The organism is Gordonia caeni (assembly GCF_039537105.1).
Taxonomy (GTDB): domain Bacteria; phylum Actinomycetota; class Actinomycetes; order Mycobacteriales; family Mycobacteriaceae; genus Gordonia; species Gordonia caeni.
Genome location: NZ_BAAAZW010000004.1, coordinates 55,530 through 111,715 on the forward strand (window position 1 = coordinate 55,530; position 56,186 = coordinate 111,715).

Sequence of the window (56,186 nt, forward strand, 5' to 3'; positions counted from 1 at the left end):
CGCCAGCGAATGCGGCAGCTCGTCGCGCACCCCCTCCAGGGCGGCCTCGCGGATGAACTCGGCCATCAGGACCTGCTCGGGCTCGTCGGTCAGCTCGCCGTCCGGGTAGAACGCCGGTCCGGGCTCGCTCAGCGAGACCAGCAGGTCGGTGAGCACGTCCAGTTGCTCACCGGACTTGGCCGACACCGGGATCACGTCGGCCTCGGGGCCCAGCAGCCCGGACAGCTTGATCAGCTGTTCGGCCACCTTCTCCGGTCCGGCCTTGTCGAGCTTGGTGACGATGCCGATCACCTTGGTGCGCTTGGCGAGCGGCTTGATCTGCTCGATGATCCATTTGTCGCCGGGGCCGATCGGTTCGTCGGCGGGGATGCACAGGCAGATGATGTCGACCTCGGAGAGGGTGTCGAGCACCAGATCGTTGAGTCGCTTGCCGAGCAGCGTCCGCGGCCGATGCAGGCCGGGGGTGTCCACCAGCACCAACTGTGCGTGCGGCAGGTTCACGATGCCGCGGATGGCGTGGCGGGTGGTCTGCGGCCGGTTGGAGGTGATGGCGACCTTGTCCCCCACCAGCGCGTTGGTGAGCGTCGACTTGCCGGTGTTCGGCCGCCCCACAAAACAGATGAATCCAGAACGGAACTCGGTCTCGGTCACTGCTGGTCTCCTTCTGAGGCGCCGGCGTCCGCGGCGGCGGGCCGCGGCGGCTCGTCCCGGACGACGCTGTCCGCCGATCGGTGAGTCTTCGTGTCGGCGCCGGACCCGATGCTCTCACGTCTGCCGGTGCGCTCCCGGGACGCCTTGTCCCGCTTGTTCTTCCGGTCCGCCCGTGCCTCGTCCCCGGCCGGCGTCTGACGTTCCACCAGGACGGTGGTGATGCGCTGGCGTCCGACCCTGTTGGGGCCGCCCTCGGCGGTCAGCAGCAGGCCCGCGGTCTTCACCCGCGAGCCGGGCAGCGGTACGCGGCCGAGCTTCCAGGCCATCAGGCCGCCGACGGTCTCCACGTCGTCGTCGCCGAGTTCCATCCCGTACAGCTCGCCCAGGTCTTCGGCGGGCAGCCGGGAGGAGACGCGGTAGACGCCGGCGGCGACCTCCTCGACCGGCGGGACCTCGTCGGTGTCGTACTCGTCGGCGATCTCCCCGACGATCTCCTCCAGGACGTCCTCGATGGTCACCAGGCCGGCGATGCCCCCGTACTCGTCCACCAGCAGCGCCATGTGGTTGTGGTGGGTCTGCATCTCCTCCAGCAGATCGTCGAGCCGCTTGGAGTCGGGCACGAACCACGGCTCCCGCATCACGTCGGCGACGCTGAGACCGGTCTGCAGGGTCCCGTGCGGCAGCATGCGCTCGACGATGTCTTTCAGGTAGACCAGCCCCAGCATGTCGTCGGGGTTCTCGCCGATCACCGGGATGCGCGAGTGACCCGAACGCACCGCCAGACTGAGCGCCTGGGTGGCCGACTTGTCCGCCTCGATCCAGACGATCTCCGGCCGCGGCACCATCACCTCTCGGGCGTTGGTCTCGTCGAGTTCGAACACCGACTGGATCATGCGTCGCTCGTCGTCGTCCACCACGCCCTGGACCTGTGCCAGGTCCACCACCTCACGCACCTCCACCTCGGTCGCGAACGGGCCGTTGCGGAATCCGCCGCCGGGGGTCAGCGCGTTACCGAGCAGGATCAGCACGCGCGTCACCGGGCGCAGCAGCACCCCGATACCGGTCAGGAACGGGCCGGCGACCAGCGCGATCGAATAGGCGTACTGCCGGCCGACGGTGCGCGGTCCCACGCCCACCGCGACGAACGAGACCACCATCATGGCCAGGACGGCCACCACGATCCCCCAGGTGAGGCCGAGGCCGTCGACCGCCACGATGGCCACGAGGACCGTCGACGCGGTCTCGAAACCGATGCGCAGCAGCACCGAGAGAGCGATGTAGGTGGGCCGCTGCGCAGCGATCTCGGCCAGGCGTTTCGCACCGGGCCGCTCGTCTTTGACCATGTCGTCGATGCGGGCCACCGACACCGTCGCCAGGGCCGAGTCGATCGCGGTCAGCAGCCCGGCGAGGACGGTGAACGAGGCGGCGACGCCCAGAAAGACGATGTCGCGCACCATCGGTCAGTGCCCGGGCGTCCCGGGGTCGGCCCCGGGCGCTCCGTCGAAGCCGATGTCGCGCAGCAGGCGGGCGTCCTTCTCCGCCTGACGCTGCGCCCGCACGCGGTCGTCCCGCGCGTCGTACCAATCGCTGAGGATCGCGTTCTGCAGGCCGAACATCTCTTTCTCCTCGGCCGGCTCGGCGTGATCGAAGCCCAGCAGATGCAGCACCCCGTGCACGGTGAGCACCGCGAGCTCGTGCTCGAAGCTGTGCCGCTGCTTCTTGGCCTGATCGGCGGCGAACTCCGGGCACAGCACGATGTCGCCGAGCATGGCCGGTCCCGGCGCGTCGGCATCGGGGCGGCCACCGGGGGTGAGCTCGTCCATCGGGAAGCTCATCACATCGGTGGGGCCGGGCAGATCCATCCACTGCACGTGAAGACCCGCCATGGTGTCCAGGTCGACCAGCTGGATGGACAGCTCGGCGGCCGGGTGCACGTCCATCGCGCCCAGCGCGAACCGCGCGACCTCGATGATCTGATCCTCCGGGGCGTCGACGCCGGACTCGTTGAACAGCTCGATACTCATCGGCGACGGCCCGCCTGCGCGCCGTGGGCGCGGCGCTGCGCGCGGTTGCCGGCGAGTCCGTCGTTCTCCTCGGCGCGGCCGTAGGCGTCGACGATGTCGGCGACCAGCCGATGCCGGACCACGTCCGCACTGGTCAGCTCCGCGAAGTGGATGTCGTCGATGCCCTCGAGGATGGACGTCGCGATGCGCAGACCGCTGCGCGCCCCGCCCGGCAGGTCCACCTGGGTGATGTCACCGGTGACCACCATCTTGGCGCCGAATCCCAGCCGGGTGAGGAACATCTTCATCTGCTCACCGGTGGTGTTCTGGGCCTCGTCGAGGATGATGAAGGCGTCGTTGAGGGTGCGGCCGCGCATGTAGGCCAGCGGCGCCACCTCGATCACCCCGGCCTCCATCAGCTTCGGGATGGCCTCGGGGTCCATCATGTCGTGCAGCGCGTCGTACAGCGGACGCAGATACGGGTCGATCTTCTCGCTCAGCGACCCCGGCAGGAAGCCCAGCCGCTCCCCCGCCTCGACGGCCGGCCGCGTCAGGATGATGCGGCTGACCTCTTTGCGCTGCAGTGCCTGCACGGCCTTGGCCATCGCGAGATAGGTCTTACCCGTACCGGCCGGACCGAGCCCGAAGACGATGGTGTTCGCGTCGATCGCGTCCACGTACCGCTTCTGGTTCAGCGTCTTGGGCCGGATGGCCTTGCCCCGCCGCGCGATGATGTCCAGGCTGAGCACCTGCGCCGGCGAATCGGTGGTCGAGGTGTCGGACAGGATGGTCATCGCCTCGCGGACCAGGTCCGGCGTCAGCGGGGTGCCGCTGCGGACCAGCACCACCAGTTCGGCGATCACCCGCTCGGAGGCCGCGACGTCGGCGGACGGACCGGTCAGCGAGATCCGGTTGCCCCGGACGTGGACGTCGGCCGGCAGTTGCGATTCCAGGGTGCGCAGATTGACGTCGTTGGCCCCCAGCAACCCGACCACCAGCTCGTGTGGGATCTCCATGCTCGAGGTCGCCACGCGGGGTGTGTGGTTGTCGTCGGTCACTAAGCTGTTCACTCCTGAAATCGCCGGTCGATTGGGCTAAGTCTATCCCGTGCCGGCGCCGGTGCGCTTCTCGGTTTCCGCACCCTCTGGCACGCCCGCCGAGGGCCTGCGGAAGATCCGGCTGCTGACCTGTCCGGTGGCCACGGGACGCCCCTGCGCATCGTGGACGTGCACGTTCGTCACCGTCGCCGACCGGGTGCGGTGCACCACGGTGGCCGTCGCGGTGAGCTCCGACCCGGCCGGCGCCAGGTAGGTGACTGTCAGGTGCGACGTCGCCCCGCCGGTGGCGCCGTCGCCGGGGGCCAGACCGGACGCCGAGGCCATGGCGCCCGCCGTGTCGATCAGCGTGGCGATCACCCCGCCGTGGATCACTCCGGGCGTGGTGGTGACGCCGTCGGAGTACGGCAGCCGGGCGACGATGCGGTCGGCCTGCGCGGCCTCGACCGAGATGCCGAGGCCGCGGGCGACCGGAGAGGCCAGCAGGATGTCGTCGATCCAGTGGGAGGCGAGTGAATGCATGAGAACTCCTGGTGGGTCCGGTGCCGCCGGCCGGTCCGGCGGCACGGTAGACCCAGCGTCACCGCATCGGGCGCCTCCCGTCGATGACCTCGGAGGTCATGTCACCGCCGCGCGGCGGCCTGCGCGCCGGCCGCGATCGCACCGCGGGTAGCCTCGTCGGCCGGATAGAAGGCCTCCAGCCGCAGCTCGTCGATCGTGACGTCGGCAGCCGATTCCACCGCGGTCGAGATGCTGAAGAAGCGCAGCACGCCGGCGGCGGTCTCCAGTTCCAGCGGGACCACCACGTCGGCCCGCGCGGCGCGGCCCGCGTCCTCGCCGGGGAGGGCGGCGGCCCGGTCGGCGAGCTGGTGCAGACGCCGGTCGCCGGTGCGCGCCGCCCGGCTGCGCACCTGTGCGAGCAGATGCGCCCGCCATTGGCCCAGATTGGCGATCCGGGGGGCGAGGCCCTCCGGGTGCAGGGTCAGCAGGACCGCGTTCACCGGCGGCTCCAGCAGCTCCGCTGCGCACCCGGCAAGCAGGACGTCGGTGGCCGCGTTGCGGTCCACCACGTTCCACCAGCGATCCAGCAGCAGGGCCGGGAACGGCAGGTGCGCGTCGAGGATGGTCTGCAGTGCTCCGCTGACGGCGAGCAGTTCGGGCGCGTCCAGGCTGCGTTCGGGGTAGGCCGGTGCCAGCCCGGCGGCGAGCAGCAACTCGTTGCGCTCACGCAGCGGGATCTCCAGCTCGGCCGCGAGGCGCTCGATCATCGCCCGCGTCGGGCGGGACCGCCCGGTCTCCACATAGCTCAGGTGCCTGGTGGACACCCCGGTGCGTGCGGACAGGTCCAGCTGACTCAACTGCCGGCGACGCCGCCACGATCGCAGGAGATCACCGACACCGGCCCCGGACGCTTCTGCCATTCACCGAGCCTACGAAAGCCGTCGCCGTCTCGACAGCACCCGCGCCCGGCCGCGGGTCACAGACCGAGCAACCGCAGCGTCTGCCGGTGGGCCGGGCTGCGCGGATCGACGAAGGCGGCGTGATCGCCCGGCACCTCGGTCAGGGTCACCGCCTGGCCGCGCTCACGCATCACCTCGGCGTAGTGCCGGCTCAGCGCCGGCGGAACGGCCTGGTCGTCGAGGGTGTGCACGATCGCGACCGTCGCGTCGGTCACCGGTGCCTGGGCGGGCGAGGCCTCCCGGTAGCGGTCGGGCGCCACCGCGTACGGCACGCCCATCAGGCCGGCGACGGACTCCTTGTCGCGCACCTCGGGGACCGTCAAGTCGAGCACTGCGGACTGCGGCACCACTGTGGTGATCCGGTGATCTGTCGTCCGGGCTCCCAGCCGGGCGACCGCCCAGGTCGCGAGCTGACCGCCTGCCGAATGCCCGACGACGGCCACGTCGTGGCGGTGCACGGCGACGCCGGCCGCGGCCAGCTCCGCGGCCACCGGGCCGTCGAGGGCGCGCAGGGCGGCCAGCGCGTCGCGGCCGGTCTGCGGCCAGCCGCCGCCTTCCTCGCGGCGCCGGTATTCGACGTTCCAGACCGCCGCGCCCCGCACGGCCAGGTCGCGGGCGACGGCGGTGTTGATGGTGAGCGCGAACTCGGTCGACCACGACCCGCCGTGCACCAGCACCACCAGCGGCACCGGGCCGGATCCGACGGCCCCGGGGAGGTACAGGTGACCGAACTGCGACGGCTGTTGTCCGTAGGCCACTCTGCGGCGCGTGACGGTCCGGGCGCCGGGTGCAGCGGTCATCGGGCCCACCGGTCGGTCACCGCACCGAGGGCGCCGAGAGCGACCGCGCCGGCGGCCGCGGTGCGCAGCACTTCCGGCCCCAGCAGGACGGTGCGCGCGCCGAGGGCGGTCAGGTCGGCGATCTCCTGTTCGGTGAGGCCGCCTTCCGGGCCGATCACCAGCACCACTTCGGCGGCGCCGGAGAAGTCGACGGCACGGAACGGGGTGGCGCCGTCCTCGTGCAGGATCGCGACCACACCCGAGTCGGCGTGCACCCGGGCGCACAGGTCACGGACGTCGATCGTCGTGGACAGGTCGGTGACCTCGGGGATCCAGGCGCGCCGCGACTGCTTGGCCGCGGTGGCCGCGGCGGTCCGCCACTTGTCGACGCCCTTGGCCGCTTTGGCCCCCGACCAGCGCGCGATGCTGCGCGCGGCCTGCCACGGCACGATCACGTCCACCCCGGCCTCGGTCATCAGGTCGACGGCCAGTTCGGCGCGTTCGGCTTTGGGCAGCGCCTGCACGATGGTGACCAGCGGCTTGGGCTGCGCGACGAACTCGACGCGGCCGGCCCGGACGGTTAGCCGGTCCTTGCCGGACGTGTGCGTCACCGTGCCCTCGGCGCGGGTGCCGCGGCCGTCGCCCAGGATCACTTCTTCACCGGCTTTCAGCCGGGTGACGGTGACCGCGTGGCGGCCTTCCGGGCCGGTCACCAGCGCGCTCTCGCCGGCGCGCGGGACCTCGTCGACCCAGAAGACCGGCGGCGTCATCGGCCCGCGAAGGCGTTGCGGAGACGCGAGAACAGACCGTCCTTGGACGAGCCCTTCGAGGAGGCGGTGACCAGTTCGACGTCGTCGTCGGTGCTCTCGCGCAGGCGATGCAGCAGGTCGTTCTGGGTGTCGTCGATCTTGGTCGGCACCACCACTTCGAGGTGTGCATGCAGGTGCCCGCGCAGTCCGGTGTTCAGGTGCGGGAGGCCCTGCCCCTTGACCGTTACGACGGTGCCCGGCTGAGTGCCCGGCTCGATGCCGATCCGTGCGGTGCCGCCCAGAACGGTGTCGATGTCGAGTTCGGTGCCGAGGGCGGCGTCGACCATCGGTACCCGCAGGGTGCAGTGCAGGTCGTCCTTGTCACGGACGAAGACCTCGTCGGGCTTCTCGCTGATCTCGACGTAGAGGTCGCCGGCGGGGCCGCCGCCGGGGCCCACCTCGCCCTGACCGGCCAGGCGCACGCGCATGCCCTGCTCCACGCCGGCCGGGATCTTCACGGTCAGGGTGCGGCGTGAGCGCACGCGGCCGTCGCCGCCGCATTTGACGCACGGGTCCGGGATCACTTCACCGGCGCCGTGGCATTCGGGGCACTCGCGGACCGACATCACCTGGCCGAGGAACGACCGCTGCACGGTCTGGATCTCACCCTGCCCCCGGCAGGTGCCGCAGGTGACCGGACGCGAATTGTCGCGGGTTCCGGCGCCCTCGCAGACATCGCAGAGGACGGCGGTGTCGACGGTGATCTCCCGCTCGGCACCCTCGGCGATCTCGTCCAGGTCCAGGGTCAGGCCGACCAGCGCCGGTTCGCCCGGCCGCACGCGTCCGCGGGGACCGCGGCCCCCGCCGAAGCCTCCTCCGCCACCGCCGAAGAAGGTGTTGAAGATGTCGCCCAGACCACCGAAGTCGCCGCCGAATCCACCGCCCATGCCACCGGGGCCGGCCAGCGGGTCGCCGCCGGCATCGACGATCCGGCGCTTGTCCGGGTCGGCCAGCACTTCGTAGGCCGTGGTGACCTCTTTGAACCGTTCCTCTTCACTCGGGTTCACATCGGGGTGCAACTCACGCGCGAGCCGCCGGTAGGCCCGCTTGAGGTCCTGGTCGGAAGCATCCCGGGAGACCCCCAGGATGCCGTAGTAATCACGAGCCACGGAAAGAACGTCCTTTGCTACTTCGACTATCGGTCGGCGAGCACTTCGCCGACATATCGCGCCACCGCGGCGACCGAGGCCATGGTGCCCGGGTAATCCATCCGGGTCGGCCCGACCACGCCCACGCCGCCGAAAACGGTGCCCGAAGCACCGTACCCGGTCGACACCACCGAGGTGCCCCGCAGGTTCTCCACCAGCGTCTCCTCGCCGATCTGCACGGTGACGCTCTGGTTGTCGCGGGTGTGCGCCAGCAGTCGCAGAATCACGACTTGTTCTTCCAACGCCTCGAGCACCGTGTCCATTCCGCCGCCCATCGGAGCGAAGTCACCGGCGCTGCGGGCCAGGTTCGACGTCCCGCCGAGCACCAGCCGGTCCTCGGGCCGCTCCACCAGGGTCTCGATCAGCACCGTCGCGATCTCCAGGATGGGCCGCTGCAGGTCGGGCGGGGAACTGTCGGTGAGATCGGACACGGCCGCCGAGGCCTCCTCCAGCGCCTTACCGTCGAGCGCGCTGCCGAACAGGGTCCGGACCTGGGCCAGGTCGTCGTCGCCGAGCGGGTCGCGCAGCGCCACCATGCGCTGCTCCACGCGCCCGGTGTCGGTGATGACCACCAGCAGCAGCCGCTGCGGGCTCAGCGCCACCACCTCCAGATGCCGTACGCGGGCGGTCGAGAGCACCGGATACTGGATCACCGCGACCTGCTGGGTCAGCTCGGCGAGCAGTTTGACGCTGCGGCGTAGGACGTCGTCGAGGTCGACGGCGTGGTCCAGAAAGCTCAGAATGGCCCGGCGCTCGGCCTGCGACAGCGGCTTGACCTCGTGGATGCGGTCGACGAACAGGCGGTAGCCCTTATCGGTCGGCACCCGCCCCGAGCTGGTGTGCGGCTGCGTGATGAGCCCCTCGGCTTCGAGGACGGCCATGTCGTTGCGCACGGTCGCGCTGGAGACACCGAGGTGGTGGCGGCTCACCAGCGCCTTGGAGGCGATCGGTTCCTGGGTCGCGACGAAGTCGGTCACGATCGCGCGCAGAATCTCGAATCGGCGATCGTCTGTGCTCGACACTTCGGCACCTCCCTCAGGCGTTGTGCATACAGTGGATCAGGACCATCGTGATGGTTCACCCGTAATCCTAGTGAATCGACAGTGAGACCGAGCACGATGATCTTCAAGGGCGTCCAGGAAGGCAGGCCGTACCCCGACCTGAACCTGTCGCCGCGCGAGTGGGCGCAGATCCCCCCGCGCCAGTTCCGCCTCGATGAGCTGATCACCGTCACCACCGTCCTGGCACTGGACAAACTCCTGTCGGAGGACTCCACCTTCTACGGCGACCTGTTCGCGCACGTGGTGCAGTACCGCGGGGAGCTGTACCTGGAAGACGGCCTGCACCGGGCGGTCCGCTCGGCGTTGCGGAACCGCACCATCGTCCATGCGCGCCTGCTCGACCTGGACGATCCCACCGCCCATCCCGGCGCCCCGGCGGCCGCGGAGAGCACCGACCGGCTTCCACCGGTCCCGTCGCGCCCGGTGAATCCCCGGCGCACCGGCCGTCCGGCCCGCGGCGCCCATCGGGCCGGCGACTGACGCGTCCCTCGCAATCTCTTTTGGCTCTTTGACCGACCTCTGGGGTCGCTGCAAGCGCCAAGAATCCTCGACCGTCGCCCTCAGTCGACGAGGACGTCGCGGATGACGCCGTCGGCCAGCAAGCGGCCCCGGTCGGTGAGCACGTAGGCACCGTCGCTGCGCGTCAACAGCCCGTCGGCACAGGCGCGGTCGGCCCGCACCCGCTCGTCATCGGACAACTCTTCGATCCCGAGTCCGGACCGCATCCGCAATCGCAGCATCACCGATTCGGTGTGCCGGTCCTCGTCGGTCAGCACCTCGAAGCCGCCGACCGGGAGGGCTCCGGAGTCGAGCGAGGCCCCGTAGGTGGCCGGGTGCTTCTGGTTCCACCACCGCAGGCCCGCCACGTGCGAATGGGCGCCGGGACCGATCCCCCACCAGTCGTCGCTGCGCCAGTAGGCCTCGTTGTGTCGGCACACCGAGGCGGGCGACGGAAGCGGCGAGAGGTCTTGTGCCGCAGCCCAATTCGACACCTCGTACCAAGTCATTCCGGCCCCGGACAAACGCTCGTCGATGCGCTCGTACCGGGCGGCGAGGATGTCGTCGTCGGGCATCGGGACTTCGCCGCGACGCACCTTCCGGGCGAATGCGGTGCCGTCCTCGACGATCAGGGCATACGCCGAGACGTGGTCGACGGGGACCGACAGCACCGCATCGAGGGAGGCGTCCAGGTCGGCATCGGTCTCTCCGGGGGTCCCGTAGATCAGATCCAGGTTGACGTGCTCGAAACCGGCCTCGGCCGCCTCCCGCGCGGCGGCGAGCGCGCGACCAGGCGTGTGCCGCCGGTCCAGGACCGCCAGCACGTGCGGCGCGGCGGACTGCATGCCGAGCGAGATCCGCGTGTATCCGGCCGCACGGAGCCCGGCGAAGAACTCCGGCGAGGTGGACTCCGGGTTGGATTCGGTGGTGACCTCGGCCCCCGGCGCCAGGGCGAACGACGACCGGACGGCGCCGAGCAGGTCGGCCAGGCCGTCGGCCCCCAGCAGCGACGGGGTGCCGCCCCCGACGAAGATCGTCTCCACCGGACGCTCCGGCGACAGCATCGCCGCGGCCCGGTCCAGTTCCCGCCGGACGGCGTCGGCCCAGGCCGCCGGTGACGTCGACGTTCCCAGCTCACCCGCGGTATAGGTGTTGAAGTCGCAGTATCCGCATCGGGTGGCGCAGAACGGCACGTGCAGATAGAGCCCGAGAGGGCGGGCCGGATCGACGTCGCGCAGCCGCGCCGTCGCCTCGGCCGGCAGCGGGGTCGAAGGCGCACGCAAGCTCATCCGTCCATGATGACCCACCGGCACCCGAGGTAGTTAAAATCACACTGCAGATAAATGCATGCAGGTTAGACGTACGGCCGACGGCATGGCACCATGGTCAGCGTGACTACTACGGGCGTCCGCCTCATCGAACGGCGGCACATCGACCTCATGCGCTGTGACAGCGCATCGTGTCTGCCCTAGCCGAGTCCGGCCTCGACCAGTCCAGCCCTTTCCGATTTCCCGCGCCGTGCGCAGCGCCGCGCCGGTGATCGATCCCGGACGCCGACTCGCTTTTTCACCTTCTCTGGCCAGCCCCCGTGACGTATCGCCGTGCAGGCGATACGCGAGGAGATCCGAATGACTCTCACCAGCCCCGACAAGGTCGACGACGCGGCACCGACCCCGCCGCGCAAGCGCGCCCGGCCGTCCAAGCGCCGGGCCGAAGGCCAGTGGGCCCTCGGCTTCCGCGAGCCGCTGAACCCGAATGAGCAGTCCAAGAAGGACGACAACCCGCTCAACGTCCGGCGGCGCATCCTCGACATCTACTCGCACGTCGGCTTCGACGGCATCGACAAGGCCGACCTGCGCGGCCGCTTCCGCTGGATGGGTCTGTACACCCAGCGCGCCGAAGGCTACGACGGCACGCACACCCACGACGACAACATCGACTACCTCGAGGCCCCGTACTTCATGATGCGGGTCCGCACCGACGGCGGGCACCTCGACGTGCCGCAGCTGCGGGCCCTCGCCGGGATCTCGCGCGACTTCGCGCGGGGCACCGCCGACGTCTCCGACCGCCAGAACATCCAGTACCACTGGATCGAGATCGAGAACGTCCCGGAGATCTGGCGCCGGCTGGACGAGGTCGGGCTGGACACCACCGAGGCCTGCGGCGACTGCCCGCGCGGCATGCTGGGCTCCCCTCTCGCCGGGCTCTCGGTGGACGAGGTGATCGACGGCACTCCCGCGATCGAAGAGATCAAGCGCCGCTACATCGGCGACCCGCGCTTCTCCAACCTGCCCCGCAAGTTCAAGACCGCCATCTCGGGCCAGCAGGACGTGGTCCACGAGATCAACGACGTCTCCTTCGTCGGCGTGGAGCACCCCGAACACGGCCCCGGTTTCGACCTCTGGGTCGGCGGCGGTCTGTCGACCAACCCGATGCTGGCGCAGCGCCTGGGCGCGTGGGTGCCCCTCGACGAGGTTCCCGACGTCTGGGAAGGCGTCATCTCCATCTTCCGCGACTACGGCTACCGCCGTCTGCGCTCGAAAGCGCGGCTGAAGTTCCTGCTCAAGGACTGGGGCCCGGAGAAGTTCCGGCAGGTGCTCGAGGACGAGTACCTCGAGCGCAAGCTGATCGACGGCCCGGCACCGGTCCAGCCCACCCAGCCCATCGATCACGTCGGCATCACCGAGCAGACCAACGGCCTGTTCGCCGTGGGCTTCTCGGCCGTGTCGGGCCGGCTCTCGGACAAGAGCCTGTTCGCCGTCGCCGACGCCGTGGAACGCTCGGGGGCCGACTCGATCCGGCTCACCCCGTACCAGAAGCTCGTCGTGGTGAACGTGCCCGAGGACAAGATCGCCGGCCTCGAAGCCGATCTGGAGGCCGTCGGCCTGACCGCGCGGCCCTCGCGCTGGCGCCGCAACCTGATCGCCTGCACCGGTCTGGAGTTCTGCAAGCTCAGCTTCACCGAGACGCGCAGCCGCTCGCAGCAGTTGGTGCCGGAGATGGAGCAGCGGCTGGCCGAGCTGAACGATCAGCTCGACGTGCCGATCACCATCAACTTCAACGGCTGCCCCAACTCCTGCGCCCGCGTGCAGGTGGCCGACATCGGCCTCAAGGGCCAGTTGATCGCCGACGAAGACGGCAATTCCGTCGAAGGCTTCCAGGTGCATCTCGGCGGTTCGCTGGGCTTCGACACCGCATTCGGCCGCAAGCTCCGTCAGCACAAGATCTACGCCGACGAGGCCACCGAGTACATCGAGCGCCTGGTCCGCAACTTCATCGCGGGCCGCCAGGACGGTGAGCGCTTCGCCCAGTGGGTCGTCCGCGCCGACGACGCGGAACTGCAGTGAGAGGTGAGTGACATGACGACCACCCTGGAGACCGCGCACCTGCGCGAGATCGCCGAGGACGGAGCCCGGCAGCTGGGCCCCGACGCCTCCGCCGAACAGCTGCTGCAGTGGACCGCCGACGTCTTCGGCACCGACTTCGTGATCGCCGCCAACATGCAGGATGCCGTCCTGCTCGACGTGGCCAGCAAGGCCATCGATCGGTCCACGGTGCAGAACGAGAAGCTGAAGGTCTTGTTCCTGGACACCGGCTACCACTTCGTCGAGACGCTCGGCACGCGCGACGCCGTGGTCGACATCTACGACCTCGACCTGATCAACGTGGAGCCGGAACAGACGGTGGCCGAACAGGATTCACTGCTGGGCAAGAACCTCTTCGCCTCCGATCCCGCCGAGTGCTGCCGCCTGCGCAAGGTGGTGCCACTGAAGGCCTCGTTGGCGCCGTTCCGCGCCTGGGTGACCGGCATCCGTCGCGTCGAGGCGCCCACCCGCGCGAATGCTCCGCTCATCTCCTTCGACGAGGGATTCGGTCTGGTGAAGATCAATCCTCTCGCCGCCTGGAGCGATGAGCGGTTCCAGGACTACATCGACACCCACGGTGTCCTGGTCAATCCGCTGGTCGACGACGGCTACCCGTCGATCGGCTGCGAACCCTGCACCGCCAAACCAGTTCCCGGACAAGATCCGCGCAGCGGCCGTTGGGCCGGCAGCGCCAAGACAGAATGCGGGTTGCACGCCTCATGAGCATCACTTCCGACACCCAGACCTTCTCCAGCGCTCCGGCGTTCGATGCCGCCGTGCGACCGGCCGGCGACGCCGACGGTTTCACCACCCTGGACGCTCTCGAGTCCGAGGCGATTCACATCTTCCGCGAGGTGGCCGGCGAGTTCGAGCGTCCGGTGATCCTGTTCTCCGGCGGCAAGGACTCCACCCTGCTGCTGCACCTGGCGCTCAAGGCCTTCTGGCCGGCGCCGCTGCCCTTCTCGCTGCTGCACGTGGACACCGGCCACAATCTGCCGGAGATCATCGAGTTCCGCGACGAGATCGTCGAGCGTCACAACCTGCGGCTGCACGTGGCCAAGGTGGAGGACTACCTCGAGGACGGCCGGCTCTCCGAGCGCCCCGACGGCATCCGCAATCCCCTGCAGACCATTCCGCTGCTCGACGGCATCGCCGAGAACCGCTTCGACGCGGTCTTCGGCGGCGCCCGCCGCGACGAGGAGCGGGCCCGCGCCAAGGAGCGGATCTTCTCCCTGCGCAACGCCTTCGGCCAGTGGGATCCCAAGCGTCAGCGCCCGGAACTGTGGAATCTGTACAACGGCAAGCACGCGCCGGGCGAGCACGTCCGCGTCTTCCCGCTCAGCAACTGGACCGAGTTGGACGTGTGGCGCTACATCGCCCGCGAGCAGGTGCTGCTGGCGCCGCTGTACTACGCGCACCAGCGCGAGGTGTACCAGCGCGACGGCATGTGGATGACCTCCGGTCCGTGGGGCGGTCCGCGCGAGAACGAGACCGTCGAGACCCGGACGGTCCGCTACCGCACCGTCGGCGACGGCTCCACCACCGGCGCCGTCCTGTCCGAGGCCGTCGACAACGAAATGGTGCTGGCCGAGGTGGCCGCCTCCCGGCTGACCGAGCGCGGCGCCACCCGCGGCGACGACCGCGTCTCCGAGGCCGCCATGGAAGACCGCAAGCGCGAAGGATATTTCTGATGAGCACCCCCACTGCCGACTCCGCGGCGCACGCCCCGACCCACCGGTTCGGCGCCGATCTGCTGCGTATCGCGACCGCGGGCAGCGTCGACGACGGCAAGTCGACCCTGGTCGGCCGCCTGCTATACGACACCAAGTCGGTGCTGGCCGACCAGATCGACGCGGTGACCAAGGCTTCGGTGGACCGCGGCATGGACACCCCGGATCTGTCGCTGCTGGTCGACGGACTGCGCGCCGAGCGCGAGCAGGGCATCACCATCGACGTCGCCTACCGCTACTTCGCGACCCCGGAGCGGTCGTTTGTGCTGGCCGACACCCCGGGCCACGTGCAGTACACCCGCAACACCGTCTCCGGTGCCTCCACGGCCCAGCTGGTGATCCTGCTGGTCGACGCCCGCAACGGTGTCGTCGCGCAGACCCGCCGGCACGCCGCGGTCATGGCACTGCTGGGCGTGCCGCGTCTGGTGCTGGCCGTGAACAAGATCGACCTGGTCGACGACGCCGAATCGGTGTTCAAGCAGGTCTCGGCCGAGTTCGGCGAGATCACCCGCTCGCTCGGCTACTCCGACGACCAAGTGCTCGAGATCCCGGTCTCGGCGCTGCGCGGCGACAACATCGCCCGCCGCTCGGAGGACACCCCGTACTACGACGGCCCCACGCTGATCGAGCACCTGGAGACCGTGCCGAACCAGCCCGACCGCCGCCCGGTGGGCCTGCGCTTCCCGGTGCAGTACGTGATCCGGCCGCGCACCCCCGACTACCCCGACTACCGCGGCTACGCCGGTCAGGTGGCTGCCGGCTCGGTGTCGGTCGGCGACGAGATCGTCGTCCTGCCGTCCGGGCAGCGCACGCGCATCGCCAAGATCGACACCCCCGACGGCGAACTGCCGACCGCCCACGCCGGCCGCAGCGTGACCCTGCTGCTGGCCGACGACGTCGACGTCTCGCGCGGTGATCTGATCGCGGCGACCGCCGATTCCCCCGAGCCGTCGCAGCAGTTCACCGCGACCGTCTGCTGGCTCGGCGACAAGCCGCTGCGGCCGGGTGCCCGACTGCTGCTGAAGCACGGCACCAAGACCACCCCGGTCATCATCGGCGACCTGCAGACCCTGTTCGACGAACAGGATCTGGCGCTGATCGACGCCCCGGAGACGGTGGAGCTCAACCAGATCGGGCGGATCTCGCTGACCACGGCCGAGCCGGTCGCCGCCGACGACTACCAGGTGAACCGGGAGACCGGCAGCTTCCTGCTGATCGATCCGGCGGGCGGCAACACCCTCGGCGCCGGCCTGATCGGCGATGCGCTCGAGAACCTCGACCTGTCGTCGGTCGCACTGGTGTGAGCCGGTCGCCCGCCATGGTCCCGAGGCCTGCCACTGCTCGGCCGGTGCTGCTCCTCGCGGCGCACGGCAGCCGGGACGTGCGCTTCTCGGCCACCGCCCGCCGGGTCGCCGCCGTCACCGCGCAGTCGCTGCCCGGCGTTCGCGTGGAGCTGGCCTATCTCGACCTGAACGAGCCGCTGCTGGAGGATTCGCTGGCGCAACTGCGCGGCGAGGTGGTCGTGGTGCCATTGCTGTTCGGCGACGGCTTCCACAGCAAGATCGATCTGCCGGCCATCCTGGCGCGCGCGCACCGGCGCAATCGCGCGCTGCGCGCCGTCGCAGCCCCGGTCATCGGGCGGCACTCCCCCGTCCCGGCGCTGGTCGACCGGCTCACCGAGGCCGGGATGCGTCCCGGCGACGGCGTGCTGATGTACGCGGTCGGCTCCTCCGATGCGGGCTCGGATGCGTCGATCCGCGCTCGGGGCCGCGAGCTGTCGAGTGTGCTCGGCGTCCCCGTGGAAACGGTCTTCGCGACCCGTCTGGGGCATGACGGCGCGGCCGTCGCCGACGCGGTCTCCCGGCTCCGCCGGCAGGGCGCCTCGCGGATCGCCGCCTCACCGCTGTTCCTGTCCGCCGGGTTGCTCACCGAACGGGTGGAACGCCGGCTCGATCAGATCGCCCCGGGTTCCCTCGTGGCCGGGCCCGTCGCCGACCACCCGGCGGTCATCGGGGCCGTCGTGCGTCTGTACCTTTCGGCCGCACCCGCCGGTCTGCCGCACCCGGCCGTCGCTCCCGCCTGAGTCGGGAAGCGCCTCACACCAGATCCGGACGGGGTCTCGGGTCGATCTCCGGATCGTCCGGCATCGGGTGATCCGGTGGCGGCACCGGTGTCGGGGGGCGGGGGTTTCGGCGGCGCGGGGGTGGGCCGCTCCGGCGGCGCCATCGGCTCCGGACCGGGTCGGGTCGACGTGTCGAACATCTGACTCTCCTCACTCGACGTCGCAGGCTGCACCGGCGCCATACCGGGCACACGTGCGTCGTCGTCTCCGGGTACCCGGATCCGCCGTCGATGAACCTCCCGCACGGTGTTTGATTCGACGGCCGCGCGGGTAGTCGTGAGGCGGAGAGGCACACGGCCTTTCACGAGAAGACGGCCGGGCCCACGCGGTTCGGCTGCACATGCACGAGGAGGACGACGATGTCGCTGACCCAGGACACTCCCGATCCGATCGACTTCACCGTGCCCGGTGTCGCCAGCCGCGATGCGACCGCGGTGATCACCGTGCTTCAGGACCGGCTCAACGCCCTCAACGATCTCGCGCTCACGCTCAAACACGTCCACTGGAACGTGGTGGGCCCCCAGTTCATCGCGGTGCACACGATGATCGATCCTCAGGTCGAGGCGGTTCGCGGCATGGCCGATGAGACCGCGGAGCGGATCGCCGCTCTCGGCGGCATTCCCCTCGGCACTCCGGGAGCGATCGTCGGCCAACGGACCTGGGACGACTACGACCTGAACCGGGCGGACGCGATCGCTCACCTGGGCGCACTCGACGTGGTCTTCGCCGGCATCCTGGACAGCTACCGGCGTGCCGTGACGAGCACCGGCGACCTCGACCCCGTCACCGAGGACATGCTGATCGGCCATACGCGTTCCCTCGAGCAGTTCCACTGGTTCGTCCGGGCGCATCTGGAGACGCCGGGCGGTCGACTGCGGACGAGTGGGGCGTACACCGAGTACGAGGGGGCCCGCCATGCCCAGGGATGACCACGCCGCCGTCTTCGGGCGGGTCGCCTTCCTGGTGGCCCCGGAGGGCGCCGAGGAGTCCGAATTGGTCCAGCCGTGGCGAGCGGTGGTCGAAGCCGGCGCCACACCGACTCTGGTCTCCACTGCTCCCGGCCGGGTACAGGCCTTTCGTCACCTCGACCGGGCCGGCTCGTTCCCCGTGGATGCCGTCGTCGACCACCTCGACGCCTCGGATTTCGACGCGCTCGTCCTCCCGGGCGGCGTGGCCAATCCCGACCATCTGCGCACCCAACCGGCCGCTGTGGCCTTCGCCGGCTCGTTCTTCGATCGAGGCCTCCCGGTGGCGGTGATCTGTCACGCCCCGTGGACGCTCATCGACGCCAACGCCGTGCGCGGACGCACCCTCACGTCGTATCCGAGCCTGCGCACCGACCTGGTGAACGCCGGCGCGCAGTGGGTGGACGAGAAGGTGGTGGTGTGCACGAGCGGCCCGAACACTTTGATCTCGAGCCGCCGCCCCGATGACCTCCCGGACTTCTGCGCGGCCCTGATCGATGCCCTCCAGCACACGGTTGCCGCACCGTCCTGACCGGACACGCGACAGACCCAGCAGTCGGCCGCAGTCCCAGCGCTCGCGAGGGCTGGGTCTGCGGCCGGGCGCTGGGTGTGCGTCGCCAGCGAGGCGGCTCAGCCCTGGATGCGGGTGCGGGTGTCGCCCCAGGCCTCGTCGCGCAGCTCGTTCTTGCGGATCTTGCCGGTGGAGGTCTTGGGGAGTTCGGCGACGAATTCCACCTCGCGCGGCGCCTTGTACGAGGCGATCTTGCTCTTCACGTGCGCGATCACATCCGCTTCGGTGGCGCTCTGACCGTCGGCCAGCACCGCGTAGGCCTTGGGCCGCTCGCCCCACTTGTCGTCGGGCACGCCGATCACGGCGACGTCGATCACCGCCGGGTGACTGACGACGGCCTGCTCCACCTCGATCGTGGAGATGTTCTCGCCGCCGGAGATCACGACGTCCTTGGCGCGGTCGAGCAGTTGGACGTAGCCGTCGGGGTGCATCACCCCGAGGTCCCCCGAATGGAACCACCCGCCCGCGAAGGCCTCAGCGGTGCGGTCGGGGTCGTCGAGGTAGCCCTTCATCACCACGTTGCCGCGCATCACGATCTCGCCCATCTCGACGCCGTCGGCGGCGACGTCGACCAGCTCGTCCCCGTCGCCGTCGGTCCGGACCACGCGCAGACGATCAGCGGTCAGCATGCCGACGCCCTGGCGCGCCATGCGCACCGACAGCTCCTCGCCCGACAGCTCCGACCAGCTCGGGTCGGGCTCGCACACGGCGTACGGACCGTAGGTCTCGGTGAGCCCGTAGACGTGGATGATGTCGATCCCCAGGTGGCGGATCGCCTTGATGATGGTCGGGCTCGGCGGAGCGCCGGCCGTGGTGATCGCCATCGGCGTCACCATCGGGTGCGCCTCGGGCGCGGTGGCGAGAGTGGTGAGCACGGTGGGTGCACCGCTCATCCGGTTGACGGCCTCGGTGTCGATCAGCCGCCACATGTCGTCGCCTCGGACCGCACGGAGACAGACGTGGGTGCCCGCGGCCGCGGTCAGCGACCACGGGCCGCACCAGCCGTTGCAGTGGAACATCGGGAGGCTCCACAGGTACCGGGTGTCGATCGAGAAGCCCTGGGTCACCAAGTTGCCCAGTGACGCCAGGTACGCACCGCGGTGCGTGTACATGACGCCCTTGGGCCGGCCGGTGGTCCCGGACGTGTAGTTGACCGTGATGACGGTGTCCTCGTCGTCGACCTCCCAGGCGACGTGCTCCGTCGGGTCCCCGCGGCCGATCAGCTCGTCGTAGCGCACCCCGGCGCCCGTGTAGTCGCCCTGCTGGCCGGGTGCCTCGACGATCTCGCGGACCGTGGCGAAGGCGACGTCGCTCAGGCCGGCCAGCAGCGGGCCGTCGCCGACCAGCAGGACCGCCTGCGAGTGGTCGCAGATGTAGCGGATCTCCTCCGGTGCGAGGCGGGTGTTGATCGCCACCAGCACACCGCCGGCCAGCGGCACCGCGAAGTGCGCCACCAGCAGTTCCAGTGAGTTGCCGGCCAGGTAGGCCACCTTGTCGCCCGCCGTGACGCCCGAGACCCGCAGGGCGCTCGCCAGCGTCGTCGCCTGCTCGGCGAGTTCGGCGTAGCCGAGCCGGCGGTCACCATCGATCACCGCGAGCTTGTCCGGGTGGACGTCGGCCGCGCGTTCCAGGAAGCGCAGCGGCGTGAGTGGGGTGTCGAGTCCGGAGCGGGCGGTGAGAGTCATCGGGATCCTTGTGGTGTCAGTGCGATGCGGTGCTCCCACTCACACTAGTTGTGGCACTGCGTGCCACGCCACTGCCAGAGCGTCCGTGTGCGACGAGCGGTCCCCCTGCGGCGACGGACGGCGACGACCCGCGCCGTGCCGAACCCGGCGCCGGTGTTACTCCGCCGCGAGCTGCGGGACGGCCGTCGCGCGGGCGTACACGGTCTGCCCGGCCGCCAGCACCAGCGCGTTCTGATCCCCGCGGGTGATCTGGGCGATGAAGTCCTCGCCGGTGTTGGCCGCGGTGAGCTCCACGCGGGTCTCGAAGCCGAGGTTCACCACGCGCTTGACCGTCGCCCGGACCACACCGGTGTCCAGCTCGGTACCGGCCGGCGGGAAGGTCATCTCCGGGGTCCGGCCGATGCGGATGTCGTGCGGGCGCACCAACTGCCCGTTCAGCCGCGACACCGAGCCCAGGAACGACGCGACGAACACGTTCTCGGGTCGGTCGTACAGGTCGTCCGGGGTGCCGACCTGCTCGATGCGGCCCTTGTTGAGCACCGCGATCCGGTCGCTGACGTCCAGCGCCTCCTGCTGGTCGTGAGTCACCAGCACGGTGGTCACATGGACCTCCTCGTGCAGCTGGCGGAGCCAGCGGCGCAGATCGTCGCGCACCTTGGCGTCGAGGGCGCCGAACGGCTCGTCGAGCAGCAGCACCTGCGGGTCCACCGCGAGGGCGCGGGCCAGTGCCATGCGCTGGCGCTGACCGCCCGACAGCTGCGACGGATACCGCTTCTGGAACACCTCCAGACCCACGATCTCCAGCAGCTCGTCGACCTTCTTGTTCACCTCGGCCTTGGACCGCTTGCGGATCTTGAGGCCGAAGGCGATGTTCTCGCGCACCGTCATGTGCTTGAACGCGGCATAGTGCTGAAAGACGAAGCCGATGTCGCGGTGCTGCGGCGAGGTGCGCGAGACGTCGCGGCCGTTGATCACCACCGTCCCCGAATCGAGTGAGTCCAGGCCGGCGATAGCACGCAGCAGCGTCGACTTTCCGGAGCCGGACGGCCCCAGCAGCGAGGTCAGCGACCCCTCCGGGATGTCGATGGAGACGTCGTCGAGCGCGGCGAAGTCGCCGTAGTGCTTGTTGGCTCCGATGACTGAGATGGACACGTCTACTTCTCCTCGGCTGCCGCGGTCGGCTCGCTGCCGGCGGGTTCGAATACGGATTCTTCGGGCTCGGATTCTTCGGGACGGGGGGCTCCCACCCGCTCGCTCGCCGGCATCAGGGGCTCGGGCGCCATGATGGTCGCGGCGTCGGCGACGCGGCCCCGGGCACGGCGCTCGATGAGCGTCATCGCCACCAGGACGGCGATGGCGACCAGCATCAACAGGGTCGCCGCCGCGTAGGCGCCGTACTCGTTGTAGTCGTCGGTGTAACGCGAGTGCACCAGCAGGGTCAGGGTCTGCGAGACGCCGGGCATGTTCGACGACACCATGGTCACCGCTCCATACTCGCCCAGCGACCGCGCCACCGTCAGCACGATGCCGTAGGTGAGGCCCCACCGGATCGCCGGGAGCGTGATCCGCCAGAAGGCCTGCATCCCGCTGGCACCGAGGGTGGTCGCGGCCTCCTCCTGTTCGGTGCCGATCTCGTGCAGCACCGGCTCCACTTCGCGCACCACGAAGGGCAGCGTGACGAAGATGGTGGCCAGCACCATGCCGGGGACACCGAAGATCACCCGGAAGCCGAGCGATTCGATGCCGCCGAACCAGCCGTGGCTGCCCCACAGGGCGATCAGGGCGACACCGGCGACCACCGGCGACACCGCGAACGGCAGGTCGACCACCGCCTGCATCAGGCCGCGGCCGCGGAACCGGCCGCGGGCCAGGGCGAGTGCCGTGATCACACCGAAGACGACGTTCAGGGGCACCACGATCGCCACGATGATCAACGACAGTTGCAGAGCGGAGATCGCAGCCGGGGTGGTGATCCACTCCCAGAACTGTCCCAGCCCGGGCTCGAAGGCGCGCCAGAAGATCAGCGCCACCGGAACGATCAGCAGGATGAACAGGTAGACCAGGGCGACGACGCGCAGGGCGTACCTGGTGGGTCGGGTGACGATCATGCCGCGGCCTCCTGACGACGACGCTGGAATTGGCCGACGACCCGCAGCACCAGCAGCACCACGAAGGCGATCAGCAGCAGCATCACCGAGACCGCCGAGGCGTTCACCGGCTCGTCCACCTCGATCTGCTGCTGGATGTACTGCGAAGCCACCTGGGTCTTGCCCGGGATGTTGCCGCCGATCAGCACCACCGAGCCGAACTCGCCGAGGGCTCGGGTGAAGGCCAGTCCGGCGCCGGTGAGGATCGCCGGGGTCAGCGCGGGCAGCACGATCCGGGTGAAGATCACCCAGTTACGGGCGCCGAGCACCGCGGCCGCCTCTTCGACGTCTCGATCGAGTTCCATCAGCACCGGCTGCACCTGGCGCACCACGAACGGCAGCGTGACGAACGTCAGCGCCATGATCACTCCGGGTTCGGTGGCCGCCAGGTGGACGTCGATCGGGCTGTTGGGCCCGTACAGCGACAGCAGCACCAGGGAGGCGACGATGGTCGGCAGCGCGAACGGCAGGTCGATGATGGCGTTGACGAAGCCCTTGCCCCAGAAGTCGTCGCGGACCAGGACCCACGCGATGACGGTGCCGAAGACGACGTTGATCAGCGCCACCACCACCGACATGATCGCGGTGATGCGCAGGGTGTCGACGGCGCCGGGCGCGCTGATGGCGTTCCAGAACCCCGACAGGCCGTCGTCGAAGGCACTCGAGGTGATCGCCGCCAGCGGGAGCAGCACGATCACCGTGAGCCAGAGCCCGGCGATGCCCAGGGTCAGCGGATTGTCGGCCCGCCAGCGGCGGGTGGCCGTCGGTGCGGCCTGCTCGACGACGGTCACTGGCCCGCCTCCTCGTTGTAGATCTCGGTGATGGCGCCGGAGCTGCCGAACAGTTCGGAGTCGATCACCTTCCAGCCGCCCAGATCGTCGACGGTCCACAGCTTGTCGATCCGGCCGGGGAACTCGCCGACGGTCTCTGCGGTCACCGCCGGGTCGACCGGGCGGAAGCCGGCCTGCGCCCACAGTCGCTGCGCCGGCGGGGTGAAGAGGTAGTCGACGAAGGTGCGCGCGGCGGCCTTGTCGTCACTGGTGTTCACCACCGCGACCGGGTTCTCGATCTTGAAGGTCTGCGGCGGGATCACGTAGTCGACGCGCTGTTCGGTCTTGGCGGCGTCGTTGTGCCGCTTGAGCATGATCGCCTCGTTCTCGTAGCTGATCAGCACGTCGCCCTGCCCCTGCTCGAAAGCTGTCGTGGCCTCCCGGCCGGACTTGGGCAGAACCCGCACGTGGTCGCGAACCAGCTGCCGGACGTAGTCCAGGCCGGCCTCGGGATCGTTTCCGCCGTCGCTCGCGGCGGAGTACGGCGCCAGCAGATTCCACTTGGCCGATCCGGAGCTGCCCGGGTTGGGGGTGATCACCGAGATGCCGGGCTGCAGCAGGTCCGACCAGTCGTGGATGTTCTTCGGATTGCCCTCGCGGACCACGAACGCGACCACCGAGCCGAACGGCACCGAGTCGTTGGGCGCCTGTTCCTCCCAGTCCTCGTCCACCACACCGGCCTTGACCAGCCGGGTGATGTCGGGGGCGACGGAGAAGTTCACCACATCGGTCGGCAGGCCGCGGGCCACTTTGCGTGACTGGTCGCCGGAGGCGCCGTACGACTGCGAGAAGCCGATTCCGTTCCCCTCGGGGGTGTCCCGGAAGGCGGGGATGATCAGGTCGAAGCCCGGCTTCGGGACGGCGTAGGCGACCAGGTTCAGCCGGCGGTCGCCGGAGGAGATGTCGACTCCTCCCGGCTCGTCGGTTGAGCCGCCGCCGCATGCGGTCACCAGCATCAGTACGGCCAGGACGGCAACGGTCGACGCTCGCCGGAGGGCTCGGTGGTAGCGGTTCGATTGCACGGGAGAAAGCTAGCAATCACCGCACCCGCCCTCAATGGCCGTGATCGCCGTCGGCCGCTGTGGTTTCCCGGGCCCCGGGGCATGTGATAGCTAGGTGATCATCCAGGCGATGAGCACCAGGATCAGGAGCGCGGCCAATGCCCAGGTCACCTTGGAACGGAACATCACTACACCCCTACTCCGTGATCGTCTCCGACGTCACGACGGTCGAACAGCGAAAACACCCACACCACCAGGAAGTTCACCACCCAGGCGATTCCGGTGGCCAGCGGAACGAGCACCACCAGGGTCACCAGCAACTGCGGCACGAAGGGCAGGCCGGTCAGCCACTCCTCCACCGAGTCCCACCACGCCAGAAGTCCGCTCACCGCCACCTCCCGGTTCCGTACTCACTTAATCTCACGCTGACTTAAACAAGGCTACTCGGCCGCTGTCAGCAGCCCGCGGCGGCGCAGCAACGGCTCGATCCGCGCCGGGGCGCCCAGCAGCTCGGCGTGGGCGGCCACCGGGTCGACGCTGTCCCCGCGCGAGAGCACCGCGGCGGCGAAGGCGCGGCCCAGCCCGGGCTGCAGTCCTCCACCGGCCAGGAACCACTGCTCGGTCTCGGCGTCCAGGATCTCCGACCAGATGTAGCTGTAGTAGGCCGACGAATAGCCGCCGCCGAAGACGTGGTTGAAGTAGGTGCTGCGGTAGCGCGGCGGGATCAGTTCTTCGGCCAGCCCCGCGTCGGCGAGCGCCCGGGCCTCGAAGGCCAGGACGTCGTCGCCGATCCGGTCGGCACGGACCCGATGCCAGGCCAGGTCGAGGGCCGCAGCGGCCAGGTACTCGACCGTCGCGTGTGCCGACTCCACTTCGCCGGCCGCCCGGACTGCATCCAGCACTTCGGCGGGGACCGGGTCGCCGGTGCGCCAGTGCCGCGCATACCGGGGCGCGACGTCGGGGTGCAGCGCCCACATCTCGTTCACCTGGGACGGGAACTCGACGAAGTCGCGCGGCACCGACGTGCCGGACTGCGAGACGAACTCCACCGCCGACAGCAACCCGTGCACGGCGTGCCCGAACTCGTGGAAGGCGGTCGTCAGCTGATCCAGCGACAGCAGGCACGGTTCGCCGGGCTCGGGCTTGGTCAGGTTGAGCACGTTGACCACGATCGGCCTGGTTCCGAGCTGGGTGGACTGGTCGACGATGGTGTTCATCCAGGCGCCGCCGCGCTTGGACGGGCGCGCATAGAAGTCGCCGGCGAACAGCCCGATCCCGGTGCCGTCGGCGTCGGCGACCTCCCAGATCCGCACGTCCGGGTGATAGCCGTGCAGGTCCGGCCGTTCGGTGAACGACAGTCCGTAGAGCTCGCCGGCCGCGGCGAAGACCCCGTCACGCAGGACGGCGTCGAGCTCGCAGTACTGCTCGAACTCGTCGATCCCGGGCTGCGGGCCGGTATCGCGGCTGCGCTGTTCGGCGGCCAGGGCGAAGGTCACGTCGGCCGGGCCGAGCGGCGCCCCGTACACCTGCGTCAGACGCGCCAGCTCTGCGTGCGCGGCGGCGGTGGCCGCGGCCCCGAGCTCACGCAGCAGGGCGGCCACCGCTTCGGGATCCGGTGCGGTCTCCTCGGCGATCACGTACCCGGCGTGGTCGGCGTAGCCAAGCAGTTCGGCCCGCTCGGCCCGCAGCCGAACGATCTCCAGAATGATTGCGCGGGTGTCGAATTCGTTGCCGCGGGCGCAGCGCTGGATGGAGGCGTCGAAGACGCGGCGGCGTACCTGCGGGTCGGTCAGTTTGGCCACCGACGATTGACTGGTCGGCAGTTCCAGGGTGATCAGATATCCCGGCAGGTCCCGGTCCTGCGCGGCCCGGCGCGCCGCGGCGACCTCGGCGTCGGACAGCCCGTCCAGGTCCGTCGCGGAGAGCACGTGCACCGCCGAGTCGTTGGTGTCGTCGAGGAGGTACTGGCAGAATTCGGTGGTCAGGGTCGCCAGCCGCGCCGAGATCCGGCGCATCGTGGCCTGCCCCTCGTCGTCGAGTCCGGCGCCGGCACGCACCGCGTCCCGGTACTTGCGTTCGGTCAGCCGCCGCTGCGGCTCGGTGAGCCCGGCCTCGTCCCGACGTGAGTACACCTCCGCGATCCGCGCGAACAGGCGCGGATTCATGGCGATCGCGTTCTGGTGCTCGGTGAGGCGCACTGCGAGCTCCTGCGCGATCTGCGAGCGACGCAGGTTGGCGTCGGCGCCTTCCAGATTGAAGAAGATGCCGTTGGCGCGCGCGAGCAGCCGGCCCGAGGCCTCCAGCGCGGCGATCGTGTTCTCGAAGGTGGGCGCCGCGGTGTCGCCGGCGATCGCGTCGATCTCCGCCAGGTGCGCGGGCAGCGCGATGTCGTAGGCGGGCAGGAAGTCGTCGTCCCCGATGGCGGCGAAGTCCGGCAGGTCGTACGGAAGTCCGGAATCGGCCAGCACGGGATTCAGTTCGGCATCAGCACCCATGGCGTCCACTCTGCCACGGCTCGCCCCTGGCGGCGCCGCGGGCCGAGCCGGGCCGTCGGCTACCGCCGATGCTCCCGGATCAGGTCGGCGAGTACGGCCAGCCCCCGATCGGCGTCGCCCGCATCGGCATGGCTGAAGTTGAGCCTCATGGTGCCCAGCACGGGCGCATTCGGATAGAAGGCCTCACCGGGCATGAAGGCCACGCCGCACGCAATCGCCTCGTCGAGCAGCGTCCGGGTGTCGATCTCGCGTTTCAGGCGCAACCAGAAGAACAGGCCGCCGCTGGGTTCGTCCCAGTCGGCGAGGTCGCTGAAATGCCGGTGCAACTGCCGGCCGAAGCAATCGCGGCGCGTGCGGTAGAAGGCGGCCAGTGCAGACAGCCGCGCCGGCCAGTCCGGCGCGGTGACGGCGTCGTGGACGATCCGCTGCGACAGGCGCGAGCTGTGCAGGTCGACAGCCTGTTTGAGCATCAGCAGCGGAGCGAACAGATCGTCCGAGGCCGCCAGGAAACCGATCCGCAGACCCGGTGCGAAGGTCTTGGAGAAGGAGCCCTGGTAGATCCACGATCCCCCGCTCATGCGGGCCACGATCGGCCGGCGGTCGACCGTCTCGTAGGCGAGTTCCCGGTAGGGATCGTCCTCGAAGAGGATCGTTCCGGACGCGAGACACGTGCGGGCGAGGGCATCCCGCTCGGCCGCGCTCGCGCACCGGCCGGTCGGATTGCCGAAAGTCGGCACGACGTAGGCGAGCGCGGCCGCGGCCGCGGCGGTGCCGACGTCGACGAATCGCGCCCCGTAGAAGCGAAAGACCTGCAGCGCCGCGAGGTAGGTGGGGAACTCGACGGCCGTCCGAGTCCCCGCATCGATCACGAGCTTGGCCACCAGGTCGATGCCCTGCTGACTCCCGCTGAGGATCATCACCCGGTCAGGCGGCGCATCCACGCCCATCCCGCGCAGCCGGTCGGCGACCACGGCCCGCAGGTCCGGGTCTCCTTCGCTCGGCCCGTACTGCATGACGTCCTGTGTCAGGGACCCGGACCACTCCGGCAGCATCTGGGTGGCCGGAAGGCCTCCGGCGAAGGACACCATGCCCGGCCGGTCGATCACGCCCAGGACGGCACGGATCGGAGACGGCTGAAGCCCGTCGATACGCTGGGAGAACATGCGACACTCCAACATAGGTCAATGCAGTTGACCCACAGTGTGCATTCTCCCGAAAGGTAGGTCAAGGTGGTTGACCAAGATCGCCTGATCGCGCTCCGGCAGGCCGTCGAAGATCTGTATTTCGCGTACCGCACCTTCACCGATCTTCCCGATCAGCTGCTCGGCGAGCTCGGCCTCGGACGAACACACCACCGCATCCTCTACTTCGTCCAACGCGATCCCGGATTGTCCGTCGGCGAACTGCTCGCCGTCCTGAACGTCAGCAAACAGGCGATCCACCGGCCGATCAAAGACCTGGAGGAACGCGGACTGCTCTCGATCACCGCCGACGCCGACGACCGGCGCCTTCGACGACTGTCGGCGACGCCGGAAGGCGCCGACCTGGAAGCGCGGTTGACGTCGGTGCAGATGCGCTTGCTCGATCATGCCTTCGAAGGGATCGACACCTCCGCCGTGGAGGACTGGCACCGGATCATGCAGCGCCTCGCGCAACCGCCAGCGCAGTAGCCGCCGGCGGCCGGCGGTCTACTTGCCCTTCGGCTTGTCGCCGGCCTCGGTGCTCAGGGCGGCTACGAAGGCCTCCTGCGGGACCTCGACGCGACCGATGGTCTTCATCCGCTTCTTGCCTTCCTTCTGCTTCTCGAGCAGCTTGCGCTTACGGCTGATGTCGCCGCCGTAGCACTTGGCGAGCACGTCCTTGCGGATCGCCCGGATGTTCTCGCGCGCAATCACTTTCGAGCCGATCGCCGCCTGCACGGGCACCTCGAACTGCTGGCGCGGGATCAGCTCCTTGAGCTTGAGTGACATCTTGTTGCCGTAGGCGTAGGCGGCGTCCTTGTGCACGATGGCGCTGAACGCGTCGACGGCTTCGCCCTGCAGCAGGATGTCGACCTTCACCAGCGCGGCCTCCTGCTCGCCGGCCTCCTCGTAGTCGAGGCTGGCGTAGCCGCGGGTACGCGACTTGAGGGCGTCGAAGAAGTCGAAGATGATCTCGGCCATCGGCAGCGTGTAGCGCAGTTCCACGCGGGTCTCCGACAGGTAGTCCATGCCGCCGAGCTCCCCGCGCCGGGACTGGCACAGTTCCATGATCGCGCCGATGAACTCGCTCGGCGCGATGATCGTGGTCTTGACGATCGGCTCGAAGATGCTCCGCGTCTTGCCCTCCGGCCAGTCCGACGGGTTGGTCACGATGCGCTCGGAGCCGTCGTCCATCACCACGCGGTAGACCACGTTCGGCGCCGTGGAGATCAGGTCGAGCCCGAACTCGCGTTCCAGGCGCTCCCGCGTGATCTCCATGTGCAGCAACCCGAGGAAGCCGCAGCGGAAGCCGAAGCCGAGGGCCACCGAGGTCTCCGGCTCATACGTCAGCGCCGCGTCGTTCAGCTGCAGCTTCTCCAGCGCCTCGCGCAGCACCGGGTAGTCCGAACCGTCCAGCGGGTACAGCCCCGAATAGACCATCGGCCGCGGCTCCCGATAGCCGGTGAGCGGCTCGGGGGCGCCGTTGCGGGCGGTGGTGACGGTGTCGCCGACCTTCGACTGGCGCACGTCTTTCACCCCGGTGATGAGGTAGCCGACCTCGCCGACGCCCAGGCCGCGGCTGGCCTTGGGCTCCGGCGAGACGATGCCCACCTCGAGGAGTTCGTGGGTGCTGCCGGTCGACATCATCTGGACCTTCTCGCGCGGGAGGATCCGGCCGTCCACCACGCGGACGTAGGTCACCACACCGCGGTAGGTGTCGTACACCGAGTCGAAGATCATCGCGCGCGGCGGTGCATCCGCGTCGCCGACCGGCGCCGGGATCTGCCGGATCGCCTCGTCGAGCAGCGCCGGGACGCCTTCACCGGTCTTGCCGGACACCCGCAGCACGTCCCCGGGCTCGCAGCCGACGATGTGCGCGATCTCCGCCGCGTAGCGATCGGGGTCGGCGGCCGGCAGATCGATCTTGTTGAGCACCGGGATGATCGTGAGGTCGTTCTCCATCGCCAGGTACAGATTCGCCAGGGTCTGCGCCTCGATGCCCTGGGCGGCGTCGACCAGCAGGATCGCCCCCTCGCAGGCCTCCAGCGCGCGGGAGACCTCGTAGGTGAAGTCGACGTGGCCGGGGGTGTCGATCAGGTGGATCACGTACTCGGTCTTGCTGCCGTCGTCCTCGGTGACGGTCCACGGCAGCCGCACGTTCTGCGCCTTGATGGTGATGCCGCGCTCGCGCTCGATGTCCATCCGGTCGAGGTACTGGGCGCGCATGTCCCGTTCGGCGACGACGCCGGTCAACTGCAGCATCCGGTCGGCCAGCGTGGACTTGCCGTGGTCGATGTGCGCGATGATGCAGAAGTTGCGGATGCGCTCCGGCGCGGTGAACGTCTGGTCGGCGAAGGTGGAAATCTCTACTGCTCCTTGCACACGGAGCCGGGGTTCCGGCCACAGGTCAACCTCCAGTTTCTCACGAGTGGGCCCGCGGTTACGACTCGCCGGTGCCCGCAGCGGTCACCGACCGCCGAATCGGCGACGCCCGGGCCCCGAATCGGCCGCGCGCGGACGCAGAATCCGTCCTTGCACGCAGGCCCCGCCGGGCCGGGTGCGGACGTTACGGTGGATCCCGATGAGTGCAGCGGCGGAATCAGACATCGGAGTCGATCGCGACGGCGTCGTCGCCGAAGTGAGCCGGCCCGGCGGATCCTCGCGCGCCTTGGTGATCCTGGCGCACGGGGCGGGCAGCGACCGGAACTCGGTACTGCTGCGCACACTGTCCGAAGCCCTGGTGGCGCGCGGGATCACCGTGGCCCGCATCGACCTCCCCTACCGGCAGCAACGGCCCAAAGGGCCGCCGTCGCCGTCGAAGGCGCCCGCCGACCGGGAGGGCATCCGTGCGGCGGTCGCCGTTCTGCGCCCGCTGGCGCCGGAGGGCCCGCTGATCATCGGCGGACAGTCGTACGGCGGCCGCCAGGCGTCGATGGCGGTGGCCGAGGATCCCGACCTGGCCGACGGTCTGCTGCTCACCTCGTATCCGCTGCACCCGCCCGGAAAGCCCGACCGGTTGCGCACCGAGCACCTCCCGGACATCGGTGTCCCGACCCTGATCGTGCACGGCCGCAGCGACTCCTTCGCCACCTCCGACGAACTCTCGGCCGCGGCCGCACTCGTCGCCGGACGGGTGGAGATCGTCGAAGTGGACAAGGCCGACCACGGCCTCAAACCCGAACGCAGCGGCGTCGGCGAGCTCACCGCCGCCGCCGTCGACGAGTTCTTCCTGGAGGGCGCGTCGTGACCGCGCAGCACCGGCGGCGGAGCGGTCCCGAATCGCGCCCGAGCCGCGACCTCGCACGCCGGATCGCCTACGCACCCGACCTGGACGGGTCGGCCGATCCCGGCGAGATCGTCTGGACGTGGGTGCCGTTCGAGGAGGATCCCGAGCAGGGCAAGGACCGTCCGGTCCTGGTGGTCGGCCATCTCGACGGACAGTTGCTCGGCCTGATGCTGTCGTCGCAGGACTATCACCGCGATGAGGACGGCTGGATGTCGATCGGGGCGGGTGCCTGGGACCGCAATCACCGCGAGAGCTTCGTGCGGCTCGACCGCGTACTGGTGGTGGACGAGCACGGGATCCGGCGCGAGGGCTCGATCTGCTCGCCGACGAGTTTCGAGACGGTCGCCGACGTGCTCCGCAGCCGCTACGGCTGGCACTGACCTCCGAGACCACTTCCCGCCGACCTCCGCCGAGGGGTTGTCCCCCGAACGGATGAGCTGTTCCGCGCGTCGTTCCGCAGCTGAGAATTTCCTGAGTATGCTCCTCGCTTGTGAAAATGCACCGATTCGTCGCGTCCCTCGGGATCGCCGCCACCATCGCCACCGCCGGAACCATGATTCCGGCGGCGACGCCGACCGCCGAGGCGGCCGGCACCTACTGGGGAGCGATCTCGTACAACTACAACGGACGCACGGCCTACGCGGTCAACTACCGGACGCAGAACGGCGCGGTCCGCGCCGCCAAGTCACGCTGCGGTTCCCGCTGCGGCTACATCACCTTCCGCAACTCCTGCGGCGCCGCCGCCTACAAGTTCACCGGCAACCGCACCCGCGTCGGTACCGCACGCGGCTACCCGACCCGGGCCGCCGCCCAGCGCGCCGCCAAGAGGCAGGCCGGCGCCGGGTCGCACATCCGCGCCTGGGCCTGCACGTCCGGCCGTTGATCCGGTCTCGCTGATCCCGTCTCGCTGACCGGCCGCCGATTCTCGCGGCCGGTCAGCCCTGCAGCCGATCCCGCAGGCCGACGGCCCGGCGCTTGGCCCGCCGTGCCACGTCGCGGGCACGGGTGGTGAGCGCCGGCCGCTCCTGCGGGTTCGGCATCGTCTTGATCCAGTAGGCCAGTGCGTCCAGTCCGGCTTCCATCGCCTCGTCGCCCGTGGGCGGCGGCGCCTCGGAGACGTCGACGCTCGGGTCCACCCGCAGGTCGTCGAGGGTCCCGGTGACCGAGTAGCCGCCTTCGGCGATCGCCGCGATCATCGGCGCGGACTGCTGCGCCGCCCAGACCCGCTGATCGGCGGTCAGGCCGAGCGGTTTGCCGCTGCCGGTGTTGCGCAGCGCGTCACCGATGAAGCGACGTTTGACGATCCATTCGTAGCGCCACCAGTCGACGTCCTTCGGCTGCAACCGGCTGTTGAGCCGCCGCAGGAACTCGGTCTGCGCCGCCGACAGCGAGGAGTTGTCCCGCCGGCCCACGTTCGGGAGCGCGGCCGGGTCCACGTCGAGCACGGCCAGGAAGCGCTCCCACAGGCAGTCGCCGTCGGTGGCGGTCCCCGACGCGGGCACGGTGACGATGTGGATGCGTTCGGGAGGCAGCACCTTCGACCAGCGCTCCACGATGGCCGGATAGTCCTGGTACTCCCAGAACGGCTCCTCGGCGAAACCGTCGGTCAGGGGGTCGGCGTGCGGGTAGCGGGCCACCGAGGCCAGGAAGTCGTCGAACGAGGCGGGGCGCTGGTTCTTGACGTTCTCCTGCCACACCGACGGCAACTGGCGGGCCAGGTCGCGCACGGTCAGGACCACGTGGACCTCGTCGGCGAACGACAGGTCGTCCAGCAGCCGGGCGATGTGCCGGTCCTTGGCATTGGCGTACAGCTCGTGGGAGATCACCGACTTCCCCGGCCACGCCTTCATCTGCGCGACCATCCTCGGCCACGCCCCGGCCCGGTCGGGAGTCGCCCAGGCCAGATACCGCTCCGGCTGCAGGTGGGCGGCGGCGTGGAAGTGGTCCTCCATCGTCACACCGGGGTACAGCAGGTCGGCGCGGTCGAGCGCGGCGTCCCGGTTGACCCAGAGCCGATCCTGCAGATGGGTGGTCCCGGTCTTGGGCAATCCGACGTGGACGTAGACTGTCGACATAGTGCCGATCAGCATAAGACGTTCGGGCCAGTCTCGAACGCCGACCCGCTGGTGCCGGGAGGCCGGGGCGATTTGGGTCGGGCGCGCGTCCGCTGGTAATCTTGAACGCTGTTGCGGAAACGCTGGTCGGACCCCGATCGCGGACCGCACTTCAGACGCAGAAACAACGGTCGCCGGAGGGCGACTGACACAACTATGCAAGGGATTACGCGTGGCAAACATCAAGTCGCAGATCAAGCGGAACAAGACCAACGAGGCACGCCGTCAGCGCAACCAGTCGGTGCGTAGCGCGCTGCGCACGGCGATCCGCCACTTCCGCGAGACCGTGGCCACGGGCGACAAGGACAAGGCCGTCGAGGCACTCGCGAGCACCAGCCGCGACCTGGACAAGGCCGCCAGCAAGGGCGTCATCCACAAGAACCAGGCCGCCAACAAGAAGTCGGCGATGGCTGCCGCGGTCAACAAGCTCTGACCTGCGCGGTTCGCCGCACCCCCGGGACGTTCTCCAGTCCCGCAAGTTTTGCCGTTCACCCCGGCGATCTCCACGCGATCGCCGGGGTGAACGTCGTCTCTGCGCACCTTCCGCGCGTTGTGACCATCGCTTGGTCACAACGCGCGGAAGGTCGGTTCGTAACCTCGTTCAGCGGCCCCGTCGGGGACGCAGCTGAGCCACCGTCGAAACGGCGTGCTCGAGCGCGTAGTCGGGATCGGCCGCCTGGCCCTTGACGGCGCCGTTCAGTTCGGCGACCACCAGCACCGCCCGGCCGATCGACGCCGCATCCCAGGCCCGCGCCTGCCCCTGCACTTTGCCGACCCGGCCGGGCGGCATGCCCAGCTCGGAGGCGATGGAGTACTTGTCGCCCGGGCCGAAGGCCCGCACCCGCGCGATCGCGTGCACCTTCTCGGCCAGGGCATCGGCCAAAAGCACGCGCGGCGTGCCGTGGTGCTGTGCCCACGCCAGAGCTTCGAGCGCGCCGCCCAGATCGCCGGTGACCGCCTTGTCGGCCACCTCGAAGCCGGTCACCTCGGGACGGCCCACGTAGTAGGTGCGGACTGCGGTCTCGTCCACCTTGCCGCCGGTGTCGGACACCAGCTGGTGACACGCCGCCGACAGCTCCCGCAGGTCGGCGCCGACCAGTTCGGTCACCAGCTCCACCACGTCGGGGCTCACCCGCACCCCCAGGTTGCGGAACTCCTTGCGGACGAAGTCGACGCGGTCGGAGTCCCATTTGGGGGTCGCGCACTCGACCTCGGCGGCCCCGGCCTTGCGGAGTTCACCGACCATGGCCTTCTGTCGTCCGCCGCCGGTGTGGATCACGATCAAGGTGATGCCCTCGGGCAGCGCCCGGGCGGTCGCGGTGATCAGTCCCGCCGGCTCCTTGCCCGCGTCCGCGGCCGATTCCACGACGACGACGCGCTCTTCGGCGAACAGTGACGGGCTCAGCAGTTCGGCCATTTCGGGCCCGCTGACCTCGCCGGCGCGCACCCGGGTGACCGGGACGTCCTCGCCGGACTCGCGCGACCGGTCGGCGGCGACCTGCTTGATGACCCGTCCGGTCAGGAAGTCGTCGTCGCCGAGCAGCAGAAACAGCCGATCACTCACAGCGACCATCGTGCCACGCTCCCCCGACGACGGCGGTGGCGCGGTCGATCACGACAGCGGCCGGCCGCGACGGGCCCGCCACGCCGCCCAGCCGAAGGCGCCGATCAGGCTCAGCACCACCGCGGCCTGCCAGCCGGGCACCTCCGGCGCCGACCACCGGCGCCCGCCCAGCCCGTCCGCGCACGTGAGCAGCCACCACATCTCCGGCGCGGTGGCCCGCAGCAGCCATTCGGCGGTGAGCGCCCCGGGACCGGCGGCCGGGCCGATCGCCCCGAGCACCGCCGCCGCCGTCCCCAGCAGCGCCACCACCCCGATCACCGGCGCCACCAGAACGTTCGCCGGCAACGACACCAGGCTGAGCCGATCGGAGATCGCGATCACCAGCGGCGTGGTGAGGATCTGCGCGGCCATCGTCATCGCCAGCAGCACGGCCAACACCTCCGGCACACCGTGCCGCACCAGCCACTGCCGGACCGGCGCCGCCCACAGCACCAGTCCGAGGGTCGCCAGGACCGACAGTGCGAACCCGGGCGCGAGCGCCATCTGCGGCCAGAACAGCAGCACGACGATCACCGCGGCCCCCAGCGCCGGCAGCGCCTGCGCACGCCGGGCCGCAAGCGCCCCCATCAGCCCCACTCCGCCCATCACCGCGGCGCGCAACACGCTGTCGGTGGGCCGCACCAGGATCACGAAACCCGCCATCGCCAACAGCCCCACCGCCACGGTCACCCGGGTCGACGCTCCCGCCATCCGGACGCCCAACACCACCGCCCCGCACACGATGGAGAAGTTCGCTCCGCTGACCGCGACGAGGTGAGTCAGTCCGGCGGCCCGAAAGTTCTCCCGCAGCCCGGTGTCGAGGCCCCCGGTGTCGCCGAGCACCAGGCCGGGCAGCAGCCCGGCGGCGCGCGGCGGCAGCGCCCGGGCGGCGGTCACCCGCAGCCGCTCCCGCACCGCCCCGGCGCCGCGCTGCCACAGCGGCGCCTGCCCGATCACGGTCGGCGGTTCGACGGCGGTGAGCCGGGCGGCCACCAGGCGGTCAGCGGCACGCGCCGGCCTCGCCCGGACGCGGGCCCGGACCGCGAGCCGCTGACCGGGAACGGTGTCGGGCAGCTGCGACGTCCGGGTCATCAGGGCCGCGTCCACCGCCGGTACACGGCGATCATCGATCTCGAGCACCCGCACGGGCAGCCGGACGTTGTCCTGGCCGGTGAACACCAGCGGATCGCCGGTCACCTGCAGCACCAGCGCCGGGGTGCCGGCCAGGCCGCGAGCCGGTGCCGACTCGACGGTCGCGATCCGGATCGCACACACGGTCCCGGCCGCCGCGGCGATCCCGCACAGTCCCAGCACCGTCGCCGCCAGCGCCGCGCGGCGCCGCCGCAGGAGCAGCCAGCCCGCCGCCGCCACCGTCGCCCAGGCGGCGGCGAGCACCACGGTCAGCGGCAGCGGCGCCCACAGCGCAACCGCGGTGGTCGCCCAGCACGCCAGCGCCGGTCCGGCCAGGCGCAGGTCCCCGGTCACGGCAGTCGGTCATCCGCCCACGGTCGCCGCATCGCGCAGCTTGGCCAGCCGGGCGGGGCCGATGCCGTCGACTTCGGCGAGCTGATCCACCGACGAGAAGCCGCCGTGCTGCTCGCGCCAGGAGATGATCGCCTGCGCCGTCACCGGGCCCACACCGGGCAGCGTGTCGAGTTCGGCGGCGGTCGCGGTGTTGAGGTTCACGGCGCCACCGGCCGTCCCCGGCGCGGAGCCGCCGGCGCCCCCGCTCGGCGGGGCCGGACCTGCGCCGGACGAGACCACCGCGCTGCGCACCGCCCCGGCGCCGCCGGCGCGCGTGCCCACCAGTACCTGGTCGCCGTCGTGCAGGATCTGCGCCAGGTTCAGGCTCAGGACGTCGGCGTTCTCGCGGGTGCCGCCGGCGCGTTCGAGCGCCTGCGCGACCCGTGCGCTGGGCGGCAGCCGGACCAGGCCCGGTTTGTGCACCAGTCCCGCCACGCTCACCACGATCTCGCTGACCGCGGACGACGGCGCCGGGGTCTCCGCGGCCGGCGAGATGGGGCCCGCGGATATCGGGATGTCGACCAGCGGCGCGGCCGGTTCGGTGTTGCGCAGCAGGGTGAATCCGGCGATCACGCAGGCGATCACCCCGACCCCGATCAGGCCGATCGCGGCGGGCGGCAGCATGGTGAGCCGCCGGCGCGGGGGCTCACCCCAGTCCTCGTCCCAGTCCTCGTCCCCGTCTCCGTCCCCGGTCTCGTCGTCTTCGTCGGAGGGGGCGTCGTAGAAGTCGTCGTCGTCAGCGTCCGCGGGCTCGCCGTCGAGCACCTCGTCCCAGTGGCCGTCGTCCTCCCCGTCGCGGCGGCCCCGGCCGGCCGTCTCCCGGCCGGCCCAGGCACGACGGCCGGCGGTGGTGTCGAGCCACGCGGGCATCGCGGTGTCACCCCAGTCATCGGCCCGCCGTCCGGCCGGGGAGTCGTCGCGGTCGTGGGTGGTCCTCGGTGGGTGCAGCCGGTCGAGCCCGCTGCGCGCGCTGGTGGATGATCGCCTGGCCATGGGCTGACGCTAAGTGCGCCGCCGGCCCGGCGTCGACGGCCTGCCCGGGCCGACTGTGGACACCGGCCGGTGTCCACAACGGGTTCAGTCGAAGGCTTGCAGATCCCGGCCGACGGTGACGCCGACGGCGCCGGGGCCCACGTGGATACCGAGCACCGGGCCCAGCTCCACCACCAGCGACGAGGTGACGGCCGGCAGCCGCTCCAGCACGCTCTGGTGCACCTCGACGGCCAGTTCGGGGGCTTGGCAGTGCTGGATCGCCACGGTCACTTCGTCGTCGCCGACGTGCTCGACGATCTCGTCGACCATCCGTTTGACGGCTTTGGTCATGGTGCGCTGGCGTTCCTTCAGTGCGAGCACGCCGTCGGCCATGTGCAGGATCGGCTTGATCGACAGCGCCGAGCCGAGCAGGTGGCTGGCCGCGCTGATCCGGCCGCTGCTACGCAGATTCTCCAGCGTCTGCACGCACAGCAGGGATTCCGCGGTCGCACCGGCGCGCACGGCGGCCTCGTAGACCTCGTCGCGGTCGGCGCCGCCCTCGGCGGCCTGCGCGGCGGCCAGGGCCGTCAGGCCCACCGAGACGCCGGCGGCCCGCGAGTCCACCACGCGCAGGGCGTCGCCGAGCTCTTCGGCGGCCAGCCGCGCGGCCGCCCACGTGCCCGACAGGCGGCGCGACATGTGCACGGCGACCACGCCGTCGCCGTCGCTGCGGTCGATCGCCTCGCGATAGACCTCGATCAGATCCTGCGGATTGGCGCCGGACGTGGTGGCCCCGGGGGTGGTGATCACGTCACCGGGGATGTCGTCGTGGCTTTCCAGATACTCGGTCCCGTCGGGCATGCTCACGTGCAGCGGGACCTGGGGGATCCCGTAGCGATCCGCCAGTGACGCGGGCAACCGCGACGACGAGTCGGTGACGACGATGACAGACACCCCTACAACTTAGCCGGACTCTCGTCGGCTTCAACCGGCGGTGCGGTTCGCCCGGTTCGCGGGAGTATGACCGTTCACCTCGGCCGGATCGGTTCCGGCCCCCGGCCGTCAGCGATCGCCGGAGGTCAGCGCCGCCCGTACCGCCGGTACGAGGAGGCCGGCGACGGCCTCATGGGTGTGCAGTCCCCAGTGGATCCCGTCGGGGTTCATCGTGTCCGGGCCGTCGGTGAAGTCCGCGGCGGTGATCGGATAGAAGTCGACGATCGGCAGACCGTGCGACCGTGCCCACCGCTCGATGGCCGAACTCGTGGGCACACGACCGGGATGGGCGTGGCCGTAGTACGGGCTGGCGTGGGTCGGCGGCAAAGCCACCACGATCGGCAGGTCCGGGCGCAGGTGCGCGATCGACGCGCGCACCTTCTCGTAGTAGTTCACCGTGAGGCCGGGCGGCAGAGCCATCGGCCAGCCCACCCGCGACAGCCGCGGCTGCAGCCACCCGTAGGCGTCCCGTACCCGCTGCCGCAGCCCGGCCGGGCGCACGTACCGGATCTGCTCGCGCAGCGCGGTCGGCAGCGGCGAGGGCAGCGAGTCCATGCCGCCGTAGGCCAGGACCACCACGTCCGCTTTCGGCAACGCGGCCCAGATCCGCGGGTCCTGCGTGATGGCCCACCAGATGTCCCGGCTGGTCCAGCCGATCCGGGCGAACAGTTCCACCGGGCGCCCCAGCGCCGCCCCGACCCGGTTGGGCCAGATCCGTTCGTCGTCGGCCGCCAGTCCCCCGACGGGGCCGTAGAAGGACAGCGAATCGGCGAGCACCAGGATGGTCCCGGCCGCTGCCGGGTGATCGTCGGTCATGGTCGCTACTGCACCCCGGTCTCGGCCGGCTCGGACGACGCGTTCCACACGTCCAGGCGCCAGGTCGGCTGCTGTCCGGGCAGGCTGTGCCCGGACAGTTGCACCCAGCTGGTGTTGGCCAGCCCGCCCAGGACCGGCCAACTGGTGACGGGCAGGTCCAGCAGGCCCGCGGTCAGGGCGGCGATCACGCCGCCGTGGGCCACCAGGACCACCGGCGTCTCAGCGTCGTCGCCCTGCCCCCAGTCGTCGAGCCGCTCGACCAGTTCGGTCACCACCGGCACCGCGCGGGCGGCCACCTCGACGCGGGACTCCCCGCCCGGCGGCGCCCAGGTGGCGTCGTCGCGCCAGATGCGGCGGGCGCCGGGCATGGCGGAGTCCACCTCGTGATGGGTGAGGCCCTGCCAGTCGCCCAGGTAGGTTTCGCGCAGCCGGTGGTCGGTGGTCACCTCGAGTCCGGTGGCGGCACCGAGGGCCAGCGCGGTGTCGTGGGCGCGCCGCAGATCCGACGAGACGATCAGGCGCGGCGAGCGCGCCGCGAGCGCCTGTGCGGCGCCGGCGGCCTGCGCCACCCCCAGTTCGCTGAGCTCCGTGTCCAGGTGACCCTGCATGCGGCGGGTGGCGTTGTACTCGGTCTGCCCGTGGCGCAGCAGCACCAGGCGCCGCACGATCGGGGTGAGCCGTTCGACGCTGGTGTCGCCCTGATCCGGTTCGAAGGTCATGCCTCGTCCGGGGCCGGGGCGTCTTCCGCTCGTTCCAGGCCCTCGATCTCGATGGTCGGGCAGTCGCCCCACAGGCGCTCGAGGCCGTAGAACTCGCGTTCCTCGTCGTGCTGCACGTGCACCACCACGTCGCCGTAGTCCAGCAGCGCCCAGCGGCCCTCGCGGGTGCCCTCGCGGCGCAGCGGCTGGTGGCCCGCCTCGCGGAGCTCGTCCTCGATCTCCTCGGTGATCGAGTTGACCTGACGCTCGTTGTCGGCCGAGACGATCACGAACAGATCGGTGATCACCAGGGTGTCCGAGACGTCGATGGCGACGATGTTCTCGGCTTTGCGCTCCACCGCGGCGTGGGCGGCGATGGTTGCGATGGCACGCGCTGCGGCGGTGGCGGTCACGTGGATTCCTTTCGGTACAGGCCGTGCTTGCTGATGTACTGGACCACTCCGTCGGGCACCAGGTACCAGACCGGTCGCCCGTGCCCGGCCCGCTCGCGGCAGTCGGTGGACGAGATCGCCAGGGCGGGGATCTCCATCATCTGCAGCGCGTGCGGCGGCTTGGTCGCCAGATGTTCGGCCAGGTGGGTGGCGTCGAGCGCGTAGCCCGGGCGGGAGACGCCGATGAAGTGCGCCAGCTCGAACAACTCTTCCCAATTCTGCCAGGTCAGAATGGATTCGAGGGCATCGGCGCCGGTGATGAAGAACAGTTCGTCGTCCGGGTACTCCCGGCGCAGGTCACGCAGGGTGTCGACGGTGTAGGTGACGCCTTCGCGGTCGATGTCGACGCGGCTGACCGTGAACCCGGGGTTCGAGGCGGTCGCGATCACCGCCATCAGGTAGCGGTGCTCGGCCGGGGTCACCCGGCCCGGATCGGCACCCGCCCGCGGCCCCTCCTTCTGCCAGGGGCGCCCGGTCGGGACGAAGATCACCTCGTCCAGGCCGAACCGGTGGGCCACTTCACTGCCGGCCACCAGGTGGCCGTTGTGAATGGGATCGAAGGTGCCGCCCATGACGCCGATACGGCGTGCGGGTCGCGGCGCTGCTGACATGAGGTGTGAGTTTACGCGTGTCGTCGAGGCGAGCTTGAGGCGTGTCACACGGGGAGCAGGTTCCCGATCACCTGACCGAGCTGCTCGGCGTTGCGGCACTCGTACATCTCGATCACCTCGCCGTACTTTCCGGCGATGGAGTCGCCGGTGTCCCAGTTCTCCCGGCGCTCCGGGTTGAGCCAGTAGGCGTTGCGCACCCGGTCGCACAGCTTCGCCAGCGCGTCGACGCTGGAGAGCGCGTAGTTGTTGCGCGCATCGCCGAGGATGAGCAGCGCGCCCCGGTGGGTCAGCGAGTCCAGGTATTCGGCGGCGAAACCCCGCAGCATGTGGCCGTAGTCCGAGTGGCCGCCGCGCGTGCTGATCCGGGCTTCGCCCAGCATGGCGGCCATCCGCTCGCCGAACTGATCGTCGGCGTTGGAACGGTCGAAGTAGTCGGTCACCTCGTCCACGGTGTCGACGAAGGCGAATACGCGGACATTCGAGAACTGTTGCCGCAGTGCATAAACCAGCTGCAGGGTGAACGAGCTGAACCCGGACACCGATCCGGAGACGTCGCAGATCACCACCAGCTCGGGCTTACCGGGCCGAGGCTTGCGGTGCCGCAGTTCGATGGGCACGCCGCCGGTCGACATCGAGGCGCGCAGGGTGCTGCGGATGTCGACGGCGCCGCGGTGGTTGCGCCGCCGGCGGAACTCGAGTTTGGCGGCCAGCAGGCGGGCGATGGGGTCGATGGTGCGACGCAGCTTGGCCATGTCCTGGGGGTTGGCCGAGAAGAAGTCGATCTGCTCGGGCAGCTTGGGCACCGCGTAGGCACCCACCTCGTCGCGGCCGCGCAGGGCCGACATGCGGCGCTGCACCTCGGTCTCCACCGCGGCGCGCAGCTGCTGGGTGGCGTCGCGGGCCGCCCGGCGGGTCAGCGCATCGGTGCCGGCCCGCTCCCCCTCCTCGCGGGGGATGCCCGCGGCCATCGCCGCGGCGATCTGCGCGATCAGGGTCTGCGGGGAGATCGACGACATCGCCTGGTACACCGAGAACGACTCGCCGCGCGCCGACTCGTACCGGCCCACCTCCTGGACGATCGCGGCCACCAGCTGATCGAAGCGGCCGTCGGCCCGGGCCTCGTCGTCGGCGAGGATGTCGGCGGTCAGCGCGCGCAGCGCCTCGACGTCCACCTCGCCGTCCGAGGTGTGCGGGACGGCCACCGCGCCGGCCCGGGCACTGTGACCGAGCGGGAACCACAGTTCGAAACACCGGTCGAAGGTGTCGCGGTGCAGGTGGTCCGACAGCAGCGTCGCCGCCAGTCCGGCGCGCAGGCTCTCCCGGTCGAGCAGGTCGAGGACCTCCATCGCCTGACCGGCGTCGATCAGGTTCGACGGCCCCACGACGATCCCCCGCGCCCGCAGATCCTCGACGAATCCGGTGAGGGTGTCGACCAGTTCCTGGGCCGGGCGGGTCTCCGGAGACGGCACGTCAGTCCAGTTTCAGCTCACGGACGGCGGTCAGCACGTCCGCGCGATGTTTGAGGACCACGCCGAGGGTCCGCTTCAGCGTGGTGTCGGAGATGCGGCCGTCGTGGTCCTCGACCTCGGCCCCGGCGACCATGGCCAGCAGCGTGTTGCCCCAGTCGATGGTCTCGGCGACCGAAGGCTTCTTTCGGATGTCCAGCCCGCGCAGCACCCCGATGATGCGGACCACCTCGGCCGCCAGGTTCTCCGGCAGGTCGGGCACCCGCGAGGCGAGGATCTCGCGCTCGAGGTCGGGCTCCGGGAAATCGATGTACAGGTACAGGCAGCGGCGCTTGAGGGCCTCGGACAGCTCCCGGTTGGCATTGGAGGTCAGCAGCACGATCGGACGCCGCCCGGCGGTCACCGTGCCCATCTCGGGGATGGTGATGGCGAAGTCGGAGAGGATCTCCAGCAGGAGGCCCTCCATGTCGACGTCGGCCTTGTCGATCTCGTCGATCAGCAGCACGGTGGGCTCGGTCCGCGAGATCGCGGTGAGCAGCGGACGGGCCAGCAGGAACTCTTCGGAGAAGATGTCGTCCTTGGTCTGATCCCAATCCCGCTGCCCGGCGGCCTGGATCGCGAGGATCTGTTTGGCGTGGTTCCACTCGTAGAGGGCCCGCGCCTCGTCGATCCCCTCGTAGCACTGAAGGCGCACCAGGTCCGCGCCGACGGCACCGGCGATGGCCCGGGCCAACTCGGTCTTGCCGACGCCGGCCGGCCCCTCCACCAGCAGCGGCTTGCCGAGCCGGTCGGCCAGGTAGACGGTGGTCGCGGTGGCCTCGTCGGCCAGGTAACCGGTGGTCGCAAGCTTGGCGGCGACGTCGGCGGAACTGGTGAACGCCGGCTGGATGCTCCGGTCGTTCACCGCGACACCGGCGCTGGAGGCGGCGGTCATGCCGGACGCACCTGACCGTCGCCCCACACGATCCACTTGGTGGAGGTGAGCTCGGGCAGGCCCATCGGTCCGCGCGCATGCAGCTTCTGCGTGGAGATGCCGATCTCGGCGCCGAAACCGAACTGCTCGCCGTCGGTGAAGGCGGTGGAGGCGTTGACCATCACGGCGGCCGCATCCACGCGGGCGGTGAAGTCACGGGCGGCGGCGGACTCGCCGGTGATGATGGCCTCGGTGTGCCCGGTGCCGTAGGCGTCGATGTGCTCGATGGCGGCGTCGATGTCGTCGACCACCTTCAGGGCGATGTCCAGCGACAGGTACTCGGCGTGCCAGTCCTCTTCGGTGGCCGGTTCCATGCCGGGCTCCTCGCCGTGGACGGTGACCCCCTGGGATACCAGTGCGGTGACGATGGGTTCGAGCGCGGAGTCGGCGATGCCGCGGTCGATCAGCACCGTCTCCACGGTGTTGCAGACGCTGGGGCGCCGGGTCTTGGCGTTGAGGATGACGCGCGTCGCGGTGTCGACGTCGGCGGCCGAGTGCACGTAGATGTGGCAGTTGCCGCTGCCGGTCTCGATGGTGGGGACCTTGGCGTTCTCCACGACGGCGGAGATCAGGCCGGCACCGCCGCGGGGGATCACCACGTCGACCAGCCCCCGGGCCTGGATCAGCGCGGTGACGCTGGACCGGTCCTCGCTCGGCAGCAGGGCCACCGCATCGGGGTTGACCTTGTGCTCGGTGAGCACCGTCCGCAGCACCTCCACCAGGGCCGCGTTGGAGCTGGCGGCCGAAGACGAGCCGCGCAGCAGCACCGCGTTACCGGACTTGAACGAGATGCCGAAGCCGTCGACGGTGACGTTGGGGCGGGCCTCGTAGACGAAGCCCACCACGCCCAGCGGCACCTGGACCTGACGCAGTTCCAGCCCGTTGGGCAGCGTCTTGCCCTGCACGATCACCCCGATCGGGTCGGGCAGGGCGGCCACCTGACGCAGTCCGCCGGTGATGCCGACGATGCGGTCGGCGGTCAGCCGCAGCCGGTCGACGAGCGAGGCCTCGGTGCCGGCGGCTTCGGCGCGCTCGACGTCCTCGGCGTTGGCGGCCAGGATGTCCTCGGCGGCCGCGTCGATCGCCTCGGCCGCCGCCAGCAGCACCTCGTTCTTGTCCGCGGTGGTCAGCGTGGCCAGCGAACGGGAGGCCTTCTTCGCCGCCCGCGCCTGTTCCAGGACCACCGCTTCGATGGTGTCCCCGGCGGGGGCCTGCATGGTCTCAGCACTCATGACGTCCAGGTTAACCGTTGTGGCCGAGGGCGTCCCGGCGGCCGTCGTGCGCAGGCGGCGACAGCCGGGTCCAGACCGGCTAACACCCGGTACCCGCCGCCGATCGGTGAGACGATGGACGGATGAAGACGGCAGGCAAATGGCTCACCTGGACCGGACTGGCGATCGGGATCGTGACCGTGGTCGTCGGCATCGTGATGGCGATCGTCGGCTTCGGGAAGCTCACGGACGTGGTCAACGACTCCTTCCGGGTCACCGGTCCGACGCAGCACACCGCGCGATCCGGCGACGTGCTGGTGCTGTACGCACCGAGCAGCTCGGTCGCCGGCGACCCGGTCTGCGCGATCACCGGCCCGGCACCGACGCGTCCGGGTCCGATCGAGCGGAACACCGACTTCACCTACGACGACCGCAACATTTCGGCGTTCGCGTCGTACCGGTTCACGCAGGACGGCACGTACACGATCGACTGCGACCGCAGCGGCGTGGTGGCCGGGCCGGAGCTGCCGGTGTCCGGGATCTTCACCGGCGCCGGCGGCGTCCTACTGGCCGTCTTCGGCGGCTTGCTGGGCGCGGTCATGCTGGTCCTCGGGGTGATCCTGTGGATCATCGGCGCCAACCGTGCGAAGACTCCGCCGGCGCCGCCCGCCTGGCAGGGCGGAGCGCCCTACGCGGGCCAGCCCTACCAGCCCGGTGCCCCGCAGCAGTCCTATCGACCCGGCGCCCCGGGGCAGCCGTATCGACCGAGCGTCCCGCAACCGCCCTACCCGCCGGCGACCGGGCAACCGCCGTACCCGCCGGAGACACCAGACACCCCGCCGCAGTCGTCTGCGCCCACCCCGCCCCCGGCTGATCCGTCCCCGACCGATCCACCTGCAGCCGATCCCCCGGCCGCCGAGCCCGGAGACGATCCGCGCTGACGACCGCTCAGCAGCGGCCCAGGGCCGCGGCGAGCACCCGGTGCGATCGCGAATCCACCGGGAGCCGATAGCCCGCCGCGACAGTCACGAAGGCGATGGCGTACTGGCACCGGAACCCCTCCAGTTCAGGCATCCATCGACCCGGTTCCAGATCGGACTTGGCCTGGTTGCTGGGGCCGTCCACGGCCAGCAGGTTCGCCGGGTCGTTGGCGAAGGCCAGGCGCTGGGGCGCCGGCCAGTCCCTGGCCCCCATGTCCCACGCGTAGGCCAGCGGCACCACGTGATCGATCTGGACCGCCGCCGACTCCCGTCCGCGGGTGAAGACGATCTCTCGGCCGGTGTAGGGGCTGCGCAGCCGTCCGGCGGCGACCGCGGTGGCGCAGGTGGCGATGGCCACCGAATCGGTGACGGTCAGATCCCGTCGGAGGATGTCGTTGCGGGTGTCGCAGGCGTTGCCCGAGTCGGCGACGCCGGCGTCGTCGCTCCAGGCGGGCCCGAAGGCCGACCGCTGGTAGGCCTGTTCGTGCGGCGGGCGCTCGGCGACCACCGCCAGGGCCGCCAGGTGCTGACGGGCCGCGGCGACCCGTGACGGATCGACCCGCACCGACGGCCCGCTCGGCAGCCCCAGTCCCCCGGCGACCAGCACCGCCGTCACCGCGAATCCGGTCAGCGCCGTCCAATGCCGGCCGGTCAGCCGGATCCGGCCGTCGTGGCGCCTCCGGTTCGCGGTGGTCAGCCGCCGTTCCAGTGCCCTCCGCAGTTCCAGTGCCCTCCGCAGTTCCATGGTGCCCCCCAGGGTTGGACGCTCGCGCGCCCGGCACCGTTCCACGACGCGCCGGACCCGTGCGCAACCGGTCAGCGCATCCGTTCACGCTCCGGCGGCGGGAACGATGGGCCTGGCGATCGATCGGGCGAGGCGGGACACCAGGCGCTCCACCGGACCGCTGCCAAGCAGCATCGCCCAGACGGTGCAGCCGACCACCACCCCGACGGTGATCGGCCAGAACATGTGCAGCTCGCGGAAACCGTCGAGCCCGTCGACCGGCCAGACCGCGACCCAGACCGCCCAGACCACCAGGTGCGCCGTGTACGCGGTCAGCGGCATGGAACCGACCGCGCGGAGCGGAAGGAGGAGTCCGCGTAGGCGGGTCCTCGTCACCAGAGAGCAGAGTCCGATCACGGCGAGGACGAAGCCGCCCGAACCGACGACCTCCCCGATCCCCGACGAGTGCGGATCGCTGCTGAGCACCGGCAGCGACCAGTGCTCGGCGGCCGCTTCGATCGGCCCGTATCCGACGAGCGCGAGAACCGCTCCGAGTACCACCAGCCGCACGGCCCGGAGACTCCCGTCGGCGAGCCTGCGTCCGACGATCACGCCGACGGCCAGGAACGCCGCCCAGACGACGAACGGATAGTGCCAGCCGATCATCTCGGCGGCCGTGTCCACCGCCTCCGGCCGACCTGCGCCCGGTGGCCAGGCGCGGTTCACCAGCGCGGCGATCGGCGGCCCAGCCGTCGCGCAGACCGCCGCGACCACCCACAGCCCCCGGTCCGAGAGCCGGACGAGGCCGATCGCGATGACGAACAGGACCCCGTACGCGGGGAGGATGACGTGCACGGGAAGGCCGAGCAGAACCAGCGCCATGCCGATCAGCCAGATGATCAGCGCACGGGCGGCCAGGAGCCGGTCGCTCTGCGGCGAATCGGAACGGCGGCTGAGCGTGATCGAGACCCCGGCGACGGTGGCGAAGAGGATCGACGATCTGCCTGCGGCCAGCCCCGACCACGTATCCGGGCGGGACCATTCGAGGACGGGAAGGGCGATCAGGTGGGCGGCGAACATCCCGAGCACCGCGAGACCGCGCGCCAGATCGATCCCGGGGTGACGCCCTGGCGGGTCCAGTCGCGCCAGGTTCGCGCCGAGCCGATGGGCGAGGGGGTCGGTGATCGTCATCTCCCCGCCGATCGTTCCATGCAGTCCGGTGGGCCGGGGGCTCGACGAAGGTGGCCGGCCCTACGACTTCTCCAGATAGCCCAGCTTCGAGGGCAGCAGGATCGCATCCACCAGTCCGGCCAGCGCCGGATGGTCGGCCAGCGGCAGATCCGCCGACACGATCTCGGTGGCCAGCTCGCGCGCGTCCTCGATCACGTCGGCGTCCTTGAGCAGCGACAGGAAGTGCAGTGACGACTTGCCTCCGGACTGCGCCGCCCCGAGCACGTCGCCCTCGCGGCGGGCCTCCAGGTCGATGCGGGCCAGTTCGAAACCGTCGCTGGAGGCCGCCACCGCATCCAGCCGCGACCGCGCGGAGGTGCCCGGCTTGGCCGTCGTCATCAGCAGGCACAGTCCGGCGTGCCGGCCTCGTCCGACACGGCCGCGCAACTGGTGCAGTTGGCTCACGCCGAACCGTTCGGCGTTGACGATCACCATCATGGTCGCGTTGGGTACGTCCACACCCACCTCGATGACGGTGGTGGAGACCAGGACGTCCAGCTCCCCGCGGGTGAACCGGTCCATCACCTCGTTCTTCTCGTCGCCCGGGAGGCGGCCGTGGAGATAGTCGATCGAACGGTTCACCAGCGGCCCGGACTCGGTGAGTTCCTGCCACTGGTCGAGCACCGAGATCTCCTGCGCGTCGGCGTTCGACTTCTCGTCACCGATGCGCGTGCACACCACGTACACCTGGCGGCCCGCAGCCACCTCCTCGGCGGCCCGGTCCCACACCCGGTTCACCCACTTCGGGTTGTCCATGGGCACCACATTGCTCGTGATCGGCTGGCGGCCCCGCGGAAGCTCGGACAGCGTGGAGGTCTCCAGGTCGCCGAAAGTGATCATCGCGACGGTCCGCGGAATCGGAGTGGCGGTCATCACCAGGAAGTGCGGCCGGTTCACTCTGCCCTTGGCGCGCAACACATCCCGCTGCTCCACGCCGAAACGGTGCTGCTCGTCGACCACCACCATGCCGAGGTCGAAGAACTCGACGTTGTCCTCCAGCAGCGCGTGCGTTCCGATGACGATCCCGGCCTGCCCGGTCACGATGTCGAGCAGCGTCTGCCTGCGTTCCGCGGTCTTCTGCGAGCCGGTCAGCAACGCGACGTGCGTCGCCGAGTCGGCGGCCCCGAGCTGACCCCCGCGCGCCAGATCGCCGAGCATGGTCATGACGGTCCGATAATGCTGTGCGGCAAGCACTTCCGTCGGCGCCAGAATGGCGCACTGGTGCCCGTTGTCCACCACGCGCAGCATGGCGAGCAGCGACACCAGGGTCTTACCGGAACCGACCTCGCCCTGCAGCAGCCGGTTCATGGGGTGCGGCTGCCCGATGTCGTGGGCGATCTCGGCGACCACGTCGTTCTGGCCGGCCGTCAGGTCGAACGGCAGCAAGGCGAGGAGCTGGTCCTCCAGCCCGCCCCGAACGTGCGGACAGGAGTGCGCCGACTCGGTGCCCGCGGCGATCCTGTTCTGCGCCAGGGCCGTCTGCACGGCGAGCGCCTCATCGAACTTGAGACGCTCGGTGGCCTCCTGGATGTCGGATTGCGTGTCGGGCAGGTGGATCTTCCGGACGGCCTCGTCGCTCGTCAGCAGCCCGCGCTCGGAGCGCTGCGCGTCGGTGAGGGCGTCGGCGATCGGCCCGAGATCGGCGAGCACGCTGCGGATCGCTCGCCAGATCTCCCACGTCTGCACGTCTTTGGTGGCCGGATACATCGGAACGATGTCGCGCGAGAAGTGGTCCATGTCCTCGGCCGAAGCGATGTGGTCGGGATCCTGCTCGGCCTGATCGGCGTACATCTCGGTGAGCATCGACGTGCCCTGCACCCGATCGTCGACCGCGTCGGGCAGCACCAGCCATTCCGGGTGGGAGAGCTGGATCTGACCGCGGAAGTACTTGACCGTCCCGGCCAGCGCCAGCCGGGTGCCCGGAACCAGCCGCTTCTTCATCCACCGGGCGTTGAAGAAGCTGACTTCGTAGGTACGGCGACCGTCGTTCACCACCACTTTGAGGAAGCTGCCCGGCTTGCGCTTCATCGGGATGTTCTCGCACCGGGTCACGTGCCCGACCACGTTGATCCAGGTCCCCGGCTCGGGCAGTTCGTCGTCGGCGCTGTCCCCACGCGCCAGGTAGCGGCGCGGTACGTACCGCAGGAGTTCGCCCACGGTCACCAGTTCCAGGTCTGCCAGCTTGGCGACCAGACGCGGATCCAGCGACGTCGCGGTCAGTTCGCTCGTCGTGGAGAGGGTCGCGGCGTGGTCTCCCATGGCGCTATTCGACACCGATCTGCAGCAACTGAGTCGACTGGCCACCGTCGTAGATCGCGAGCTCGATCCCCGCGTACTCCCGGCGCACGTGCTCCTCGATCCGTTCGTACGCCACAGGATCCAGGTCGGTGCCGGCCAGGATGGTGATCATCTCACCGCCGGTGGCCAGCATGAGATCGATCAGGGCGGTCGCCGCCTCGGGCTGCTCCGGGGCGATCACCAGCACGTCCGAACCGATCAGGCCCAGGGTGTCGCCGATCTCGCAGGTGCCCGCCAGCGTCATCATCTTGCCGGTGGACCGGCGCAGCGAGCCCCAGCGGGTGGCGGCAGCGGCTTCGGCCATCGCGAAGGCGTCCACGTCCGGGGCCTCCCCCGGGTCGTGCACGGCGAGCGCCGACAAGCACTGCACCATCGACAGCGTCGGGATGAACACCAGCGACCGGGTGGCCGACCGCGCCTCGGCACCCACCGACACCAGATCTGCCGACGCGATCATCCCGTTGCCCATCACGACGGTGTGCGCGCTGTCGGCGGTGCGGATCGCCTCGGCCACGGTGGCCGGGTGCACGCCGTGATCGGTGCGCACCACGGCCGCACCGGCTTCTCCGAACAGTGCGGCGGCGCCGTCGCCCTGCGCCAGCACCAGCACCGCCCGCTTGTGCCGCGGCGGCGGCTCGTTGGCGCCGGGGGTGTTGCGCGCCTCGTCGAGCAGGAAGCAGCTGATGCGGATGTCGCGCACCTCGCCGAGTCGCAGCCCGGCTTCCACCGCGGCCCCCGGCTCGTCGGTGTGGACGTGCACCGAGAACTGCTCGGCAGCGGTCGAACTGTCGCCGACGATCACCACCGAGTCGCCGAGTTCACCGAGCTCGTCGCGCAGCGAGCCGATCTTGGTGCCGTCCTCGGCGGTCAGCAGATACATCACCTCGAAGTCCGTGTCACCGGAACCGGAGCAGCCGTCGTCGCCGTGACCGGTGTCGGCCATGGACCCGCGGTATGAACGGCGGCGATTCGCCACTCCCGTCACCACCAGCACCAGCGCGTCGAGCATCACCAGGAAACCGCGCGCGCCGGCGTCGACCACACCCGCGTTCGACAGTTCGATCATCTGCTCGGTGGTCTCTTCCAGAGCCACGGCGCATTCGTCGGCGACGGCGCGGACCAGGTCGGCCGGCGAACCGTGCACCTCCCGCGCGGCGACATCGGCCGCCACGCGCAGCAGCGTCAGAACGGTGCCCTCACGTGGAATGCTGACCGCCCGCCGCGCCGACAGTGCGGCCAGCCGCAGACCGTTCGTCACCAGCCGGTTGAAGCTGGGATCGTTCTCGGCGTCGGCCAGATCTGCGGCATCGGCGAGTCCCATCAGGATCTGCGACAAGATGATGCCGGAATTGCCGCGGGCATTGGCGACTGCGCCGTCGGCGAGGGTGCGGGTGACCAGAGCCAGATCGGTCCTGCCGACGTCGCCGAGCGAATCGAGCGCGGCCGCGGCGCCGGCCATGGTGAAGGCCATGTTGCTGCCGGTGTCGGCGTCGGGGATCGGGAAGACGTTGAGGTCGTTGATCTCGCCGCGCTGCGCCTCCAGTCCGGTCGCACAGCTGTGCGCCCAGTCCCGGATCAGCTCGGGGCTGATCGGAACGCTCTCACCAGTCCGTCCCACTCGCTGGTGCCCCTTTCCTCGCCGCTCGTCGCCGCACCACACCGCGCGCGGAGTAGCTGTGTGAAAGATTACGCGGCACCTCCGACTGTGCCCGCGGAAGCCCCGGACCGTCCGGTGCTGATTTGGCAGCCCGGCCCCCGGCCGGTTATTCTTGTCGGGTTGCCTGTCACGCCAGACGCATCCCTGCGCGGCTCGACAGGTGAGTACCACTGAAACAATCTTCAACCAAGGGAGTTCGACATGGCTGCCGTTTGTGACATCTGCGGCAAGGGCCCCGGCTTCGGCAAGTCGGTCTCGCACTCGCACCGCCGCACCAACCGTCGCTGGAACCCGAACATCCAGTCGGTGCGCGTCGAGGTGGCCCCGGGCAACCGCAAGCGCAAGAACGTGTGCACCTCGTGCCTGAAGGCCGGCAAGACCGCTTCGGTCTGAGCCGACCTCAGCACACGCTGAACTGAACGAACCGCCGTCCGGCCCCGCGCCGGGCGGCGTTTCGCTGTCTCGACGACCAGTGGCCGCTGCGACCCGGCCGGCCGCCGGACAGAGTGTCGAACTCGCACCGGTATGCGACGACACTTCGACACTCTGCGCGCCGCCCTCCCCGGTCCCGTGCCCGACAGACCCGCGCAAACCCGATCACGACGACTCCGCGCGCCGCTCGGCGAGCGCATCGATCACCTCGCGCATGCACCCACCCGGATCGTCGGTCAGCTGATGCCACGTGTACCCCAGCGGAATCCAGTGCGCCTTGGCCAGCGCGTTCCGTTTGCGATGGTCCCGCTCGAACTGGTCCGGCCGATGATGAAACGCCCACCCGTCGATCTCCACCGCCACCTTCTCCTCGGGCCAGGCCACGTCGAGGCGCCACGGACCGAACTTGCGCTGCAGTTCCCAGCCACCGATCCGCTCGGCGACCAGCAGGTCGACGAAGAGCCGCTCGGCCGCCGACTCCGTGTCGGCGCCGGCGACCGCCACCAGCCTGCGGGCCCGGCCGAAGCCGGCGATCCCGGCGTTGCGCTCGAGACTCGCCTCCAGGTCGGCCACCGTCACCGGCTGCGACTGCAGCGCCCGATCCATCAGCCGGGACCCGTCGTCGAGGGCCGCGGCGGCGGTGAGCACGGTCATCGGCAGACCGGTCACCGCCAGTCCGCGCACCGATGTCACGTCGTCGGCGTGGTAGCGGCGGCGCAGCGCCTTCACCGTGCCGCCCGTCCACCGCAGCGCGGTCGGCTTCGACCGGACCGCGATGGTCAGCTGGTCGGGCAACTCCGCCAGCAGCCCATGCCACCACGCCGCCGTCGTACGGTCGGCGACGCCGCGATGCGCCGCCACCGCGGCGCGGACCATCGCCGACTCCGTGTACGGGTGCGAGGCCGACCGATAGACGCCCCGGGTGACCGGTTTCCAGGCCCCCGAGGCCAGCCGGCGCTGGATCTGGCCGCGGCTGAGGCCGCACCCGACTGCCCGCTCGACCGTGATGATTCCCTCGTGCTCGGCCAGCTCCGCGGCGACCGCCCCGACATCCCCCACGTCCGCTTAGACGCGCGGGCAGGCCGTCCGGTTCCCTCGCCGCGCCGATGCGGCGAGGCGGATCCGGGGTGGCGAAAGTCATCGGCGATCACCGCCTATGGCGCCGCGCACTCGACATAAGCTGACATACATGAGCGATGATCTGACCACCCTGCACGACGACGGCGTCCTCGAGATCCCCGTCTCCCTCGAGACCGGCGGCAACGCCCTCGACCGCGGCGCGATCCTGGCCGGCACCGACGCGCTGCACCGCGTGATGCGCGGCAACCTGAAGGCCCGCGCCGTCCTGCTGACCGGAAAGGGCAAGAACTTCTGCGCGGGCGGCAACGTCTCCGACTTCGCCTCGGCCGACGACCGCCGCGAGTTCCTCCGCGGCCTGGCCCACGACCTCAACACCTTTCTGTCCGCCCTGTACGCCACCCAGCTGCCGACCGTCGCGGCCGTGAACGGCTGGGCCGCCGGCGCCGGCATGTCGATCGCCCTGCACGCGGACTTCGCGGTCGGCGGGCAGACCACTCGCCTGCGCCCGGCGTACCCGGGCATCGGACTGTCCCCGGACGGCGGCATGTCGTGGCTGCTGCCCCGCATCGTGGGGCTGGGCCGGGCCCGCACCATCCTGATGCGCGACGAGGCGCTCGACGCCGAGACCGCTCTCGACCTCGGCCTGCTCAGCGAGATCGCCGAGGACGACAGCCTGGTCAGCAGCCGCGCCCGCGAGTTGGCCGCCGAATTGTCCAACGGCCCGACCGGCGCCTACGCCGCCATCCGCCACCTGCTGATGACCTCTTCGTCGAACACGCTGGCCGAGCAGCTGACCGCCGAGGCGGAGTCCATCGCCGACCTGGCGGTCACCGGCGAGGGCGTGGAAGGCGTGGACGCCTTCCTGGCCAAGCGGATTCCCGACTTCCCGAGCGCCCGCTCCTGACCGCGCAGCCGGTGGGCGTTACGGCAGACGCCAGTCCACCGGCTCGCCGCCCAGGTCGGCGAGCTCGCTGTTGGCGCGGCTGAACGGGCGCGATCCGAAGAACCCGCGCGAAGCCGACAGCGGCGACGGATGCGCCGAGCTGATCACCGGCACGTCCGGCAGCCACGGCAGGGCCTCGCGGGCGTGGTTGCCCCAGAGGACGGCCACGAGGGGCTCGTCCCGCGCGGCGAGCGCCTTGATGGCGCATTCGGTGACCGCTTCCCAGCCTTTGCGGCGGTGCGAGGCCGGTTCGCCCGGCTGCACGGTCAGCACGCGATTGAGCAGCAGCACCCCGTTGGCGGCCCACGGCGTCAGGTCGCCGGTGGCCGGGCGCGGGTAGCCGAGGTCGTCGCAGTACTCCTTGTAGATGTTGATCAGCGACTTCGGGATCGGCGAAACCTCCGGCGCCACAGAGAAACTCAGGCCCACTGCGTGGCCGGGCGTGGGATACGGATCCTGTCCGACGATCAGCACCCGGACGTCGTCGAACGGTTGGGCGAAGGCGCGCAGGACGTTCGACCCGGCGGGGAGGTAGCCGCGGCCGGCGGCGTTCTCGGCGCGCAAGAAGTCCCCCATCGCGGCAATCTGCTCCTCGACCGGCGCCAGCGCCCGCGCCCACCCCGGATCGACGAGTTCGGCCAGCGGTGCGGCCATCAGTCGAGCCGCCGCAGATCGCGAGCGTAGTACTGCGCGTTCTGGAAGTAGAGCTCGACGTTGGCCGTCAGGTGTCCCTCGGGGATCTCGGTGCCCTCGCGGACCTTGGCCGGCACCCCGACGGCCATCGATCGGGCCGGGACGTTGCTCTTGTAGGGCACCACGGCGCCGGCACCCACCACTGACCCCGATCCGATCGTCGACCCGTTGAGCACCACCGAACCGGAGGCGATGAGGCAGTCGTCGCCGATGGTCGCCCCCTCGATGTGCGCGTTGTGCCCCACCACGCAGCCCGCGCCGAGCACGGTCGGCTCGGTGAAGGTGCAGTGGATCACGGTGCCGTCCTGGATGTTGGTGCGGGCGCCGATCGTGATGGTGCCGTAGTCGCCGCGCAGCACCGCTCCGGGCCACACCGAGACCCCGTCACCGAGACGGACGTCGCCGATCACCGTCGCATCCGGATGCACGTAGACGTCTTTGCCGAGTACCGGTTCCCGCTCACCGAGCGCGTAAACAGCCATGGCCCGATCTAACCATCGCGACCCGAGCGGTCGCCGGTCAGTTCCCGCCGAAGTCCAGCGGCGCCGGCGGCAGCTCGGCCACCAGCGCGGAGATGTCGGTCAACGGAGCGTTGCCGGCGCCCGCCGGCACCCACACGGCCACGTACGGACGCCGGTCGACCAGCACGTAGGCCTGACCGCGTGCCTCCTCGGTGTCGGTGATGAACCACTGCGTCGGATGGATCACCTGCAGGGCGCTGGTGGGGGCCAGATCCTCGGGACGGGCGACGCCGCAGCGGAACACCAGCGGCTCGGTCGACCCCTCCGTGGTCCAGCGGACGGTGTTCCCGTCGACCGTCTTGTCTGCGTAGTCGCCGAAGGTCTCGGGCAGTTCGCCGATCAGCTGTGGGCAGCGGTCGGTGTCCTCGTCGGAGGCTGCGTAGGAGTCCACCGGCGTCGCCGACACCTCGTTGGACTTGATGACGGCGAAGACGATGAACGCGATGATCACCATCACCGGGATCGCCACCAGGGTGGCGATCAGCGCGGGACTGAGCCGGTAGGCGGGCTCGGCGGCGTCCGGCTCGCCGGCGGCCTGCGGCTGGTCACCGGCGCGCTCGCCGCTCTCGGGGTCGGAGTCCTTCGTGCTCATGGGACGACCCTAGCGAGGGCCTGTCCGGCGCGTAGTGTCGGCGCTGTGGAGAAGGATCCTGAGCCCCGCCGACGGACTGTCGGCGAAGTCGGTGAGCGGGCGCTGATCGGACTGTTCACGGCGGCCGCGGGCCGATTCGACGACGACGTGGTGATCGGCTCCGGCGACGATGCCGCCGTCCTGCGCGGCGACGGCGACGTGGTGGTCAGCACGGACACGGCCGTCGCGGGGCGGCACTTCCGCTTCGACTGGTCGTCCCCCGAGCAGATCGGGGCGCGCGCGGTGGTGCAGAGCGCCGCGGACATCGCGGCGATGGGCGGCTCGCTGAGCGGGCTCGTCGTGTCGATCGGCTGCCCGCCGGAGACCCCGGTCGATCGGTTGCTCGCGCTGAACGAGGGGCTGGTGGCTCAGACCCACCGCCTCGGCGGCCGGGTGCTCGGCGGCGACCTGGTGTCGTCGCCGTCGGTGATCCTCACCGTCACCTCGCTCGGTTACCTGGCCGGGCTGGCACCGGTGACGCTGGCCGGCGCACAGCCGGGTGACGTCCTCGCGGTGAGCGGCCCGCTCGGCGGCGCGGCGGCCGGCCTCGCGGTCCTGTCGGCCATCGAGAACGGCGCCGATCCCACTCTGGCGCAACGCTTCTCCGGCCTGGTGGAACGGTATCGCCTCCCCCAGCCCGATCTCACGCAGGGACCGCTGGCCGCGCGGGCGGATGCTCACGCGATGACCGACGTCTCCGACGGTCTGGTGGAGGAGATCAT

Annotated in this window: 57 protein-coding genes (2 of these 57 cut by a window edge); 17 read left to right on the forward strand and 40 right to left on the reverse strand. The window is 70.3% G+C overall.

Annotation, left to right across the window (positions count from 1 at the left end):
* The 10 genes from era to hrcA form a co-directional block, all read right to left on the reverse strand.
* Positions 1–651, reverse strand: partial view of a GTPase Era gene (era, locus tag ABD732_RS07310; protein WP_344782138.1) — the 5' portion only. The gene continues 258 nt to the left of window position 1, outside the view; only the first 651 of its 909 coding nucleotides appear in the window; the start codon lies at positions 649–651; its stop codon lies off the left edge, out of view.
* Positions 648–2,108, reverse strand: a complete 1,461-nt coding sequence (locus tag ABD732_RS07315) for a hemolysin family protein (RefSeq protein WP_344782140.1) — start codon at positions 2,106–2,108, stop codon at positions 648–650. Before ABD732_RS07315 ends, era begins: the two co-directional genes overlap by 4 nt.
* 3 nt (positions 2,109–2,111) lie before the next feature.
* Complete coding sequence (gene ybeY, locus ABD732_RS07320; RefSeq protein WP_344782142.1) at positions 2,112–2,675, reverse strand: rRNA maturation RNase YbeY; 564 nt, start codon at positions 2,673–2,675, stop codon at positions 2,112–2,114.
* The gene (locus ABD732_RS07325; protein ID WP_344782767.1) at positions 2,672–3,670 is read right to left on the reverse strand and encodes a PhoH family protein; all 999 of its coding nucleotides are present in this window, start codon (positions 3,668–3,670) and stop codon (positions 2,672–2,674) included. Before ABD732_RS07325 ends, ybeY begins: the two co-directional genes overlap by 4 nt.
* Before the next feature lie 84 nt (positions 3,671–3,754).
* On the reverse strand, positions 3,755–4,231 hold the full coding sequence (locus ABD732_RS07330) for a PaaI family thioesterase (protein WP_344782144.1): 477 nt from the start codon (positions 4,229–4,231) through the stop codon (positions 3,755–3,757).
* 101 nt (positions 4,232–4,332) lie between these two features.
* Positions 4,333–5,130: a helix-turn-helix domain-containing protein gene (locus ABD732_RS07335; protein ID WP_344782146.1), complete on the reverse strand. Its 798-nt coding sequence runs from the start codon at positions 5,128–5,130 to the stop codon at positions 4,333–4,335.
* Between the two features lie 56 nt (positions 5,131–5,186).
* A complete protein-coding gene (locus ABD732_RS07340; RefSeq protein ID WP_344782148.1) occupies positions 5,187–5,969 on the reverse strand; it encodes an alpha/beta hydrolase family protein in 783 nt (260 codons plus the stop codon).
* Positions 5,966–6,718 (reverse strand): 16S rRNA (uracil(1498)-N(3))-methyltransferase, encoded by a 753-nt coding sequence (locus tag ABD732_RS07345; RefSeq protein ID WP_344782150.1) that lies wholly within the window; start codon positions 6,716–6,718, stop codon positions 5,966–5,968. Before ABD732_RS07345 ends, ABD732_RS07340 begins: the two co-directional genes overlap by 4 nt.
* The gene (gene dnaJ, locus ABD732_RS07350) at positions 6,715–7,866 is read right to left on the reverse strand and encodes a molecular chaperone DnaJ (RefSeq protein WP_344782152.1); all 1,152 of its coding nucleotides are present in this window, start codon (positions 7,864–7,866) and stop codon (positions 6,715–6,717) included. Before dnaJ ends, ABD732_RS07345 begins: the two co-directional genes overlap by 4 nt.
* Before the next feature lie 26 nt (positions 7,867–7,892).
* A complete protein-coding gene (gene hrcA / locus ABD732_RS07355; protein WP_344782154.1) occupies positions 7,893–8,927 on the reverse strand; it encodes a heat-inducible transcriptional repressor HrcA in 1,035 nt (344 codons plus the stop codon).
* A 96-nt stretch (positions 8,928–9,023) separates the two neighbouring features.
* On the opposite strand from hrcA, the gene ABD732_RS07360 reads away from it, so the two are divergent.
* Positions 9,024–9,446: a type II toxin-antitoxin system VapB family antitoxin gene (locus ABD732_RS07360; protein ID WP_344782769.1), complete on the forward strand. Its 423-nt coding sequence runs from the start codon at positions 9,024–9,026 to the stop codon at positions 9,444–9,446.
* 80 nt (positions 9,447–9,526) lie between these two features.
* Here the strand turns inward: ABD732_RS07360 and hemW are convergent, their stop codons facing one another.
* The gene (gene hemW, locus ABD732_RS07365; protein ID WP_344782156.1) at positions 9,527–10,753 is read right to left on the reverse strand and encodes a radical SAM family heme chaperone HemW; all 1,227 of its coding nucleotides are present in this window, start codon (positions 10,751–10,753) and stop codon (positions 9,527–9,529) included.
* A 339-nt stretch (positions 10,754–11,092) separates the two neighbouring features.
* Between hemW and ABD732_RS07370 the strand changes: the two genes are divergently transcribed.
* The 7 genes from ABD732_RS07370 to ABD732_RS07400 all read left to right on the forward strand — a co-directional run bounded on the left by ABD732_RS07370 (position 11,093) and on the right by ABD732_RS07400 (position 18,178).
* Entirely contained in the window at positions 11,093–12,811 is a 1,719-nt protein-coding gene (locus tag ABD732_RS07370) for a nitrite/sulfite reductase (RefSeq protein WP_344782158.1), read from the forward strand.
* 12 nt (positions 12,812–12,823) lie between these two features.
* Positions 12,824–13,552 carry a phosphoadenylyl-sulfate reductase gene (locus ABD732_RS07375; protein WP_344782160.1) on the forward strand — a complete coding sequence of 243 codons (729 nt, stop codon included), beginning with the start codon at positions 12,824–12,826 and terminating at the stop codon, positions 13,550–13,552.
* Positions 13,549–14,520 (forward strand): sulfate adenylyltransferase subunit CysD, encoded by a 972-nt coding sequence (gene cysD, locus ABD732_RS07380; RefSeq protein ID WP_425553005.1) that lies wholly within the window; start codon positions 13,549–13,551, stop codon positions 14,518–14,520. The genes ABD732_RS07375 and cysD overlap by 4 nt, the downstream gene beginning before the upstream one ends.
* Positions 14,520–15,863 (forward strand): sulfate adenylyltransferase subunit 1, encoded by a 1,344-nt coding sequence (locus tag ABD732_RS07385; protein WP_344782164.1) that lies wholly within the window; start codon positions 14,520–14,522, stop codon positions 15,861–15,863. Before cysD ends, ABD732_RS07385 begins: the two co-directional genes overlap by 1 nt.
* 44 nt (positions 15,864–15,907) lie before the next feature.
* Positions 15,908–16,642, forward strand: a complete 735-nt coding sequence (locus ABD732_RS07390; protein WP_344782166.1) for a sirohydrochlorin chelatase — start codon at positions 15,908–15,910, stop codon at positions 16,640–16,642.
* Between the two features lie 398 nt (positions 16,643–17,040).
* Positions 17,041–17,610 carry a Dps family protein gene (locus ABD732_RS07395; RefSeq protein ID WP_344782168.1) on the forward strand — a complete coding sequence of 190 codons (570 nt, stop codon included), beginning with the start codon at positions 17,041–17,043 and terminating at the stop codon, positions 17,608–17,610.
* Positions 17,597–18,178, forward strand: coding sequence for a type 1 glutamine amidotransferase domain-containing protein (locus ABD732_RS07400; protein WP_344782170.1), 582 nt, complete (start codon positions 17,597–17,599; stop codon positions 18,176–18,178). The genes ABD732_RS07395 and ABD732_RS07400 overlap by 14 nt, the downstream gene beginning before the upstream one ends.
* Before the next feature lie 98 nt (positions 18,179–18,276).
* Here ABD732_RS07400 and ABD732_RS07405 read toward each other — a convergent pair whose 3' ends face one another.
* The 8 genes from ABD732_RS07405 to ABD732_RS07440 all read right to left on the reverse strand — a co-directional run bounded on the left by ABD732_RS07405 (position 18,277) and on the right by ABD732_RS07440 (position 27,538).
* Entirely contained in the window at positions 18,277–19,902 is a 1,626-nt protein-coding gene (locus ABD732_RS07405) for an AMP-binding protein (protein WP_344782172.1), read from the reverse strand.
* Positions 19,903–20,058: 156 nt separating this feature from the next.
* Entirely contained in the window at positions 20,059–21,054 is a 996-nt protein-coding gene (locus tag ABD732_RS07410) for a sulfate/molybdate ABC transporter ATP-binding protein (protein WP_344782174.1), read from the reverse strand.
* A gap of 2 nt (positions 21,055–21,056) precedes the next feature.
* Positions 21,057–22,010, reverse strand: a complete 954-nt coding sequence (cysW, locus tag ABD732_RS07415; RefSeq protein WP_344782176.1) for a sulfate ABC transporter permease subunit CysW — start codon at positions 22,008–22,010, stop codon at positions 21,057–21,059.
* Entirely contained in the window at positions 22,007–22,840 is an 834-nt protein-coding gene (cysT, locus tag ABD732_RS07420) for a sulfate ABC transporter permease subunit CysT (protein WP_344782178.1), read from the reverse strand. The genes cysW and cysT overlap by 4 nt, the downstream gene beginning before the upstream one ends.
* The gene (locus ABD732_RS07425; RefSeq protein ID WP_344782771.1) at positions 22,837–23,835 is read right to left on the reverse strand and encodes a sulfate ABC transporter substrate-binding protein; all 999 of its coding nucleotides are present in this window, start codon (positions 23,833–23,835) and stop codon (positions 22,837–22,839) included. The genes cysT and ABD732_RS07425 overlap by 4 nt, the downstream gene beginning before the upstream one ends.
* Positions 23,836–24,068: 233 nt before the next feature.
* A complete protein-coding gene (locus ABD732_RS07430; RefSeq protein WP_344782180.1) occupies positions 24,069–24,269 on the reverse strand; it encodes a hypothetical protein in 201 nt (66 codons plus the stop codon).
* 51 nt (positions 24,270–24,320) lie between these two features.
* On the reverse strand, positions 24,321–26,375 hold the full coding sequence (locus tag ABD732_RS07435) for a M3 family metallopeptidase (RefSeq protein ID WP_344782182.1): 2,055 nt from the start codon (positions 26,373–26,375) through the stop codon (positions 24,321–24,323).
* 59 nt (positions 26,376–26,434) lie between these two features.
* Positions 26,435–27,538: an aminotransferase-like domain-containing protein gene (locus ABD732_RS07440; protein ID WP_344782184.1), complete on the reverse strand. Its 1,104-nt coding sequence runs from the start codon at positions 27,536–27,538 to the stop codon at positions 26,435–26,437.
* A gap of 66 nt (positions 27,539–27,604) precedes the next feature.
* Here ABD732_RS07440 and ABD732_RS07445 point away from each other — a divergent pair, with 66 nt between their 5' ends.
* The gene (locus ABD732_RS07445) at positions 27,605–28,045 is read left to right on the forward strand and encodes a MarR family winged helix-turn-helix transcriptional regulator (RefSeq protein WP_344782186.1); all 441 of its coding nucleotides are present in this window, start codon (positions 27,605–27,607) and stop codon (positions 28,043–28,045) included.
* A gap of 18 nt (positions 28,046–28,063) precedes the next feature.
* Here the strand turns inward: ABD732_RS07445 and lepA are convergent, their stop codons facing one another.
* A complete protein-coding gene (gene lepA, locus ABD732_RS07450) occupies positions 28,064–29,938 on the reverse strand; it encodes a translation elongation factor 4 (protein ID WP_344782188.1) in 1,875 nt (624 codons plus the stop codon).
* 199 nt (positions 29,939–30,137) lie between these two features.
* Between lepA and ABD732_RS07455 the strand changes: the two genes are divergently transcribed.
* The 3 genes from ABD732_RS07455 (at position 30,138) to ABD732_RS07465 (ending at position 31,725) form a co-directional block, all read left to right on the forward strand.
* Positions 30,138–30,803: an alpha/beta hydrolase family protein gene (locus ABD732_RS07455; RefSeq protein ID WP_344782190.1), complete on the forward strand. Its 666-nt coding sequence runs from the start codon at positions 30,138–30,140 to the stop codon at positions 30,801–30,803.
* Positions 30,800–31,222 (forward strand): type II toxin-antitoxin system PemK/MazF family toxin, encoded by a 423-nt coding sequence (locus tag ABD732_RS07460; protein WP_344782192.1) that lies wholly within the window; start codon positions 30,800–30,802, stop codon positions 31,220–31,222. The genes ABD732_RS07455 and ABD732_RS07460 overlap by 4 nt, the downstream gene beginning before the upstream one ends.
* A 116-nt stretch (positions 31,223–31,338) precedes the next feature.
* Positions 31,339–31,725, forward strand: coding sequence for a DUF4189 domain-containing protein (locus ABD732_RS07465; protein ID WP_344782774.1), 387 nt, complete (start codon positions 31,339–31,341; stop codon positions 31,723–31,725).
* Positions 31,726–31,777: 52 nt separating this feature from the next.
* Here the strand turns inward: ABD732_RS07465 and ABD732_RS07470 are convergent, their stop codons facing one another.
* Positions 31,778–32,917 carry a sulfotransferase family protein gene (locus ABD732_RS07470; RefSeq protein WP_344782194.1) on the reverse strand — a complete coding sequence of 380 codons (1,140 nt, stop codon included), beginning with the start codon at positions 32,915–32,917 and terminating at the stop codon, positions 31,778–31,780.
* A 211-nt stretch (positions 32,918–33,128) separates the two neighbouring features.
* Here ABD732_RS07470 and rpsT point away from each other — a divergent pair, with 211 nt between their 5' ends.
* Positions 33,129–33,389, forward strand: a complete 261-nt coding sequence (gene rpsT, locus ABD732_RS07475) for a 30S ribosomal protein S20 (protein WP_344782196.1) — start codon at positions 33,129–33,131, stop codon at positions 33,387–33,389.
* Positions 33,390–33,557: 168 nt separating this feature from the next.
* Here the strand turns inward: rpsT and holA are convergent, their stop codons facing one another.
* The 11 genes from holA to ABD732_RS07530 all read right to left on the reverse strand — a co-directional run bounded on the left by holA (position 33,558) and on the right by ABD732_RS07530 (position 44,296).
* A complete protein-coding gene (gene holA, locus ABD732_RS07480; protein WP_344782198.1) occupies positions 33,558–34,520 on the reverse strand; it encodes a DNA polymerase III subunit delta in 963 nt (320 codons plus the stop codon).
* Between the two features lie 48 nt (positions 34,521–34,568).
* Positions 34,569–36,044, reverse strand: a complete 1,476-nt coding sequence (locus tag ABD732_RS07485; protein WP_344782200.1) for a ComEC/Rec2 family competence protein — start codon at positions 36,042–36,044, stop codon at positions 34,569–34,571.
* Positions 36,045–36,053: 9 nt separating this feature from the next.
* On the reverse strand, positions 36,054–37,076 hold the full coding sequence (locus ABD732_RS07490) for a helix-hairpin-helix domain-containing protein (RefSeq protein WP_344782202.1): 1,023 nt from the start codon (positions 37,074–37,076) through the stop codon (positions 36,054–36,056).
* 84 nt (positions 37,077–37,160) lie between these two features.
* The gene (locus tag ABD732_RS07495; RefSeq protein ID WP_344782204.1) at positions 37,161–38,009 is read right to left on the reverse strand and encodes a DegV family protein; all 849 of its coding nucleotides are present in this window, start codon (positions 38,007–38,009) and stop codon (positions 37,161–37,163) included.
* A 108-nt stretch (positions 38,010–38,117) separates the two neighbouring features.
* Entirely contained in the window at positions 38,118–38,864 is a 747-nt protein-coding gene (gene octT, locus ABD732_RS07500; protein WP_344782206.1) for a diglucosylglycerate octanoyltransferase, read from the reverse strand.
* Between the two features lie 5 nt (positions 38,865–38,869).
* Positions 38,870–39,583: a histidine phosphatase family protein gene (locus tag ABD732_RS07505; RefSeq protein WP_344782208.1), complete on the reverse strand. Its 714-nt coding sequence runs from the start codon at positions 39,581–39,583 to the stop codon at positions 38,870–38,872.
* Positions 39,580–39,975: a ribosome silencing factor gene (gene rsfS, locus ABD732_RS07510; RefSeq protein ID WP_344782210.1), complete on the reverse strand. Its 396-nt coding sequence runs from the start codon at positions 39,973–39,975 to the stop codon at positions 39,580–39,582. The genes ABD732_RS07505 and rsfS overlap by 4 nt, the downstream gene beginning before the upstream one ends.
* Entirely contained in the window at positions 39,972–40,625 is a 654-nt protein-coding gene (nadD, locus tag ABD732_RS07515; RefSeq protein ID WP_344782212.1) for a nicotinate-nucleotide adenylyltransferase, read from the reverse strand. The genes rsfS and nadD overlap by 4 nt, the downstream gene beginning before the upstream one ends.
* Before the next feature lie 44 nt (positions 40,626–40,669).
* Entirely contained in the window at positions 40,670–42,094 is a 1,425-nt protein-coding gene (locus ABD732_RS07520) for a VWA domain-containing protein (protein WP_344782214.1), read from the reverse strand.
* A gap of 1 nt (position 42,095) precedes the next feature.
* A complete protein-coding gene (locus ABD732_RS07525; RefSeq protein ID WP_344782216.1) occupies positions 42,096–43,025 on the reverse strand; it encodes an AAA family ATPase in 930 nt (309 codons plus the stop codon).
* The gene (locus ABD732_RS07530) at positions 43,022–44,296 is read right to left on the reverse strand and encodes a glutamate-5-semialdehyde dehydrogenase (protein ID WP_344782218.1); all 1,275 of its coding nucleotides are present in this window, start codon (positions 44,294–44,296) and stop codon (positions 43,022–43,024) included. Before ABD732_RS07530 ends, ABD732_RS07525 begins: the two co-directional genes overlap by 4 nt.
* Before the next feature lie 122 nt (positions 44,297–44,418).
* On the opposite strand from ABD732_RS07530, the gene ABD732_RS07535 reads away from it, so the two are divergent.
* Entirely contained in the window at positions 44,419–45,216 is a 798-nt protein-coding gene (locus ABD732_RS07535; protein WP_344782220.1) for a hypothetical protein, read from the forward strand.
* 7 nt (positions 45,217–45,223) lie between these two features.
* Here the strand turns inward: ABD732_RS07535 and ABD732_RS07540 are convergent, their stop codons facing one another.
* The 4 genes from ABD732_RS07540 to ABD732_RS07555 form a co-directional block, all read right to left on the reverse strand.
* Positions 45,224–46,000: an HNH endonuclease family protein gene (locus ABD732_RS07540; protein ID WP_425553006.1), complete on the reverse strand. Its 777-nt coding sequence runs from the start codon at positions 45,998–46,000 to the stop codon at positions 45,224–45,226.
* A gap of 84 nt (positions 46,001–46,084) precedes the next feature.
* A complete protein-coding gene (locus ABD732_RS07545) occupies positions 46,085–47,170 on the reverse strand; it encodes a heparan-alpha-glucosaminide N-acetyltransferase domain-containing protein (protein WP_344782222.1) in 1,086 nt (361 codons plus the stop codon).
* Positions 47,171–47,230: 60 nt separating this feature from the next.
* On the reverse strand, positions 47,231–49,468 hold the full coding sequence (locus tag ABD732_RS07550) for an ATP-dependent DNA helicase RecG (RefSeq protein WP_344782224.1): 2,238 nt from the start codon (positions 49,466–49,468) through the stop codon (positions 47,231–47,233).
* A 4-nt stretch (positions 49,469–49,472) separates the two neighbouring features.
* Positions 49,473–51,125 (reverse strand): DAK2 domain-containing protein, encoded by a 1,653-nt coding sequence (locus ABD732_RS07555; RefSeq protein ID WP_344782226.1) that lies wholly within the window; start codon positions 51,123–51,125, stop codon positions 49,473–49,475.
* Between the two features lie 240 nt (positions 51,126–51,365).
* Between ABD732_RS07555 and rpmB the strand changes: the two genes are divergently transcribed.
* Positions 51,366–51,557, forward strand: coding sequence for a 50S ribosomal protein L28 (gene rpmB / locus ABD732_RS07560; protein WP_006336855.1), 192 nt, complete (start codon positions 51,366–51,368; stop codon positions 51,555–51,557).
* Between the two features lie 204 nt (positions 51,558–51,761).
* On the opposite strand, the gene ABD732_RS07565 is transcribed toward rpmB, so the two are convergent.
* Positions 51,762–52,655, reverse strand: coding sequence for a type IV toxin-antitoxin system AbiEi family antitoxin domain-containing protein (locus ABD732_RS07565; protein ID WP_344782231.1), 894 nt, complete (start codon positions 52,653–52,655; stop codon positions 51,762–51,764).
* 130 nt (positions 52,656–52,785) lie between these two features.
* Here ABD732_RS07565 and ABD732_RS07570 point away from each other — a divergent pair, with 130 nt between their 5' ends.
* Positions 52,786–53,580 carry an enoyl-CoA hydratase/isomerase family protein gene (locus ABD732_RS07570; RefSeq protein WP_344782233.1) on the forward strand — a complete coding sequence of 265 codons (795 nt, stop codon included), beginning with the start codon at positions 52,786–52,788 and terminating at the stop codon, positions 53,578–53,580.
* Positions 53,581–53,598: 18 nt separating this feature from the next.
* Here the strand turns inward: ABD732_RS07570 and ABD732_RS07575 are convergent, their stop codons facing one another.
* Genes ABD732_RS07575 through ABD732_RS07585 form a run of 3 tightly spaced genes read right to left on the reverse strand, consistent with a single transcriptional unit; the run spans position 53,599 to position 55,425 of the window.
* Entirely contained in the window at positions 53,599–54,273 is a 675-nt protein-coding gene (locus ABD732_RS07575) for a uracil-DNA glycosylase (RefSeq protein WP_344782235.1), read from the reverse strand.
* Entirely contained in the window at positions 54,273–54,794 is a 522-nt protein-coding gene (locus tag ABD732_RS07580) for a gamma carbonic anhydrase family protein (protein ID WP_344782237.1), read from the reverse strand. Before ABD732_RS07580 ends, ABD732_RS07575 begins: the two co-directional genes overlap by 1 nt.
* A 37-nt stretch (positions 54,795–54,831) precedes the next feature.
* Positions 54,832–55,425 (reverse strand): DUF3515 domain-containing protein, encoded by a 594-nt coding sequence (locus ABD732_RS07585; RefSeq protein ID WP_344782239.1) that lies wholly within the window; start codon positions 55,423–55,425, stop codon positions 54,832–54,834.
* Positions 55,426–55,470: 45 nt separating this feature from the next.
* Between ABD732_RS07585 and ABD732_RS07590 the strand changes: the two genes are divergently transcribed.
* Positions 55,471–56,186: the 5' portion of a thiamine-phosphate kinase gene (locus ABD732_RS07590; protein WP_344782241.1), read on the forward strand. 280 nt of this gene lie beyond the right edge of the window; only the first 716 of its 996 coding nucleotides appear in the window; the start codon lies at positions 55,471–55,473; its stop codon lies beyond the right edge, outside the window.

Bases quoted from the DNA above. Each gene is read 5' to 3' on its own strand.
- ABD732_RS07525 (WP_344782216.1), bottom strand. From the start codon at position 43,025: ATGACCGCCGCCTCCAGCGCCGGTGTCGCGGTGAACGACCGGAGCATC.
- cysD (WP_425553005.1), top strand. From the start codon at position 13,549: ATGAGCATCACTTCCGACACCCAGACCTTCTCCAGCGCTCCGGCGTTC.
- ABD732_RS07550 (WP_344782224.1), bottom strand. From the start codon at position 49,468: ATGGGAGACCACGCCGCGACCCTCTCCACGACGAGCGAACTGACCGCG.
- ABD732_RS07400 (WP_344782170.1), top strand. From the start codon at position 17,597: ATGCCCAGGGATGACCACGCCGCCGTCTTCGGGCGGGTCGCCTTCCTG.
- ybeY (WP_344782142.1), bottom strand. From the start codon at position 2,675: ATGAGTATCGAGCTGTTCAACGAGTCCGGCGTCGACGCCCCGGAGGAT.
- ABD732_RS07530 (WP_344782218.1), bottom strand. From the start codon at position 44,296: ATGAGTGCTGAGACCATGCAGGCCCCCGCCGGGGACACCATCGAAGCG.
- ABD732_RS07330 (WP_344782144.1), bottom strand. From the start codon at position 4,231: ATGCATTCACTCGCCTCCCACTGGATCGACGACATCCTGCTGGCCTCT.
- ABD732_RS07470 (WP_344782194.1), bottom strand. From the start codon at position 32,917: ATGTCGACAGTCTACGTCCACGTCGGATTGCCCAAGACCGGGACCACC.
- ABD732_RS07455 (WP_344782190.1), top strand. From the start codon at position 30,138: ATGAGTGCAGCGGCGGAATCAGACATCGGAGTCGATCGCGACGGCGTC.
- ABD732_RS07535 (WP_344782220.1), top strand. From the start codon at position 44,419: ATGAAGACGGCAGGCAAATGGCTCACCTGGACCGGACTGGCGATCGGG.
- ABD732_RS07370 (WP_344782158.1), top strand. From the start codon at position 11,093: ATGACTCTCACCAGCCCCGACAAGGTCGACGACGCGGCACCGACCCCG.
- ABD732_RS07490 (WP_344782202.1), bottom strand. From the start codon at position 37,076: ATGGCCAGGCGATCATCCACCAGCGCGCGCAGCGGGCTCGACCGGCTG.
- ABD732_RS07425 (WP_344782771.1), bottom strand. From the start codon at position 23,835: ATGCTGGTGACCGCATGCGGCGGCGGCTCAACCGACGAGCCGGGAGGA.
- ABD732_RS07575 (WP_344782235.1), bottom strand. From the start codon at position 54,273: ATGGCCGCACCGCTGGCCGAACTCGTCGATCCGGGGTGGGCGCGGGCG.
- ABD732_RS07540 (WP_425553006.1), bottom strand. From the start codon at position 46,000: ATGGAACTGCGGAGGGCACTGGAACTGCGGAGGGCACTGGAACGGCGG.
- ABD732_RS07585 (WP_344782239.1), bottom strand. From the start codon at position 55,425: ATGAGCACGAAGGACTCCGACCCCGAGAGCGGCGAGCGCGCCGGTGAC.
- ABD732_RS07385 (WP_344782164.1), top strand. From the start codon at position 14,520: ATGAGCACCCCCACTGCCGACTCCGCGGCGCACGCCCCGACCCACCGG.
- nadD (WP_344782212.1), bottom strand. From the start codon at position 40,625: ATGTCAGCAGCGCCGCGACCCGCACGCCGTATCGGCGTCATGGGCGGC.
- ABD732_RS07435 (WP_344782182.1), bottom strand. From the start codon at position 26,375: ATGGGTGCTGATGCCGAACTGAATCCCGTGCTGGCCGATTCCGGACTT.
- ABD732_RS07465 (WP_344782774.1), top strand. From the start codon at position 31,339: ATGCACCGATTCGTCGCGTCCCTCGGGATCGCCGCCACCATCGCCACC.
- ABD732_RS07440 (WP_344782184.1), bottom strand. From the start codon at position 27,538: ATGTTCTCCCAGCGTATCGACGGGCTTCAGCCGTCTCCGATCCGTGCC.
- ABD732_RS07340 (WP_344782148.1), bottom strand. From the start codon at position 5,969: ATGACCGCTGCACCCGGCGCCCGGACCGTCACGCGCCGCAGAGTGGCC.
- ABD732_RS07345 (WP_344782150.1), bottom strand. From the start codon at position 6,718: ATGACGCCGCCGGTCTTCTGGGTCGACGAGGTCCCGCGCGCCGGCGAG.
- ABD732_RS07315 (WP_344782140.1), bottom strand. From the start codon at position 2,108: ATGGTGCGCGACATCGTCTTTCTGGGCGTCGCCGCCTCGTTCACCGTC.
- ABD732_RS07505 (WP_344782208.1), bottom strand. From the start codon at position 39,583: ATGACCTTCGAACCGGATCAGGGCGACACCAGCGTCGAACGGCTCACC.
- ABD732_RS07570 (WP_344782233.1), top strand. From the start codon at position 52,786: ATGAGCGATGATCTGACCACCCTGCACGACGACGGCGTCCTCGAGATC.
- ABD732_RS07375 (WP_344782160.1), top strand. From the start codon at position 12,824: ATGACGACCACCCTGGAGACCGCGCACCTGCGCGAGATCGCCGAGGAC.
- ABD732_RS07405 (WP_344782172.1), bottom strand. From the start codon at position 19,902: ATGACTCTCACCGCCCGCTCCGGACTCGACACCCCACTCACGCCGCTG.
- rpmB (WP_006336855.1), top strand. From the start codon at position 51,366: ATGGCTGCCGTTTGTGACATCTGCGGCAAGGGCCCCGGCTTCGGCAAG.
- ABD732_RS07325 (WP_344782767.1), bottom strand. From the start codon at position 3,670: ATGGAGATCCCACACGAGCTGGTGGTCGGGTTGCTGGGGGCCAACGAC.
- ABD732_RS07580 (WP_344782237.1), bottom strand. From the start codon at position 54,794: ATGGCTGTTTACGCGCTCGGTGAGCGGGAACCGGTACTCGGCAAAGAC.
- octT (WP_344782206.1), bottom strand. From the start codon at position 38,864: ATGACCGACGATCACCCGGCAGCGGCCGGGACCATCCTGGTGCTCGCC.
- ABD732_RS07335 (WP_344782146.1), bottom strand. From the start codon at position 5,130: ATGGCAGAAGCGTCCGGGGCCGGTGTCGGTGATCTCCTGCGATCGTGG.
- hemW (WP_344782156.1), bottom strand. From the start codon at position 10,753: ATGAGCTTGCGTGCGCCTTCGACCCCGCTGCCGGCCGAGGCGACGGCG.
- cysW (WP_344782176.1), bottom strand. From the start codon at position 22,010: ATGATCGTCACCCGACCCACCAGGTACGCCCTGCGCGTCGTCGCCCTG.
- ABD732_RS07545 (WP_344782222.1), bottom strand. From the start codon at position 47,170: ATGACGATCACCGACCCCCTCGCCCATCGGCTCGGCGCGAACCTGGCG.
- ABD732_RS07395 (WP_344782168.1), top strand. From the start codon at position 17,041: ATGTCGCTGACCCAGGACACTCCCGATCCGATCGACTTCACCGTGCCC.
- ABD732_RS07360 (WP_344782769.1), top strand. From the start codon at position 9,024: ATGATCTTCAAGGGCGTCCAGGAAGGCAGGCCGTACCCCGACCTGAAC.